Annotated in this window: 48 protein-coding genes, 1 tRNA gene and 1 pseudogene; 21 read left to right on the top strand and 29 right to left on the bottom strand. The window is 68.0% G+C overall.

Annotated elements, in window-relative coordinates:
- Positions 1-384: 384 nt before the first annotated feature.
- Positions 385-822: a hypothetical protein gene (locus tag F618_RS0111580; protein ID WP_019568630.1), complete on the bottom strand. Its 438-nt coding sequence runs from the start codon at positions 820-822 to the stop codon at positions 385-387.
- A 116-nt stretch (positions 823-938) separates the two neighbouring features.
- Here F618_RS0111580 and F618_RS0111575 point away from each other — a divergent pair, with 116 nt between their 5' ends.
- From F618_RS0111575 to F618_RS0111565, 3 genes are all read left to right on the top strand, one after another.
- The gene (locus F618_RS0111575; protein WP_019568629.1) at positions 939-1415 is read left to right on the top strand and encodes a YbhB/YbcL family Raf kinase inhibitor-like protein; all 477 of its coding nucleotides are present in this window, start codon (positions 939-941) and stop codon (positions 1413-1415) included.
- Positions 1416-1819: 404 nt separating this feature from the next.
- Complete coding sequence (locus F618_RS0111570; protein WP_018146344.1) at positions 1820-2080, top strand: type II toxin-antitoxin system Phd/YefM family antitoxin; 261 nt, start codon at positions 1820-1822, stop codon at positions 2078-2080.
- Positions 2077-2331: a type II toxin-antitoxin system mRNA interferase toxin, RelE/StbE family gene (locus F618_RS0111565; RefSeq protein WP_019563873.1), complete on the top strand. Its 255-nt coding sequence runs from the start codon at positions 2077-2079 to the stop codon at positions 2329-2331. Before F618_RS0111570 ends, F618_RS0111565 begins: the two co-directional genes overlap by 4 nt.
- 404 nt (positions 2332-2735) lie before the next feature.
- Here F618_RS0111565 and F618_RS0111560 read toward each other — a convergent pair whose 3' ends face one another.
- Positions 2736-3668 carry a carbohydrate kinase family protein gene (locus F618_RS0111560; protein WP_018146342.1) on the bottom strand — a complete coding sequence of 311 codons (933 nt, stop codon included), beginning with the start codon at positions 3666-3668 and terminating at the stop codon, positions 2736-2738.
- Positions 3669-4521: 853 nt separating this feature from the next.
- Between F618_RS0111560 and F618_RS16225 the strand changes: the two genes are divergently transcribed.
- Genes F618_RS16225 through F618_RS0111545 form a run of 3 tightly spaced genes read left to right on the top strand, consistent with a single transcriptional unit; the run spans position 4522 to position 7823 of the window.
- The gene (locus F618_RS16225) at positions 4522-4698 is read left to right on the top strand and encodes a hypothetical protein (protein WP_019568628.1); all 177 of its coding nucleotides are present in this window, start codon (positions 4522-4524) and stop codon (positions 4696-4698) included.
- On the top strand, positions 4695-5444 hold the full coding sequence (locus F618_RS0111550) for an ABC transporter ATP-binding protein (RefSeq protein ID WP_018938022.1): 750 nt from the start codon (positions 4695-4697) through the stop codon (positions 5442-5444). The genes F618_RS16225 and F618_RS0111550 overlap by 4 nt, the downstream gene beginning before the upstream one ends.
- A gap of 18 nt (positions 5445-5462) precedes the next feature.
- Positions 5463-7823 (top strand): ABC transporter permease, encoded by a 2361-nt coding sequence (locus F618_RS0111545; protein WP_019568627.1) that lies wholly within the window; start codon positions 5463-5465, stop codon positions 7821-7823.
- Positions 7824-8419: 596 nt separating this feature from the next.
- On the opposite strand, the pseudogene F618_RS16635 reads toward F618_RS0111545, so the two are convergent.
- Positions 8420-8680: pseudogene (locus tag F618_RS16635) on the bottom strand (hypothetical protein).
- Positions 8681-9124: 444 nt separating this feature from the next.
- Here F618_RS16635 and F618_RS0111540 point away from each other — a divergent pair.
- The 3 genes from F618_RS0111540 (at position 9125) to F618_RS0111530 (ending at position 13370) form a co-directional block, all read left to right on the top strand.
- The gene (locus F618_RS0111540) at positions 9125-10318 is read left to right on the top strand and encodes an efflux RND transporter periplasmic adaptor subunit (RefSeq protein WP_019568626.1); all 1194 of its coding nucleotides are present in this window, start codon (positions 9125-9127) and stop codon (positions 10316-10318) included.
- A gap of 7 nt (positions 10319-10325) precedes the next feature.
- Complete coding sequence (gene hrpB, locus F618_RS0111535) at positions 10326-12833, top strand: ATP-dependent helicase HrpB (RefSeq protein WP_019568625.1); 2508 nt, start codon at positions 10326-10328, stop codon at positions 12831-12833.
- Positions 12834-13148: 315 nt separating this feature from the next.
- Positions 13149-13370 carry a hypothetical protein gene (locus F618_RS0111530; RefSeq protein WP_018950603.1) on the top strand — a complete coding sequence of 74 codons (222 nt, stop codon included), beginning with the start codon at positions 13149-13151 and terminating at the stop codon, positions 13368-13370.
- Positions 13371-13382: 12 nt separating this feature from the next.
- Here the strand turns inward: F618_RS0111530 and F618_RS0111525 are convergent, their stop codons facing one another.
- The 5 genes from F618_RS0111525 to glgA form a co-directional block, all read right to left on the bottom strand.
- A complete protein-coding gene (locus F618_RS0111525) occupies positions 13383-14777 on the bottom strand; it encodes a sigma-54 dependent transcriptional regulator (protein ID WP_019563869.1) in 1395 nt (464 codons plus the stop codon).
- Positions 14774-16411 carry a PAS domain-containing sensor histidine kinase gene (locus F618_RS0111520; protein WP_019568624.1) on the bottom strand — a complete coding sequence of 546 codons (1638 nt, stop codon included), beginning with the start codon at positions 16409-16411 and terminating at the stop codon, positions 14774-14776. The genes F618_RS0111525 and F618_RS0111520 overlap by 4 nt, the downstream gene beginning before the upstream one ends.
- Positions 16412-16420: 9 nt before the next feature.
- Positions 16421-16693 (bottom strand): PP0621 family protein, encoded by a 273-nt coding sequence (locus F618_RS0111515; RefSeq protein WP_018168003.1) that lies wholly within the window; start codon positions 16691-16693, stop codon positions 16421-16423.
- Positions 16694-16807: 114 nt separating this feature from the next.
- On the bottom strand, positions 16808-19651 hold the full coding sequence (gene ppc / locus F618_RS0111510; RefSeq protein ID WP_019562616.1) for a phosphoenolpyruvate carboxylase: 2844 nt from the start codon (positions 19649-19651) through the stop codon (positions 16808-16810).
- An 82-nt stretch (positions 19652-19733) separates the two neighbouring features.
- Complete coding sequence (glgA, locus tag F618_RS0111505) at positions 19734-21221, bottom strand: glycogen synthase GlgA (RefSeq protein ID WP_019568623.1); 1488 nt, start codon at positions 21219-21221, stop codon at positions 19734-19736.
- A gap of 130 nt (positions 21222-21351) precedes the next feature.
- Between glgA and pgi the strand changes: the two genes are divergently transcribed.
- The gene (gene pgi, locus F618_RS0111500) at positions 21352-22995 is read left to right on the top strand and encodes a glucose-6-phosphate isomerase (RefSeq protein ID WP_019568622.1); all 1644 of its coding nucleotides are present in this window, start codon (positions 21352-21354) and stop codon (positions 22993-22995) included.
- A 22-nt stretch (positions 22996-23017) separates the two neighbouring features.
- Here pgi and F618_RS0111495 read toward each other — a convergent pair whose 3' ends face one another.
- Entirely contained in the window at positions 23018-23866 is an 849-nt protein-coding gene (locus F618_RS0111495) for a bifunctional nuclease domain-containing protein (protein WP_018951342.1), read from the bottom strand.
- Positions 23867-23961: 95 nt separating this feature from the next.
- Between F618_RS0111495 and F618_RS0111490 the strand changes: the two genes are divergently transcribed.
- Positions 23962-24561, top strand: a complete 600-nt coding sequence (locus F618_RS0111490) for a DUF938 domain-containing protein (RefSeq protein ID WP_018951341.1) — start codon at positions 23962-23964, stop codon at positions 24559-24561.
- A 127-nt stretch (positions 24562-24688) separates the two neighbouring features.
- Here F618_RS0111490 and F618_RS0111485 read toward each other — a convergent pair whose 3' ends face one another.
- On the bottom strand, positions 24689-25114 hold the full coding sequence (locus F618_RS0111485) for a DUF3617 family protein (protein ID WP_018938010.1): 426 nt from the start codon (positions 25112-25114) through the stop codon (positions 24689-24691).
- 123 nt (positions 25115-25237) lie between these two features.
- On the opposite strand from F618_RS0111485, the gene F618_RS0111480 reads away from it, so the two are divergent.
- Positions 25238-26194 carry a matrixin family metalloprotease gene (locus tag F618_RS0111480; RefSeq protein ID WP_019568621.1) on the top strand — a complete coding sequence of 319 codons (957 nt, stop codon included), beginning with the start codon at positions 25238-25240 and terminating at the stop codon, positions 26192-26194.
- A gap of 39 nt (positions 26195-26233) precedes the next feature.
- Here the strand turns inward: F618_RS0111480 and F618_RS0111475 are convergent, their stop codons facing one another.
- From F618_RS0111475 to F618_RS0111465, 3 genes are all read right to left on the bottom strand, one after another.
- Positions 26234-27487: an OmpP1/FadL family transporter gene (locus F618_RS0111475; RefSeq protein WP_019568620.1), complete on the bottom strand. Its 1254-nt coding sequence runs from the start codon at positions 27485-27487 to the stop codon at positions 26234-26236.
- 114 nt (positions 27488-27601) lie between these two features.
- On the bottom strand, positions 27602-27799 hold the full coding sequence (locus tag F618_RS0111470; protein WP_018146324.1) for a DUF3185 family protein: 198 nt from the start codon (positions 27797-27799) through the stop codon (positions 27602-27604).
- Positions 27800-27822: 23 nt separating this feature from the next.
- Positions 27823-28074: a GlsB/YeaQ/YmgE family stress response membrane protein gene (locus tag F618_RS0111465; protein ID WP_018938007.1), complete on the bottom strand. Its 252-nt coding sequence runs from the start codon at positions 28072-28074 to the stop codon at positions 27823-27825.
- Positions 28075-28481: 407 nt separating this feature from the next.
- Here F618_RS0111465 and mltF point away from each other — a divergent pair, with 407 nt between their 5' ends.
- The gene (gene mltF / locus F618_RS0111460; RefSeq protein ID WP_019568619.1) at positions 28482-29948 is read left to right on the top strand and encodes a membrane-bound lytic murein transglycosylase MltF; all 1467 of its coding nucleotides are present in this window, start codon (positions 28482-28484) and stop codon (positions 29946-29948) included.
- Here mltF and F618_RS0111455 read toward each other — a convergent pair.
- The 4 genes from F618_RS0111455 to F618_RS0111440 are packed head-to-tail and all read right to left on the bottom strand — an operon-like array spanning position 29935 to position 32688.
- Entirely contained in the window at positions 29935-31029 is a 1095-nt protein-coding gene (locus F618_RS0111455) for a DUF3524 domain-containing protein (RefSeq protein ID WP_019568618.1), read from the bottom strand. The genes mltF and F618_RS0111455 overlap by 14 nt on opposite strands.
- A 53-nt stretch (positions 31030-31082) precedes the next feature.
- Complete coding sequence (locus F618_RS0111450) at positions 31083-31460, bottom strand: DsrE family protein (RefSeq protein ID WP_019568617.1); 378 nt, start codon at positions 31458-31460, stop codon at positions 31083-31085.
- A gap of 36 nt (positions 31461-31496) precedes the next feature.
- Positions 31497-32057, bottom strand: coding sequence for a carboxymuconolactone decarboxylase family protein (locus tag F618_RS0111445; protein WP_019568616.1), 561 nt, complete (start codon positions 32055-32057; stop codon positions 31497-31499).
- A complete protein-coding gene (locus tag F618_RS0111440; RefSeq protein ID WP_019568615.1) occupies positions 32047-32688 on the bottom strand; it encodes a TetR/AcrR family transcriptional regulator in 642 nt (213 codons plus the stop codon). The genes F618_RS0111445 and F618_RS0111440 overlap by 11 nt, the downstream gene beginning before the upstream one ends.
- A gap of 65 nt (positions 32689-32753) precedes the next feature.
- Here F618_RS0111440 and F618_RS0111435 point away from each other — a divergent pair, with 65 nt between their 5' ends.
- The gene (locus tag F618_RS0111435) at positions 32754-33479 is read left to right on the top strand and encodes a hypothetical protein (protein WP_019568614.1); all 726 of its coding nucleotides are present in this window, start codon (positions 32754-32756) and stop codon (positions 33477-33479) included.
- Positions 33480-33506: 27 nt separating this feature from the next.
- On the opposite strand, the gene F618_RS0111430 is transcribed toward F618_RS0111435, so the two are convergent.
- Both F618_RS0111430 and F618_RS0111425 read right to left on the bottom strand, forming a co-directional pair.
- The gene (locus F618_RS0111430) at positions 33507-36737 is read right to left on the bottom strand and encodes an EAL domain-containing protein (protein ID WP_019568613.1); all 3231 of its coding nucleotides are present in this window, start codon (positions 36735-36737) and stop codon (positions 33507-33509) included.
- Positions 36738-36973: 236 nt separating this feature from the next.
- Positions 36974-37294 carry a high-potential iron-sulfur protein gene (locus F618_RS0111425; protein WP_018650444.1) on the bottom strand — a complete coding sequence of 107 codons (321 nt, stop codon included), beginning with the start codon at positions 37292-37294 and terminating at the stop codon, positions 36974-36976.
- Positions 37295-37587: 293 nt separating this feature from the next.
- Here F618_RS0111425 and F618_RS0111420 point away from each other — a divergent pair, with 293 nt between their 5' ends.
- On the top strand, positions 37588-38130 hold the full coding sequence (locus F618_RS0111420) for an outer membrane beta-barrel protein (RefSeq protein WP_018650443.1): 543 nt from the start codon (positions 37588-37590) through the stop codon (positions 38128-38130).
- A 121-nt stretch (positions 38131-38251) separates the two neighbouring features.
- Positions 38252-41011 (top strand): cation-transporting P-type ATPase, encoded by a 2760-nt coding sequence (locus tag F618_RS0111415; protein ID WP_019568612.1) that lies wholly within the window; start codon positions 38252-38254, stop codon positions 41009-41011.
- 45 nt (positions 41012-41056) lie between these two features.
- On the opposite strand, the gene F618_RS0111410 is transcribed toward F618_RS0111415, so the two are convergent.
- From F618_RS0111410 to F618_RS0111400, 3 genes are all read right to left on the bottom strand, one after another.
- Positions 41057-43132, bottom strand: coding sequence for a bifunctional diguanylate cyclase/phosphodiesterase (locus tag F618_RS0111410; protein WP_019568611.1), 2076 nt, complete (start codon positions 43130-43132; stop codon positions 41057-41059).
- A 194-nt stretch (positions 43133-43326) separates the two neighbouring features.
- Positions 43327-43851 carry a cytochrome c gene (locus F618_RS0111405; RefSeq protein ID WP_018951332.1) on the bottom strand — a complete coding sequence of 175 codons (525 nt, stop codon included), beginning with the start codon at positions 43849-43851 and terminating at the stop codon, positions 43327-43329.
- A complete protein-coding gene (locus tag F618_RS0111400) occupies positions 43851-44390 on the bottom strand; it encodes a hypothetical protein (RefSeq protein ID WP_019562631.1) in 540 nt (179 codons plus the stop codon). The genes F618_RS0111405 and F618_RS0111400 overlap by 1 nt, the downstream gene beginning before the upstream one ends.
- Positions 44391-44671: 281 nt before the next feature.
- Here F618_RS0111400 and F618_RS0111395 point away from each other — a divergent pair, with 281 nt between their 5' ends.
- The gene (locus F618_RS0111395) at positions 44672-44932 is read left to right on the top strand and encodes a hypothetical protein (RefSeq protein WP_019568610.1); all 261 of its coding nucleotides are present in this window, start codon (positions 44672-44674) and stop codon (positions 44930-44932) included.
- 83 nt (positions 44933-45015) lie between these two features.
- Here F618_RS0111395 and F618_RS0111390 read toward each other — a convergent pair whose 3' ends face one another.
- From F618_RS0111390 to ispB, 7 genes are all read right to left on the bottom strand, one after another.
- Positions 45016-45678, bottom strand: a complete 663-nt coding sequence (locus tag F618_RS0111390; RefSeq protein ID WP_019568609.1) for a class I SAM-dependent methyltransferase — start codon at positions 45676-45678, stop codon at positions 45016-45018.
- A complete protein-coding gene (locus F618_RS0111385; protein WP_018650437.1) occupies positions 45679-46755 on the bottom strand; it encodes an SO_0444 family Cu/Zn efflux transporter in 1077 nt (358 codons plus the stop codon). It abuts the gene before it with no gap.
- A 78-nt stretch (positions 46756-46833) separates the two neighbouring features.
- Entirely contained in the window at positions 46834-49014 is a 2181-nt protein-coding gene (spoT, locus tag F618_RS0111380; RefSeq protein ID WP_018146306.1) for a bifunctional GTP diphosphokinase/guanosine-3',5'-bis pyrophosphate 3'-pyrophosphohydrolase, read from the bottom strand.
- Positions 49015-49026: 12 nt separating this feature from the next.
- Positions 49027-49302 carry a DNA-directed RNA polymerase subunit omega gene (rpoZ, locus tag F618_RS0111375; RefSeq protein WP_018146305.1) on the bottom strand — a complete coding sequence of 92 codons (276 nt, stop codon included), beginning with the start codon at positions 49300-49302 and terminating at the stop codon, positions 49027-49029.
- Between the two features lie 37 nt (positions 49303-49339).
- Entirely contained in the window at positions 49340-49990 is a 651-nt protein-coding gene (gene gmk / locus F618_RS0111370; protein WP_018146304.1) for a guanylate kinase, read from the bottom strand.
- A gap of 101 nt (positions 49991-50091) precedes the next feature.
- A tRNA-Pro gene (locus tag F618_RS0111365) sits at positions 50092-50168 on the bottom strand.
- Between the two features lie 107 nt (positions 50169-50275).
- Positions 50276-51244: an octaprenyl diphosphate synthase gene (gene ispB, locus F618_RS0111360; protein WP_018167977.1), complete on the bottom strand. Its 969-nt coding sequence runs from the start codon at positions 51242-51244 to the stop codon at positions 50276-50278.
- Positions 51245-51554: 310 nt separating this feature from the next.
- On the opposite strand from ispB, the gene rplU reads away from it, so the two are divergent.
- The 4 genes from rplU to proB all read left to right on the top strand — a co-directional run bounded on the left by rplU (position 51555) and on the right by proB (position 54447).
- Positions 51555-51866: a 50S ribosomal protein L21 gene (gene rplU / locus F618_RS0111355; RefSeq protein WP_018146302.1), complete on the top strand. Its 312-nt coding sequence runs from the start codon at positions 51555-51557 to the stop codon at positions 51864-51866.
- A gap of 29 nt (positions 51867-51895) precedes the next feature.
- Positions 51896-52156 (top strand): 50S ribosomal protein L27, encoded by a 261-nt coding sequence (gene rpmA / locus F618_RS0111350; RefSeq protein WP_017941884.1) that lies wholly within the window; start codon positions 51896-51898, stop codon positions 52154-52156.
- A 78-nt stretch (positions 52157-52234) separates the two neighbouring features.
- Positions 52235-53317 (top strand): Obg family GTPase CgtA, encoded by a 1083-nt coding sequence (gene cgtA / locus F618_RS0111345; RefSeq protein ID WP_019568608.1) that lies wholly within the window; start codon positions 52235-52237, stop codon positions 53315-53317.
- The gene (gene proB, locus F618_RS0111340) at positions 53314-54447 is read left to right on the top strand and encodes a glutamate 5-kinase (RefSeq protein ID WP_018176510.1); all 1134 of its coding nucleotides are present in this window, start codon (positions 53314-53316) and stop codon (positions 54445-54447) included. Before cgtA ends, proB begins: the two co-directional genes overlap by 4 nt.
- Positions 54448-54790: the final 343 nt, after the last annotated feature.

Below are 54790 nucleotides of genomic sequence, written 5' to 3'. Positions count from 1 at the left end.
CGGTTGAACCCCAGGATCAGTGTCTTCGGGCCAGGGCATGAGAGGCCGGTGAGGAGAACCCCTGGCGCTCCTATGAGGTGCGCCCTTCCCCGGAAGGGCCGACCCTCGACTGTAGAGAAGGGCAGCTCCGCGACGAAGTGAAGTCCGGTCGGTAACCAACCCACGTATATCAGAGTGATCCACCGTCGCAATTCGCTTCTCGTGCCCTGACCCGAAGACATTGAAACAAGGAGGCCTCTATCGAACGCTATAGCCAACCGTTGACAGGTCAATCCATATCAGGAGCGTGCTTGCACGCGAATGCCCCTGCCCGCGTCCAACTCTGGCAGGGGCTTCGCGTGCAAGCACGCTCCTACCAGGGCGGATGGTATGCGGCGATGCGTGCTATTCGGGGGAACGGCTCGGGTCGAGCAGGTGGTCGTGCAGGGCCTGGGCGGACTCGCCGGCCGGCTCTTCCACCCGCAGCTGCCAGACGGCGGCGGGGTGATCCGGCGACCATTCGCTGAAGACTACGAGGCCGGCGTACGGGCCGTGCCCGCGGATGGTGCCCAGCGTCAGGCGGCCGTCCGGGTCGCCGTACAAGTGCACTTCGAACTCGGGGGCGGGCGGCGGTAGCTTCCAGTAACCGTCCCGACCGGTCTCGCGGAAGGTGGCGTCGGAAGGCTCGGCGTCGTCGTCGAAGTGGCGGCGTAGCAGCGGCACCGACAGTCGGTGTGGCAGCCCCAGGACGGTCTCGATGCCCGTGCGGCCGTGGTCAACGGCCTGAGCGGCGGCCTCCAGCGGATCGCGCGGGCCCAGCCATTTCTTCAGTAGCTTGCGCATGCGCGGATCATCCGTGTGCCGTCCGCAGTGTGCAAGCGTCGGTGGTCATGTAGTGGCTTGGAGGGTGATGGCTGCCGGCGTTACGGTGCGGGTGGGTAAAAGAAAAGGAGTCAGTCATGGGGTTTGCACTGTCCGCGATGCAGTTGTCGAGTTCCGCCTTTGGGCCCGGCCAGCCGATCCCCAAGCGGCACAGCGGCGAGGGCGAGGATACCTCGCCTGCCTTGCGGTGGCGGGACGTGCCACAGGGCGCCCGGTCCCTGGCGGTGATCTGCCATGACCCGGATGCGCCGTTGATCCAGCCGGGCACCTACGGTTTCGTGCACTGGGTGCTGTACAACCTGCCGCCGAATCTGGATGGCCTCCCCGAGGCGACCGATCTGGGCGCGACCGGCCAGACGGACTTCGGTCGCACCGGCTACGGCGGGCCGATGCCGCCCGAGGGCCATGGAAAGCACCACTACTTCTTCTGGTTGCTGGCGCTGGACGCCGACCTGCAGCTCCCACCCGGCCTGACCCTGTGGCAGTTCCTGGAGCACGCCGAGCCCCACGTGATCGGCATGAACCGCCTGGTGGGCACCTACCAGCGCGACTGAGGCCTTGGGGGCATGGGGCATTTCCTGTAGGAGCCGCCTTGGCGGCGAAGCCCCTGCCAGAGTCGGACGCGGGCAGGGGCTTCGCGTGCAAGCACGCTCCCACAGGGATGCTCCCACAGGCGTGACTAGGGCTTGCGGCGGTCTGGAAGATGGCGTCATCCCGGAAACCGCAACGCGGTTATCCGGGATCTCGGGCGTTTGGGGGTTGGGCTGGCGTTGGAGATCCCGGCTCTTCGCTTCGCTACGGCCGGGATGACGGGGGCAGCGGTCGGTGCGGGCAGGGGCTTCGCGTGCAAGCACGCTCCTACTGGGCCCTGATCCCGCTTCGGGCCGTTTGGTCTTGACCGGGTGGGGCGGCGGGCGCACGATATGTACCACTTTATGTACGTTTCGGGTGACTGGCGATGACGACGCTGACGGCTACCGAGGCCCGCAAGGGTCTGTTCGATCTGATCAAGGGCGTGAACGAACAGCACGCGATCTACCATATCCGGCATCGCAACGGCGATGCGGTGCTGATGTCGGAAGACGAGTACGCCAGCCTGATCGAGACCCTGGAGCTGCTCTCCGAGCCCGGCTTCCGGCAGGAATTCGAGCAGGGCCGCCGCGAGGCGGATGAGGGCGATACGCTGGGCTTCGAGGAGGTGTTCGGGGAGAAGCAGTGACCTGGACCATTCGGTTCACCCGTCAAGCCGAGAAGGACTTGCGGCGTCTGACGCCGAAGCTGCGTGACAAGGTGAAGCAGATCCTGCGCAATCGGGTGGCGGTTGACCCGTACTGCGGCAAGGCGCTGGTTGGTGATCTGCGCGGGTACTACTCCCTGCGGATCAGCTACAAGGACCGTCTGGTGTACGCGATTCGGGACGAGCAGTTGCTGGTGATTGTGATCCGGGCGCGTACGCACTACGGCGAATAGCCTTGTAGGAATGTCTTGTAGGAGCCGCCTTGGCGGCGAAGCCCCCGCCAGAGCCGGATGCGGGCAGGGGCTTCGCGTGCAAGCACGCTCCTACAGCGATGCCCCCACAGGGGGCCAAGGCTTGCGGGGGTCGAGAAAAGGGCGTCATCCCGGAAACCGCGAAGCGGTTATCCGGGATCTCGGGCGTTGGGGGTGGGCCTGGCGTTGGAGATCCCGGCTCTTCGCTTCGCTATGGCCGGGATGACGGGGTATGGCGTTGCGGGCGGGATGACGGGGGGTGCGGTTGGTGCGGGCAGGGGGTGGCGGCGTTGTTGGCGCCATCCAGTCACAAAAAAGGCCCGGGCCGAGCGAACTCGGTCCGGGCCTTTTGCGTTCCCAGGCGGGTGCCCGGGGCGGCGGGGTGCTTAGTAGCGGTAGCCGAAGGCCTTTTCGAACTTGTCGGCGAACTCTTCGGCGGTGAAGTGGTGGTTCTGGGTGCCGGAGTGCGCGATCTTGATCGAGCCGATCAGCGAGGCGATACGGCCGGTGGTCTCCCAATCAAAACCCTTTTCCAGGCCGAACAGGATGCCGGCGCGGTAGGAGTCGCCACAGCCGGTCGGATCCTTGATCGCGGCCGGTTCGACCGACGGGATGGTGATCTTCTTGCCGCCGGTGTAGATGTCGGAGCCCTCGCCACCGCGCGTGACGATCATGGCGTCGACCATCTCGGCCAGCTGTTCCAGGCTCAGGCCAGTGCGGTCGGCGGTCAGCTGCGCTTCGTAGTCGTTGAACGCGGCGTAGGTGGCGTTCTCCATGAAGCGCTTCAGGTCGTCGCCGTCGAACATCGGCAGGCCCTGGCCCGGGTCGAACATGAACGGGATGCCGGCGTCGGCGAACTGCTGGGCGTGCTCGATCATGCCGTCACGGCCGTCCGGGGAGACGATGCCGACCTTGATGCCGTCGGCGTCGGTGACCTTCTGCTGGTGCGAGAAGCCCATCGCGCCCGGGTGGAAGGCGGTGATCTGGTTGTCGTCCTGGTCGGTGGTGATGAAGGCCTGACCGGTGTAGGTGTCCTTCAGCTCCTTGACGAACGTGCGCGAGATGGCGTGCTTGTCCATCCAGTCGGCGTACGGGGTGAAGTCGCCGCCCACGGTGGCCATGATCGTCGGGTCCGCGCCCAGCAGCTTCATGTTGTAGGCGATGTTGCCGGCGCAGCCGCCGAACTCGCGGCGCATGTCCGGGACCAGGAAGGACACATTCAGCATGTGCACCTTGTCCGGGAGGATGTGGTTCTTGAAGCGATCGGGGAACACCATGATGGTGTCGTAGGCCATGGACCCACAGATCAGTGCGGACATTGTTGCTCCTTAGCGTTGGCTGAAATCGTTGTCGTGCGCGCCTTTGAAGGCGGCACAGGACGTCCCGTGGCGCGCGCTGGAAGCCCGAATGGCGCGCCGGTCACGGGTCGTGCGATGTGCATAGGGTAAGTATTTGGGCGCAAAACAACAAATCGGGGGGCGATGGAAGCAGGGGTCGCGCTGGTATTTCACCCCCTGTCATCCCGGCCGAAGCGAAGCGCAGAGCCGGGATCTGCGTCATGTGGTGCGCCCCATCCCCGTCATCCCGGACACCGCGCAGCGGTGATCCGGGATCTCCCACGGTGGCACCGCTGACGTCGCAGATCCCGGCTCTACGCTTCGCTTCGGCCGGGATGACAGAAGGTTGGGGCGGGGTGTCCGGAAGCGCCTCGTTGCGGGGCGCCGCAGGGCGCCCCGAAGGGCGAGCGCAGCGAGTAACCTCCTGAAGCTGACACCGAAGGCGGATCTTGGAGGAACTGCCAGCGTTCGGAGGTTGCTTCGTCGCTGTGCTCCTCGCAATGACGGGGGCAAAAGCACCGTCATTGCGAGGAGCCGCAGGCGCCGTGGCAATCGGGTGAAGCTGGCGGTGCGGCGGGATCGGGTGGTTTTGGGTGGAGATCGCCACGGCGCTACGCACCTCGCGATGACGGTGATTGTTGCCCCGTCATCGCGAGGCGCCGCAGGCGACGTGGCGATCATCCGGCAGGAACCCCGACGTTTGCCCGGTTGGCGCCGGGACGGCCCCGAAGGTTGCGGCGGCGCTGCACGCCTCGTAATCACGCTGCGTGCGGTGCCGTTGTGCCGGGGGCTTTGTGGCAGCATGGGGGCATTCCCGCGAGCGAGGGCGTGACTGATGAATCCGCGCGTACTGATCCCGATCCTGATCATCCTGCTGTTGTTGCTGAGCCTGTGGTCCATGAGCCTGGACGGCGACGGGGGCATCCTGCCCGGCGCGCCCGATACGGGTGCGGCACCGGCGGCCGAGCGCATGGCCGCTGGATCAGGATCGGTTGCGCCCCGGGCGGCATGAATACAGCCACGGCGCCCGCTCCGGATGCGCCGCACGCCGGGCGTGAAGTGATCTTCCGCGCCGCCGGGGTGACCAAGGTCTACCGCATGGGCGAGGTGACGATCCACGCCCTGCGCGGGGTGGACCTGGAGCTCTATACCGGCGAGCTGGTGGTGATGCTGGGGGCCTCGGGCTCCGGCAAGTCGACGCTGCTGAACATCATGGGCGGGCTGGATACCGCGTCCGAGGGCGAGGTGCGCTACCGCGACCAGGATCTGGCGCAGGCCTCCGAGCGCACGCTGACGGCCTTTCGCCGGGACCATGTCGGTTTCGTTTTCCAGTTCTACAACCTGATCGCCAGCCTGACGGCGCGCGAGAACGTGGCGATTGTCACCGAGATCTCGCGCGACCCGATGCCGCCGGAGGAGGCGCTGGCGCTGGTCGGGCTGGAGGACCGCATGGACCACTTTCCCTCGCAGCTCTCCGGCGGCGAGCAGCAGCGGGTGGCCATCGCCCGCGCGATCGCCAAGCAGCCGGCGGTGCTGCTGTGCGACGAGCCGACCGGCGCGCTGGATTCGAAGACCGGTATCCGCGTGCTGGAGGTGCTGCAGCACATCAACGAGCGCCTGGATACGACGGTGGCGATCATCACCCACAACGCGGTGATCGGCGAGATGGCCGATCGCGTGATCCACCTGAGCGACGGCCGCGTGAGCGAGATCCACGAGAATGCCAGCCGACAGTCTCCTTCCTCGCTGCACTGGTAGCGGCGCCGGTCCCGGCTCGTGCGCGCTCTGAACCGCAAGATCCTGCGCGATCTCGGCCACCTGAAGGGCCAGGCGGCGGCCATCGCGCTGGTGATCGCCAGCGGGGTGATGACGCTGGTGATCGCGGTGACCAGCCTCGACGCCCTGACCATCACCAAGGAGCGCTTCTACTCCGAATACCAGTTCGCCGACGTGTTCGCGGAGATCACGCGCGCGCCGGAGAGCGCGGTGGAGCGCTTCCGCGATGCGCCGGGCATCAACCAGATCGAGACCCGGGTGCAGGCCCCGGTGCGCCTGGAGGTGGCCGGCTTCGACGACCCGATCCGGGGCACCATGCTCTCCCTGCCGGACGGGGGCGAGCCGCTGCTGAACCGGCTCTACCTGCGCGAGGGCCGGCTGCCCGAGCCGGGCCGCGAGCGCGAGGTGGTGGTCAGCGAGGCCTTCGCCGAGGCGCACGGGCTGGGCGCCGGGGATGCCCTGCGCGCGATCATCGACGGGCGCCTGACCGATCTCCAGATCAGCGGCATCGCGCTGTCGCCGGAGTTCGTCTATCAGATCAGCCCCACCGACCTGCTGCCGGACTACGAGCGCTACGGCATCCTGTGGATGAACCGCCGTGCGCTGGCGGCCGCCTACGGCATGGAGGGGGCATTCAACTCCGTCACCGTGAGCCTGCAAGCGGGCGCCGACCCGGAGCCCGTGATCGAGGCCATGGACCGCGCGCTGGCCCGCTACGGCGGCCTGGGCGCCTACGGGCGCGAGGACCAGTTCTCGCACCGCTTCCTGTCCGAGGAGCTGACCCAGCTGCGCGCCCAGGCGGCGATCCTGCCCACCATCTTCCTCGCGGTGGCGGCCTTCCTGCTGAACGTCGTGGTCGGGCGCATCATCCGCTCGCAGCGCGAACCCATCGCGGTGCTCAAGGCCTTCGGCTATGGCAATGGCGCGATTGCCGCGCACTACGGCCTGCTGACCGGCGGCATCGTGCTGGTGGGCTGTGCGCTGGGGCTCGCGTTCGGGGCCTGGGCCGCGCAGGGCCTGGCCGGCATCTACGCCGAGTACTTCCGCTTCCCGGCGATGAGCTTTCGCCTGCAGCCCTGGGTGATGGTGCTGGCGGTAGCCGTGGCGATGGGCGCGGCCATGCTCGGCACCTTCCGCGCGGTGTGGCAGGCGGTGCGCATGGCCCCGGCCGAGGCCATGCGCCCACCGGCACCGGAACGTTTTCACCGCGGCTGGATGGAGCGCACGGCGGCGTGGCGCGGGCTGGACCAGCCGACCCGCATCATCCTGCGCAACCTCGCGCGCCACCGGCTGAAGTCCGTGCTGTCGGTGATCGGCATCGGTCTGTCCGGCGGACTGCTGCTGATGGGCGCCTACCAGCTGAACGCCGTGGACCAGATGCTGGATACCCAGTACGGCCAGGTCCTGCAGATGGACATCGACTTGCAGTTCACCGACCCGGTGCCGGCGCGGGTGGCCGGGGAGCTGCGCCACGAGCCGGGCGTGCTGGCGGTGGAGACCTTCCGCGCGGTGCCGGTGCGCCTGGTCGGGGTGAACCGCGAGGAACGCGTGCGCCTGCTGGGTCTGGACGCGGAACCGCGCCTGCGTCAGCTGCCGATGGCGGGCGGGCGCGGTCGCCTGCCGGACGAAGGCATCCTGCTGACCGACTACCTGGCGGAGCAGCTGGGGTTGCGCGTCGGCGATCCGGTGGAGCTGGAGATCCTGGAGGGACGCCGGCGCACGGTCTCGGTGCCGCTGGCCGGGGTGGTGGAGGAGCCGATCGGCGTTGGCGCCTACATGTACCGCCCGGCCCTGAATCGCCTGATCGGCGAGGGGCCGGCCGTCTCCGGGGCCTGGCTGCTGACCGACCGTGCACAGGAGGAGGCCCTGTTCCGCAGTCTGTCCGATCGGCCGCGCGTTGCCAGCGTCGGTCTGATCGCGGAAGCCGAGCGCAACATCCGCGAATACATCGGCGAGACCATCATCGTGTTCGCCCTGGTGTTCGTGGCGCTGGCGGTGTCCATCGCCTTCGCCGTGACCTACAACAACGCGCGCATCACCTATGCCGAACGCGCCCGTGACCTGGCGACGCTGGAGGTGCTCGGCTACTCGCGCGGCCAGGTGAGCTGGATCCTGCTGGGCGAGATCGCCGTGCTGACGCTGGCGGCGATCCCGGTCGCCTGGCTCACCGGCACCGGTTTCGCCTGGCTGCTGAACCAGGCCTTCGCGATGGATTTGATGCGTGTACCGCTGGTGATCACGCCGCAGGCCTACGGCTTCGCCGCGCTGGGCATTCTGGTGGCGGCCAGCCTGACCGCGTTCCTCGCCTGGCGGCGCCTGCAGAGCCTCGACCGCGTACAGGCCCTGAAGGCAGCGGAATGACATTCCGAGGGACCGAACAGGCCAGCCGTCATTGCGAGGAGCGCAGTGAGTAATCTCCGTCCGAAATCACAGGATCCCCCGTCGGTGTCAGCTTCAGGAGATTGCCACGGCCCCTGCGTGGCCTCGCAATGACGATGTTCTTCCGCCGCGCTCGATCCCGTCATTGCGAGGAGCCGAAGGCGACGTGGCACAAAAGCAGCGGAGCTGCGTTGAACGGCCGCAGGCCGACCTGAAAGGTGAGCGCAGCGAGTAATCTCCATCCGGAACCAGCGCAGCCAGATCTTGAACGCATTGCCCGCTTTCGGAGGTTGCTTCGGCGCTGCGCTCCTCGCAATGACGGGGCTTGTGACGGTGGTTGCGGATCTTTACTCGCTGCGTTCGGCCGCGTGCCTTGTTGTGGCTGGCCCCGGTTCGGCATCTGGTGTTTACGGAGCCTTCGTCGGGCCGCCTGCCACGCGCTCTCTCGCGAGCGCACCGCGAGGTCCTTTCTTGCTTGTCCAAGAAAGGACCCAAAGAAGGACACCCGGATTCCGCCCGGGAACCTTGCTCCAGGGCCCTCGGACCGGCGGCGCTGAACTCGCTACGCTGCGCTTCGCTCAGACATCCAGCGCCTTCTCCCGGCCCGAGGACCCTTCCGCAAGGGGCTGCATACGGGAGGGGAAAGTCAAAACAGGCGGCATCCCGTAGGGTGCGGTTGAGCCCAGCGAAACGCACCACTCCCAACGTCGTGCGAAACCCTGATGCGATTCGCTACGCTCATCGGCATCCTACGAAAGCCCCCGGCGCCCGCTTCGCGGGCGCGGCACGCCATGGCCAAAGGCCGAGCGTGCGAAGATGTCCGAAAGCCTAGCCATCATCTATTAGCCATAGCGCTGGGATAGCCGTTGTTTTGACCTGCCTCCCCGTTGTCGTCGCGCCGAGTGGAGAGGCTTTTCGCGGGATTCAAGGCGCTGGATGTCTGAGCGTAGCGAGTTCAGCGCCGCCCGCGAAAAGCCTCGGAGCGAGGGAAACCCCGGCCCGCGCAGCGGGCCGGGGTCGCGGCAGTCGGGCGTGTTTCTTGGGTACTTCTTTGCACGAGCAAAGAAGCCAGTTTTTGATCAACAACGGGCGCGGTGCGCTCGCGAGAGAGCGCCTGGCAGGCGGCCGGACGAAGGCACGTAAACACCCGATGACGAACCCGGGCCAGCCACCACAAGGCGGCTGGACTGGGCCCCGTAAAAGGGACGTCGCTGTGCCGACTTGCCGCAGGCATGCGAGTGCATGGGGGAGCGCCCGACAGCAGGATTTGCGAGACTGAAGGCATGGCGATGAAGAAGCGGATCACGATCGGGCTGGTGGTGCTGGCGGGGGTGGCCGCACTGGTGTGGGCGCTGCGGCCGCAGCCGGTGCCGGTGTCGCTCAGCGAGGTGCACAAGGGCTCCTTCGAGGAGACCGTGCGCGAGGAGGGGCGTACCCGGCTGCGCGACACCTACACCGTGTCGGCGCCGATTGCGGGCTATCTGCATCGGGTGGCGCTGGAGGAGGGCGACGCGGTGGCGCTGGGCGATACGTTGTTCCGCCTGGAGCCGTTGCCGACGCCGGCGCTGGATGCGCGCTCGCGCGAGCAGGCGCGCGAGAACCTGGCCGCCGCGCGTTCGCGGCTGCAAAGCGCGGAGGCGAACCTGGAGAACCTGCGGGCCGAGGCGCGTTTCGCGGAGTCCGAGTATCGCCGCCACCAGGAGTTGTTCGACCGCGGGGCGGTGTCCGCGACCGAGATGGAGCGCATGGAGACGATGCGCGACCGGGCGCGTTCCGCCGTGCGCGCGGGCGAGTCCGCGGTGGAGGTCGCGCGCAGCGAGATCGAGAGTGCCCGCGTGGTGCTGGATATCGCCAGCGGCCAGATGCCGGAATCCGAGGCGGATACCCTGTCCGTGCGCTCGCCCGCCGAGGGCGTAGTGCTGGAGCGCTACCGCTGCTGCGAGGGCACCATCGGCGCCGGCGAGCCGGTACTGGTCGTCGGCGATCTGGACGACCTGGAGGTGCAGGTGGACCTGCTGTCGATGGATGCGGTGCGCGTGGTACCGGGGATGCGTGTGCGCCTGACCGACTGGGGTCGTGATGCGAAGCTGGACGCCACGGTGCGTCGGGTGCAGCCATTCGGCTTCACCAAGATCTCCGCGCTGGGCGTGGACGAACAGCGTGTGCCGGTGATCCTCGATCTGGATGCGGTGGAGGCGCGCCTGGCCGGGCTGGCCGTTGGCTACCGCGTGGAGGCCGAGTTTCTGCTGTGGGAGGGTGACGACGTGCTGCAGGTGCCGACCAGTACGTTGTTCCGCGACCGTGGCGACTGGTCGGTGTTCGTGGTCGAGGACGGGCGCGCCGAGCCGCGCCGGGTCGACGTCGGTCGCCGTTCCGGGTTCACCACGCAGATCCTGGAGGGCCTGGAGGCAGGCGAGCGCGTCGTGACCCGCCCGGGCGACCGCGTGCAGGCCGGTACCCGCGTCGTCGAAAACTGACCTGCCCATGGCCGAAACCCCGAATGCCTCGCCCGAGGCGCTGGATGACCTGCTGAGTCCGCTGGATGCCGCGCTGGCCACGCGCGGTGCGGCCGTGCTGGTGGCCGAACCGGGGGCGGGCAAGACCACGCGGGTGCCGCTGCACCTGGCGGACTCCGTATCCGGGGGGCGGGTCATCGTGCTTCAGCCGCGCCGCCTGGCCGCGCGCATGGCGGCCACGTTCATGGCCGGGCAGTGCGGCGAGGCGGTCGGGCAGACGGTCGGCTATCGCGTGCGCGACGAGCAGAAGGTTTCGGAGAACACCCGCGTCGAGCTGGTCACCGATGGCCTGTTCCTGCGCCGCATCCAGGCCGACCCGCTGCTGGAGGATGTCGGCGCCGTCGTGTTCGACGAGTTCCACCTGCGCCGGCCCGAGGCCGAACTGGCGCTGGCCTTCGCGCTGCAGGTGCGCCGGTTGCTGCGCCCCGAGCTGCGGATCGTGGTGATGTCCGCCACCCTCGACGACGAGGCCGTGGCGCGACTGCTTGCGGGGCCGGAGGCGGACCCCGTGCCCGTATTGCGGGCTCGCGGGCGACAGTTCCCCGTGGAGGTGCGCTACGCGCCGCCGCAGAAGGACGCCCCGCTGGCCGACGCCGTGGCGCAGCCGGTGCGCGAGGCACTGGAGGCCGAGCCGGGTTCCGCCCTGGTCTTTCTGCCCGGCGAGCGCGAGATCCGCGAGGTCGCTGCGCGCCTGGGGGAGACCGTGGAGACGCCGGTCGGCCCCGCGCGGGTGGCGCCGTTGTTCGGGCGGCTGTCGGCGGAGGAGCAGAACCGCGCGGTGCGCCCGGCCCCGCAAGGCGAGCGCAAGGTGGTGCTGGCCACCGACATTGCCGAGACCAGCCTGACCATCGAGGGTGTGCGCGTGGTGGTCGACGCGGGGCTATCCCGCGAGCCGCGTTTTGATGCCGCGACCGGGCTTTCGCGACTGGTGACGGTCGCCGCCTCGAAGGCCGCGGCGGAACAGCGCGCCGGCCGTGCCGGACGGACCGAACCCGGCGTCGCGATCCGGCTGTGGGCCCGTGCCGAGGAGGTACAGCGCCCGGACTACGCGACACCCGGACTGCAACAGGTCGATCTGCTGCCGCTGGCCCTGGAGCTGGCCGGCTGGGGCGAGGCGGTGGCCGAACTCGACTGGCTGGAGCCGCCGCCGGCGCACGGCATGGCCGCCGCGCAGGCAATCCTCGCGGAGCTGGGCGCGCTGGACGCCGAAGGGCGGATCACCGGTCACGGCCGCGCCCTGCTGCGGCTGCCGACGCATCCGCGCCTGGCGCACATGCTGCTGCGGGCGCGCGAGCGGGGCCTCTCGCGTCTGGCCTGCGAGCTGGCGGTGGTGGTCGAGGAGCCGGGAATGGCCGGGCCGGGTACCCCGCTGGAACTGGGGGAGCGCCTGGTGCAGGCACGGCGTGCGGGCGGCCGCGCCTGGAAGTCCGGGCTGCGGCGGCTTGAGCAGGCCCTGGCGCGGCTGGACGACAGCGCCGGCGCAGCAGAATCCGTACTGGACGAGGGTGTGGCGCTGGGGGTGCTGGCTGCGCTGGCCTGGCCCGAACGCATCGCGCGGCCACGCGGCGGGCAGGCCGGGCGCTTCGTGATGGGCAATGGCCGCGGGGCGTTGCTGTCGGAGCGCGAGCGCCTGGCGCATGCCGAGTACTTGGTGGCGGTGGACTGCACCGACGCCGAACGCGAGGCACGTATCCGCTGCGCGGTGGCGCTGGACCTCGCCGCGCTGGAGCGCGAGGCCCCGGAGCTTTTCCACCGCGAGACGCGTTGCGACTGGGTGGAGGACGGGGCGCGGCTGGAGAACGCGCGCATCCGCCGCATTGGCACGTTGGTGGTCGAGCGGCAGATGGTCGCGCTGGACGACCCCGCGTCCACGATCCCGCGCTGGTGTGAACGGATGCGCCGCGAAGGGCTGGCGCTGCTGCCTTGGGATGACGCGGCGACCCAGCTGCGCGCGCGCATCCAGCTGCTGCATCAGGCGATGCCGGAGGCGGACTTTCCCGACATGGGTGACGCCGCGTTACTCGCCGGTCTCGAGGACTGGCTGGGGCCGTACCTGGCCGGAATGACGCGGCTGCGCGATCTGGACCGGCTGGACCTGGTGGCGATCCTGCGCGCGCGGCTGGACTGGGAGCATCAGCAGCGACTGGAGCGCGAGGCGCCGGCCCGTATCGCGGTGCCTTCCGGTTCCGCCCACCGTGTGGATTACACGCAGGACCCGCCGGTGCTGGCGGTGAAGCTGCAGGAGCTGTTCGGCCTGGAGGAAACGCCCGCGGTGGCCGGAGGTCGCGTGGCGCTGGTGCTGCACCTGCTGTCGCCGGCGCGGCGCCCGGTGCAGGTCACCCAGGATCTGAAGAGTTTCTGGGAGAACGGCTACCCGGAGGTGCGGCGCGAGCTGAAGGGCCGTTACCCGAAACACCCGTGGCCGGAGGATCCGTGGAATGCGCCGGCCACGCGGCATGCGAAGCGGCGTGGGTAGGCAGTTAAGGTTTGGCGGGGGCTTCGCCTGCAAGCAGGCTCCCACAGAGGTCAGCACAACGCGGGACGCCGCGCGTGACCCCCTGTGTCGTCATCCCGGAAACCGCGGAGCGGTTATCCGGGATCTCGGGCGTCGGGGTGGCCATGGCCGCGGAGATCCCGGCTCTTCGCTGGGCTGCGGCCGGGATGACGCCGGGGTGATGGGCGCCAGGCAGCACTTGGGGCGCGGGGTGGTGGGGACGATGCGGCGGCGGGCGTTCTCCGGTAGTGTCGCGTTCAGCTCTGTTGCGAGTCCCGTGCGAGGAAGCGAACCCCGATGCTGAAGTTTCTGACCGTGATCCTGATCCTGCTGTTCGTCTGGTGGCGGGTGTCGCGCTGGATGGATGTGCGCCGCCGCCGTGCGCGGGGGGAGGATGTGTCCTATCAGGTAGACGTGAAGGGGTTTCGCCCGATCACGGTGCTCAGTGTCATCTTCCTGCTGCTGTACGGCGGCTACGTGATCTGGTTTGCCCTGAACGAGTGGTTCGAGCTGTTGTAGGCCGGGTTTTGACTACTCGATCCCGAGTTTCTTCAGGCGATAGCGCAACTGGCGAAAGCTGAGGCCGAGCAGGCGTGCGGCGGCGGTGCGGTTGCCGCCGGTCTGCTGCAGGGCGGTCGCGATGGCCTGGCGTTCCTGCGCGGCGAGCTGGTCGTCCAGGGCGCTCTCCGCGCCGTCGAGGCCGTTCTCGGGTTCGCCGTACTCCGCGCCCGGGGTGGGTTCGGTGCCCAGACCGTTCGCCGGCAGGTCGATGTTGCCGGCGCGGATCAGCGGCCCTTCGCACAGCGTGGCGGCGCGTTCCAGAATGTTCTCCAGCTCGCGGACGTTGCCGGGGAAGCCGTGCCCCTGCAGGGCCGCGAGGGCGTCGGGTGCCAGCTCCAGGTCGCCGGTCTGCCACTGCTCGCCGATGCGTTGCAGGATGCGCGTGGCCAGGCGTTCGATGTCGCCGCGGCGCGCGCGTAACGGCGGCACCTTCAGCTCGATCACGTTCAGGCGGTAGTAGAGATCCTGGCGAAAGCGGCCCTCGCGCACGGCCTTTTCCAGGTCGTGGTGGGTGGCGCTGAGGATGCGGACGTCGACCGGGATCTCGCGGGTGCCACCGACCGGCTTGATGGCGCGTTCCTGGATGGCGCGCAGGAGCTTCACCTGCATCGGCAGCGGCAGGTCGGCGACCTCGTCGAGGAACAGCGTGCCGCCGTCGGCGGACTGGAACAGACCGGTATGGTCCTGGGTGGCGCCGGTGAACGCGCCCTTGCGGTGGCCGAAGAATTCGCTCTCCATCAGCTCGCCGGGGATGGCGCCGCAGTTGACCGGCACGAATGGACGTTCGGCGCGCGGGCCGAGGCGGTGGATTTCGCGCGCGACCAGCTCCTTGCCGGATCCGGACTCTCCGGAGATGAACACCGGGGCCTGGCTGCGCGCCAGCTTGTGGATGGTGGCGCGCAGACGCTGCATGGGCTCGGACTGGCCCAGCAGCGGGCTGTCATCGGGGGTAGCCGGGGTGGCGTCGTCGCCGGGCTCTTCCGCGATCGAGGCAGCCGGCTCCAGGCGCAGGGCCGCGTCGATCAGTTCGCGCAGCTGTTTCAGGTCCACCGGCTTGCTGACGAAGTCGAAGGCGCCCAGCTTCAGCGCCAGGACGGCGGTATCCACGCTGCCGTGGGCGGTGATGACGGCCACGGGGAGCTCCGGGCGTTCGCTCTGGATGTGGCGGACGAGGTCCAGCCCGTCGCCGTCCGGCAGGCGCATGTCGGTCAGGCACAGGTCAAAGTCGTGTTCGGCGATCAGGGCGCGGGCCGGCTCGAGGCGGGTGGCCGTGGTGGCCTCAAGGCCCATGCGGGCCAGGGTGATCTCGAGAAGTTCGCAGATGTCGGGTTCGTCGTCCACGACCAGCACGTGGCGGATGCTCATGCGCCTTGTTCCTTTGGCGAATCGGTTTCCAGGGGGGCGAACAGGATCCGGAAGCAGCCGCCGATGGGTGTGTGGACGTATTCCAGCGACGCCCCGTTGTTTTCGCACAGCATGCGCGAGATGTACAGGCCAAGGCCGGTGCCCCCGGCACGCCCGGAGACGAACGGTTCGAACAGGTCCTTTTCCTGTTCGGCAGAGATGCCCGGCCCGGCGTCGATCACGTCCAGACTGACCACCCGCGCGACCTGGCCGGCGCCGCCGCGCAGCACGATGGGCGGGCTGTCGGGCTGATCGTGGCCGCCATGGATGCGCGCATTGCTGCACAGGTTCCACAGGATCTGGTTGAGCTGGGAGGGGTCGAACTGGATCTCGGAATCGGCCGGTTCGATGCGCGCATGCAGGGTCTCTCGCGGCAACTGCAGCGCACCGCAGAACTCCTCGGCGAAGCGATCCAGGGTCTCCTGAAGGTTCAGCCGCTCGCGTCCTCCGGCGTCCCTGCGTGACAGGCTGAGGACGTTGGAGATCAGTTCGTTCACGCGCTTGCTCTGGTTGTTGATGATGTCGAGCAGGCGCTGGTCGTGAGGCTTGAGATCCGGCGATTCGCCGAGCAGCTGCGCGCTGTGGCTAATGGCTCCCAGGGGGTTGCGGATCTCGTGGGCAATGCTGGCGGTCAGGCGGCCGAGGGCCTGCAGCTTGCCGGCCTGGGCCTGGCGCTGGAGTTCGGCGGCGTCCTCCAGGATCAGCAGACTGCCCTGGTCGCCGCGGTCACCCAGCGGGGCCAGACGGATCCGCAGGGCCGGCTGGTCGCGGTCGCCCGGCAGCTGCTGGCTGGTTGTGGGCATGCCGTTGCGCTGCCAGTCGCGGATCACGCGTGCCACCGAGGGCGACAGGGACGACAGGTGGCGTCCCGGCCGCGGGGGGAGCAGACGCCGCGCGGCCTCGTTGATGGAGCGGATGTACCCGTCCGGGTCGACCGCGATGACACCGGCGCTCATGCGCGCGATGATCTGGGCGTTCAGTTCGGCCAGGTTGGCCAGGTCCACCTCCTGGCGTTCCACCTGGGCGCGGGTCTCGCCGGCCCGGCGGGCGAACTGGCGGGCCAGCAGACCGGCCGCAAACAGGGTGGCACCCAGCAGCCCCGCCTGGGTGATGGCGGTATCGGCGGGGTGCAGGAATAGTGCGCTCACGCCCTCGGCCAGCAACAGGGCCAGGGTGGCGATCGCGGCGAGGGTCAGGGCGAAGCGTGCGCTGGAGAGCAGCACGGCCGCCACCAGGGCCGGGACCAGCAGAAGGCCAATGCCGGTGCCAACCCCTCCGGAGACGATCAGCAACGCGATCAGGCCGATGCCGTCGCCGGCGCCGCCGATCAACGCGATACGGGTGAGGCTGGTGGTGTCCGGATTGTGGGTGCAGCGCCAGGCGAAGGCGGCGGCGACGAGCGCAAACGCGAGATAGGCGGTGGCGATGACCGCGTAGAACTGGGGGGTGACGAGATGCAGCCCCAGCGGGGTATCCGGGAACAGCCCGAGTAGTAGCAGGACCGCCGCGACAAAGACCCGGTAGAGCGCGAAAAGCCAGGCGGAACGCCGGGTGTCGGCGTCGATCGGCGTGTCCCCCCCGGACTGGTTATCCATGGACGAGGGTCAGTCGTCTTCGGTGCGGGAGTCGGCGTCCGAGCGGTTGCGGTCGACCTCGGCGTGCTGCGGCGAGCAGTAGAGGCGGTCGCCGTCGCGGTAGGCCTCGGCCTCCGGCACGTGCACGCCGCAGAAGGCGCAGCGGATTACCGCGCCGCCCTCTTTCAGGCGTTCGGGCCGTTCATCCTGGCGGACCTGCTTGCGGTTGCTGGTGGAGCGCACGAGGGTGCGCACCGCAAGGAACACGGCGACGATGGCGACGATCAGTAGCAGCAGGCGCATGGCGTGATTCTAGGGAAACACTGATTAATGTGCACGTCCGCGTAGACGCCCCGTTGTACCGGCAGGATGACGATCGCGGACCCCCGTCGTGGGAGGCCCGCGAGCCCGTTGGCTTTAGCCGGTGTTGCGCATGCCTGCGGCGATCGCGTTGATCGAGCGCAGCAGGGGCGACAGCCACGGGTTTTCGTCGGTGTCGTCGTCGGCCTCGGCGTCGAACTGGCGAGACTCGCGCAGCAGGTGAATCTGGATGCTGTTGAGCGGGTCCAGGTACGGGTTGCGCCGTTGCAGCGAACGCGCCAGCAGGGGCGTTTCGTCCATCAGTCGGTCCAGTTGTGCCACGCGCAGCACTTCGGTGACGGTGCGACTGTGTTCCTCGCGCACCAGGACGTAGATGCGCTCTGCCAGTTCCGGGTCGCTGCACAGGCGGGCGTACTCCGCGGCGGTGCGCATGTCGGCCTTGGTCAGGGCCATCTGGCAGTTGGACAGCAACGAGCGGAAGAACGGCCACTCTTGGTACATGCGCTGCAACTGGGCCAGGCGTTCGGGGTCGTCGCCGCGCCACTGTGCCAGCGCGGTGCCGATGCCGTACCAGGCGGGCAGAGTGTGGCGCGCCTGGGCCCAGCCGAAGACCCAGGGGATCGCGCGGATCGAGCTCTTGGAGCGGTCGGTCTTGCGCCGGTGCGATGGCCGCGAGCCGATATTCAGGAAACCGATCTCCTGTACCGGGGTGATCTCGTAGAAGTAATCGAGCACGCGCTCGGTGCGGTCGATCAGCTCGCGGTAGGCATCCTCGCCAGCCTGCGCGAGCTCGTGCATGGTGGCGCGGTAGTCGTCGCGATCCTTGCGCGGCGGCCGGATCAGGCTGCGCGAGGCGAGCATGACGCCGGTCGCACCCATGCCCAGCTCGTACACCGCGGTCTCCACGTTGGAGTACTTGTACGACAGTACCTCGCCCTGTTCGGTGAACTTGATCCGGCCCTGCACCGTGGCCGGGGGCTGGGCGAGGATGGACTCGTGGGTCGGGCCGCCGCCGCGCCCGACGGTGCCGCCGCGGCCGTGGAACAGCTGGCAGCGCACACCGAAGCGGTCGGTGATGCCGACGATCTTCTTCTGTGCCTCGTAGAGGTTCCAGCTGGAGGCGAGGATGCCGCCGTCCTTGCAGGAATCGGAGTAGCCGAGCATGACGTCCTGGATGTTCCCGGAGGCGGCCAGCAGTCGTGCATACACCGGGTTGGACAGCAGGCCCTCGAGGACGTCCTCGACATGCAGCAGGTCCTCGATGGTCTCGAACAGCGGCGAGATGCGCAGATGGCAGAACGGGTTGCCTTCTTCGTCGTTGCCCGCGAGACCTGCCAGGCGGCCCAGCAGCAGGACCTCCAGCACATGCGAGGCGGCGTGGGTCATGGAGATCACGTAGGTGCCGATGCCGTCCGGACCGACCTCGCGGCGCATGCTCTGGATCACCTCGAATACGCGCAGGGTTTCGCGGGTGCTCTCGCCCAGGGCCTTGCGGTCCACCTCGGGCAGGTTCTCCAAGGCGATCAGTTCGCTCAGCGCCTGCTGGCGGCCGGTCTCGTCCAGCGCGGCGTAGTCGGTGTCCGGTGCCAACTGGCGCAGCAGTTCCGCGATCGCGTCGGAGTGGACGGTGGACTCCTGGCGCACGTCCAGGTGGTGAAGGTGAAAGCCGAAGGTCTCGACCAGGCGGATCAGGTCGGTCAGCGCGCCGCTGGCGATGTTGCGATCACCATGGCTGACCAGCGAGTCGCGGATCAGCTTGAGGTCGTTCAGGAAGGCCTGGGCGTCGGCATAGGCGCTGTTGGTCGGCAGCACGGCGGCCTCGCCGCGGACCCGGCGCACCACGGTGCCCAGGGTCTCGCGCAGACGGTAGCGCATGATGTAGAGCTTGCGCCGGTAGGGCTCGCTCTCGAAGCGGTCGGAGGCGCCCTGGAACACCGCGTTGGCGATATTGGAGTCGGCGTCCAGGCTGTCGAGGAATGCCTGCGACGGCTGGCACATGAAGGACGAGTGAGTCAGCACGTTGCGCAGGTGGTTGACCCGCTTGAGGTACTCGCGCAGGACCTGTTCCATCGCCAGGCGGCAGGACAGCTCGGTGACCTCGGGGGTCACGTTCGGGTTGCCGTCGCGGTCGCCGCCGATCCAGGAGCCAAAGTGCAGGAAGGCCGGGATGCGTACCGGCAGGCTGCCGTCCGGGTTGACGCCGTAGATCCGGCGGATGGCCTTCTCGAGGAAGCGGTAGGACTGCGGGATGGCCTCGAACAGGCTCTCCTCGAAATAGAACAGGCCGTACTTGATCTCGTCCTGAACCTGCGGCTTTTTCACCCGCACCTCGTTGGTGCGCCAGAGGATCTGGATCTGGGTCTCCAGTTCCTCGGTGATCAGGCGGCGCTCCTCCTCGCCCAGCCCCGGCTGGTTCAGCCGGTCGGCGGTCTCGAACACGCGGCGCTGGTTCTCCATCGTGGTCCGGCGGCGGGCCTCGGTGGGGTGGGCCGTGAACACCGGCTGGTAGTGCAGCTCGTTGAGCAGGCGTTCCAGCTCCTCGGCGGTGACGCCTTCGCCATGCAGCTCGCGCAGGGTCTGGTCGAAGGAGCCGGTCCACAGCGGCTCGCCGCTGGAGACCTGGGCGCGGCGCCAGCGGTAGAACAGGTCTTCCTCGGCGATGTTGACCAGGCTGAAGTAGATGCTGAAGGCGCGGATCACGCGCTCGGTCAGCGAGGCGTCAAAGTGCGTGATGTCGGCCATCAGCTGGCGGCGCAGGTCCGGATCCTCGTCCTTGCGCAGGCTGACGAAGCCGCGGCGCAGCTTCTCCACCGCGTCGAACACGGCCTGGCCTTCCAGGTCGTGAATCACGTTGCCCAGGAGTTCCCCGAACAGGCGCACGCGGGCGCGCAGTTCCTTGTCCTTGGGGAGGAATCGGTCGTGTTGATCGCTTCGAGTCATATCGGGCCTGTGCGCGCAGGACGACGATCGCCGCTGCCTGGGCTTGCCGGTTGGGGTTCGGGAGGTCGCGAAAAGGACGCGATTATAGCGCAGATGCCGCCTTCGCACGCCGGCTGCGGCGCGGAAGCTGTTCGCGGTACAGGGCGAGATAGGCATCGGCGCTGGCGGTCCAGCCGAAGTCGCGTGCCATGCCGTTGTGCATCAGCTGTTCCCAGTGGCCGTCGCCGCGGGCGGTATACAGCGCCAGGGCGCGCTCCAGGGCGGCGCCGAGGGCGGCGACGCTGTCCGGGGTGAAGCTGAAACCGGTCGCGGTGCCCGCCTCCAGGTTCTCCGGCGTGGCATCCACCACGGTGTCGGCCAGACCGCCGGTGGCGTGGACCACCGGCGGGGTGCCGTAGCGCAGGCTGTAGAGCTGGTTGAGCCCGCAGGGCTCGAAGCGCGACGGCATCAGGAACAGGTCGGATCCGGCCTCGATCTGGTGGGCCAGCGGCTCGTCGTAGCCGATGTGCACGCCGACCTGGCCGGGGTAAGCGCGGGCGAGGGCGCCGGTGGCGTGTTCCAGGTCCTTCTGGCCGGAGCCGACCAGCGCCAGCTGGATGCGCCCGGCCTCCAGCAGTGGCATGCAGGCCGCATGCAGCAGATCGACACCCTTTTGGTCGACCATGCGGCCGACATGGCCCAGCAGCGGGATGTCCGGGTTGGTCTCCAGGCCCATGCGGGTCTGCAGAGCAGCCTTGTTGGCGGCCTTGCCCGCGAGGTCCTCGGCGCTGTAGCGCGCGGCGATGTGGCGGTCGCGCGCCGGATCCCAGTCGCTATAGTCGACCCCGTTGAGGATGCCGTGCAGGTCGGGGCTGCGGGCGCGTAATACGCCGTCCAGCCCCATGCCGTGGACCGGTTCCTGAATCTCGCGGGCGTAGGTGGGCGAGACCGTGGTGATCGCGTCGGCGAAGATCAGGGCCGCCTTCATGAACGAAAGCTGGTCGTGAAACTCGAGGGCCTCCGGGTGCCACAGGTCCGCGGGCAGGTTCAGATCCTGCACGGTGCTCGCCGGGAACAGGCCCTGGTAGGCCAGATTGTGGATGGTGAACACCGTCCGCGGGCGTTCGACGCCGGTGCGCTCCGGATCCAGCAGCAGAGGCACGAGACCGGTCTGCCAGTCGTTCAGGTGAATCAGTTCCGGCGCCCAGTCCAGCCCGGCCTCGTCCCGCGCCAGCGCCACGATGGCGCGGGCGAAACCGGCAAAGCGCTGGGCGTTGTCCGGCCAGTCCATGCCGTTGCTGGCGCTGTAGGGGTTGCCGGCGCGCTGGAAGTATTCTGGCCAGTCGATCAGGTAGACCGGGAGCCGGGTCCCGGGCAGTCGGCCCTCGATGATCTGCCAGGGGGCGCCGTCCGGACCCGGGCGCGGGGTGGCATCCACCAGGTTGCGACAGGCGTCGGGGTAGCCGGGTAGCACCAGGCGGGCATCCTGGCGCCGCCGGCGCAGGGCGGCGGGCAGGCTGGCGCTGACATCGGCGAGCCCCCCGGTCTTGACCAGACCGTAGGCCTCGCTGCTGGCGAACAGGATGCGCATGCAAAAAATCCCCAAGTGCGGAACCGGCGGCGCCGGATGACTTTCTGTTAATTGTAACGCAGGGGCCGGGGCGGCACTCTGCGCTTGGGACAATCGAGGAAACAGGATGACGGCAGGAGTGGGTGCGGTGATGGAGAGTGCCTTGCGGGTCGAGGCCCGACGGTTGGCGGACGAGCCCCTGCGCGAGCTGTTCGCGCGCGATCCGGATCGCGTGCAACGCGACGTGCAGGAGATCGCCGGGTTGCGCCTGGACTGGACGCGCCAGCGCCTGGACGGTGCGGCCTGGGATGCCCTGTACGAGCGCGCTGCGGCCTGTGAGGTATCGGAGGCGCTGCGCGCGCTGTTTGCCGGCGAGCGGGTCAATACCACCGAGGGGCGGGCGGCCCTGCACACGGCCCTGCGCCTGCCGCGCGACGCCCACTGTGAAGTGGATGGCGCGGACGTGGTTCCGCAGGTGCATGCGCAGCTCGACCGGGTCGAGACGTTCGTGCGGCGGATCCACGAGGGGGTCCACCGTGGCTACAGCGGGCGTCCGATCCGTCGCGTGGTGAACATCGGCATTGGCGGCTCCGACCTCGGGCCACGCATGGTCTGCCGGGCGCTTGCGCCGCATGCACAGGCGACGGCCGACGGCGTGCCGCTGACCGTGCAGTTCGTCTCCAACGTGGATGGCGCGGCGCTCTCCGCCGTGCTGCGCGAGGCCGATCCGGAAACCACGCTGTTCATCGTCGCATCGAAGACCTTCGGCACCCAGGAGACCCTGACCAACGCCCGTGCGGCGCGCGCCTGGCTGCTGCGGCATGCGCCGGACGACACGGCCGTCGCGCGCCACTTCGTGGCGGTCTCCACCGCGCGCGACCGGGTAACGGAGTTCGGTATCGACCCGGACAACATGTTCGGCTTCTGGGACTGGGTCGGCGGGCGCTATTCCGTGTGGTCCACCATCGGGTTGCCGGTGGCGCTGCTCCTCGGCATGGACGGCTTCCGCGCCTTTCTCGGCGGGGCTCATGCCATGGACGAGCACGTGCGCCAGACGCCGGTCTCCAGCAATGCCGCGGTGCGCATGGCTTTGGTGGATTTGTGGAACCAGAACCTGCTGGGGGCGCAGTCGCGCGCGGTACTGCCCTACGACGAACGCCTGTCGCTGCTGCCGCCGTACCTGCAGCAGGCGGAGATGGAGAGCCTGGGCAAGCGCGTGGGGCTGGACGGGCAGGTCGTGACGGACGCAACCGGCGCGGTGGTCTGGGGTGCGGTGGGCACCGATGGTCAGCACGCCTTCTTCCAGTTGCTCCACCAGGGCACGCGCTTCATCCCGGCCGAGTTCATCGGCGTGGCCCGTCCCGAGCACGACCTGCCGGCGCAGCACCCGTTGCTGCTGGCCAACCTGGTGGCGCAGGCCGAGGCGCTGGCGATGGGCAAGGACGAGGCCGCGGTGCGCGCCGAGATGGCGGCGGCCGGGCAGTCGCCGGAGGCGATCGATGCGCTGGCGCCGCACCGGACCTTCCCCGGCAATCGGCCGAGCACGCTGATTCTGCTGGAACGCCTGGATCCGGCCACGCTGGGCGCGTTGATCGCGCTGTTCGAGCACAAGATCTACGTGCTGGCCACGCTGTGGGGGATCAACGCCTTCGATCAGTGGGGGGTGGAGCTGGGCAAGCAGCTGGCCGGTCAGGTGCTTGAGGACCTGGCGCCCGGCGCGACCGCCGGCGAGCACGATCTTGCAACCACCGCCACGCTCGACTGGCTGCGCCCGCGGCTTCCGCCGCGGGACTGACCCGCGTCCGTTCCGGCTCTGCTCAGACGGTCAGGGCGTCGTCGGACTCCTTGATCTCGGGGACGTCCGTGGGCAGCGTGATACTGCGGGTCTCGCCATCCAGCCAGTAGCGGATTTCGGCGGGCTCGCCCTCCGGTGTCGCGGAGATCGCCTCGAGGAAGTCCATCGGGGTGGTGGGCGTGCGCCCGTTCACTTTCAGAATCAGGGCGCCGTGGGTCAGGCCCGCGGCGGCGGCGCGGCCCGCGGCACGGCTGACCAGCACGCCGGATTCGTCCGGCAGTTGCAGGGCTTCGCGCAGGTCGTTGCGGGCCTCCACAACGGTGATGCCGAGGGCGGTGACGACCTCGTCCTCGCCCGGCGGGGTGTAGTCGAAGGCGACATCGGCCTCCAGGATTTCCGGCGCGACATGGATGGCGGCCCCGCTGCGTACCGCCAGGGCGAGCCCGTCGCTGGGGCGGGTGTCGATCAACCGGGGTTCGGCCTCGCCGGCGATCCGTACCTCCAGCCAGCCGAGATAGGTACCGTTCTCCAGGCCGTCAATGATCACCCGTTCCAGGCGCGCATCCATCTGCTCCAGCAGGTCGATCATCAGGTCGTGGGTCTGCGGGCGCGACAGTGTTATGTCGTGCATGGCCAGCAGGATCGCGCGGGCCTGGTCGGTCCCGATCACGATGGGGACCACCTCGCCGGACGCCGGGTGTCGCAACAGCGCGATGGGCGTGCCGGAGCCGGCATCCACCCCGACGGTGGCCAGTTCGACCGGCAGCAGGCGCTCCGGGTCGGTCGCCATGTCGCGGGCCAGCGCCTCGCCGCCGATGACCAGCAACAGGACGAGCAGGGCGGGCAGGAACAACCGGAAGCGGGGTGTCATCAGGGCAGCCTGGAAATAGGGTGTATCCCGATCATGGCAGTGCGGTTGCGGGGCGTCCAGAATACTGCCTTGTCCCCCGTGAACGGATCGCTGCGATGACCTCCGACAAGCCCTATGCCCCGGCCGCGGATCAAAACCGCGCGCCGATCCTGGCCCAGCTGCGCGAGCAGTTCCTTGCGCATGGACGGGTGCTGGAGATCGGCGCCGGCACCGGGCAGCACGCGGCGCATTTCGCCGCGGCTTTGCCGCATCTCGACTGGTATCCCAGTGACGTGGCAGAGAACCTGCCGGGCGTGGAGGCCTGGCGACGCGACGCGGCCCTGCCCAATCTGCGGCCCCCGCTGAAACTGGACGTGCTGCGGGATGCCTGGCCGGAGGGGCCGTTCGAGTACGTCTACAGCGCGAATACCGTGCATATCATGCACTGGCCGGCGGTGGAGGCGCTGTTTGCCGGCGTGGCCCGGGTACTGGCGCCGGGTGGGCTGTTCGCGCTGTACGGCCCGTTTGCCCACGACGGTTCGCATACTGCCGAATCCAACGCCCGGTTCGACCAGATGCTGCGGGCGCAAGATCCGGGCATGGGCGTGCGTGACCGCGCCGACCTGGATGCCCTCGCCACGGCCGCCGGCCTCGAGCCCGCCGCGGTCCTCGACCTGCCGGCCAACAATCAGATCCTCCTCTGGCGCAGGGCTTAACGACCACGAAGGCACGAAGAAAAGTCCGGGGGCTGAAGTGACGCAAGTCGCGCCCCGTACTTGCGGCTCTTTCCAGATCGTTCTTCGTTTCCGTGCCCTCTGTGACCTCCGTGGTGAATACGGGGGGTCAGCAGTCGCCGATGCGCTGGCCGCGCATTTCCATCCGCACGTTCATCGGGCCCATGGGGGTGTCCATCTCGCTGGTCATTTCGCCCTCGGCGCGGTCACCCATGAAGCGCATGCTGCCGTCCATCTGCATGCGTCCGCCCTGCGGGCCGGGGCAGCTCATGGTGTAGTCCATGCGGTCGGCGCTCATGTCGACGTGGTCCAGGGTGCAGCCTTCCGGCGCCTCGATGATGTTCTCGCCGCGGTCGATGTCTTCCTGGGTGACGCACTCGGTGCTGGTCTCGGTCTGGTCCGGCATGCCGCCCATGCCTTCCATGATCATGGTGGTCTGGTTTTCCCAGAGACCGGGCTGGATGTTCGGGGTCTCGGCCTGGACGACGAGCGGCAGGGCAACGAGCGGCAGGGCGGCAAGAAGGGTGCGCAGCATGGCAGTCTCCTGAATCGGGGGTATCGAATGGGTTCAATGGTGCCTGGCGCGTCATGACGGGGCAAACGCGGGTGGCGGCACCCGCTGGCTGGTACCTTGGGTGCGTGCGAAGGAGGAACTGTAATGGCAATACCGTTATGGCTGGTCGGCGGTGTCGGGGCGCTCGCGCTGGGCGGTGTCCTGTGGCAGGAGGGACACTTGTCGGGCGGCTCCGCCGGGCATGCGCACCTGGCCGCGCCGCGCTGCGAGATGCCCATCACCCTGCATCTGGAGGCTGTGGACCCGCGCTTCCGGCTGGAGCGTGACGCAGTGCAGGCGGCCCTGGATGCGGCCGTGAGCATGTGGGACGGGCCGACGCCGGAAACACTTTTCCGTCAGCGCGAGGGGGAGGGCATGCCGGTGCGGCTGGTGTTCGACGAGCGCCAGGCGGGTGCCGAGAGTCGCGACCGGGCGCGCGCGGAGCTGGACCGGCTCAAGCGGGGGATCGCCGAGCGCGAGGAGCGTCTGGATCACCGGCACTCGGCGCTGGCAGCGGATGCCGCGGGCTACCAGGGGCGCCTGGAGGACCTTCAGGCGCGCCAGCGCGAGTACGAAGAGGCGGTGGCCGCCTGGAATGCCGGACGCATGGCGCACAACGCGGGGAACCGCGAGCGGCTGGAACGGCAGCGCCGGGCGCTGGATGCGGCGCGGGACGACCTGGAGCAGGGCCGCCGCACGCTGGAGCGTCGGCGCGACGAGCTCAACCGCGAGATCCGCGACCTCGAGGGCGAGATCGATGGCTTCAACGAACGGGTCGCGGAGCTGAACCGCGAGATCGGCGCGACCGGGGCCTTCGACATGGCGGTCTACGAGCAGCAGGGCGCGCGGCGCTCCATCACCGTGTTCAAGGCCAGTGACGCGGACGAGCTGCGCCTGACGCTGGCGCACGAGCTGGGGCACGCCCTGGGGATCGAGCACGTGGACGACCCGGCGGCGGTGATGCACGCGATCCTGGGCGAGGCCAACGCCGGACGGCGCGACCTGAGCGACGCCGACCGACGCGCCCTGGCGGCGGCCTGCGGAGTGGAGCTGGAGTGGTGATGAACGGGGCGGGGCGCATGCCCAGCCCCGGATTCGGCGCTAGAAGTGGTAGCGCATGGCGGCCGACAGGACGTGCACGTGACCCTTGGTCGTCCCCTGCATGTTCACGCCGTTACGCGTGATGTCGAGATCCTCGCTGGCGATGTGGATGTAGCTGTAGCCCAGGTCGAAGGTGAAGCGCTCGCTGCTGGCGTAGCTGGCACCGAAGGAGAACCAGGTGCGGTCGCCATCCGGGGTGCGCGTGCTGCGCCCGTCGGTCTGCGTCGGGGTCTGGTCGTACTGGATGCCGCCACGCAGGGTCCAGCGCGGGTTCATCGCGTACTCGGCCCCCACCGCCAGGGCGTAGCTGTTGCGGTAGTTCTGTTCCAGCACCTGCTCGTTGCCCTGGGGCAACTGGATCCGGATCTCGTCGAAGTTCGACCAGTTGAACCAGGTGTACTGGGCCAGGCCCGTCCAGCGATCGCTGAAGCGATGCTGGATGCCGATCGACGCGATATCGGGCAGCTTCAGGTCGGCACGACCGGGCAGAACACCCTGCTGGGTGGAGGTCGCGGTTCCCTTCAGGGTGTGGGTGATGCCGTCGCGGTAGTGGATGCCCAGCCGGGTGTCATCATTCAGGTCGAACTGCATGCCGATGTTGAAGCCGACATCCCAGTTGTCACCCTCGAGTTCGAACTCGCCGTCGGTGGCCGGGCTGGGCGGGAGCCCTCCGGGCGTCGCGCTGCGCAGGGTGGCCTCGGCGTACTGCAGGTCGAGGCCGCCGCCGATGGAGATCCGGTCGGTCAGCTCGAACGCGATGCTGGGCTGCAGGTTTAGCACCTGCAGGTCGGATTCCAGCGAGTCGTAGCGGGCAAAGAAGTCGTCGTTGTACTCGTTCTTCAGGCCGAAGGGCGCGGTGAGGCCGAAGCCCAGCCAGACGCGGTCGGAGTACTGCTCCGCCCAGTACAGGTTGGGGATCGGGGTCGGATCGTAGGGATTGCTGCTGTCGCGGCCGCCATCGTATGGCGTGCCGTTGATGGTCGTACCGCGGCTGTTGACCTCCGCGTTGGGGATCAGCAGGTGCACACCGGCCTGGAGCTCGTTGCTTTCCAGGCGCGTCATGCCGGCCGGGTTGAAGTAGATGGTGCTGGCGTCGGAGGCGATGGCGGCCTCCCCGGCATAGGCGCGGCCGAGGCCGGACACACCCTGCTCCTGGAGGTAGAAGCCGGCGGCCATCAGGGTTGCGGGGGCGGCAAACAGGGCGGAGCTAACGGCGATCGAGAGCGCCAGGCGGCGCGACGGTGTCAGAGTCATGCGGTCTCCCCTTGTTTTTTGTTCCAGGGGGGCCGCAGCGATGCCGCGTCCGGTGTCGGTCGCAGGCTCCCCCGAGGCGGACCCTACCGCCTCGGGAAGATCACGCCAACCGCATCACATTTTCGAGGTCATCAGGATCAGGCCGATCAGCGCGGCCACGCCGCCACCGATAAGCAGCGCGAGGGTGCGCCGGGTGAAGCGGCCAAGGAACAGCCGCGCCGCGCGCTCGCGCATGCCGAAGGCGTCCTGAACACCGACCAGGGCGGCGATCAGGCCGCCAACCAGCAGGATGATGCCGAGGATCTGGATCATGAGAACTCCTTGGATCGGGTGGATCAGGCCTTTCGGATCAAGCCAAGCAGACCGAGCAGCAGCACGGCGCCCACGGTGGCGGCGGCAAGGCTGCCGATCAGTCCGGCTGCCTGCACCCCGAGCTGGGTGAACAGCCAGCCGCCGAGGAAGGCGCCGATCACGCCAACCACGATATTCAGCAGGATACCCTGCCCGGACCCGTGTACCAGCAGGCCTGCGAGCCAGCCGGCAATGCCGCCGATGAGCAGGAGGAGGAGAAGGGATTCCACGGGCATGTTGTCGCGCTCCTGGCAAGTGACGGGCGATTGGATCGCGCGGATGTCGAGGCGTTCCCCCAGGGAGGCACTGATCAACTCGAGCACGGGCGTGCGAATTGATCAGTGCCTCCCAGGCCTCAAGGATGCCCGCTGGGTTTGGCGGAGCCTTTGGCCTTGTTCCTGGCCGCGGTCGTTCGCTCGGCGATGGGCCGGACTTCGACTGTACAGGGCGTGTCTCCCTTGTGCCCACCGGCACGGGTGAGCCGAACATCCGTGAACGGATACTTGGTGATTCTGCAACCCCGCGAGTGTGGGTATTTTTGAGAACCATTCCGCAAAACCCTAGTCTCTGTATCGGACATTCATGGATCCGTCATGGAATCGGTTGGCGTTTGACGCCGGCTGCCGACGGGAAGGAAACCGGTATGACCGAACAATCGAAGCGCAAGGGACGGGTCACTCGCTCCGCGCGCTGTGGGCGAGCCTTCCGGGCATTGATCCCGGCGGCCCTGCTGGCGTTACTGGCCGGGTGTGGTTCGGAGAACGGGCAACCCGGAACGATGGTTTCCAACGCGGCTGCGGGCGATCGCCTGGCCTCCGTGGATGAGACCGGCACGCTGCGCGTGGTGACCCGCAACGCACCCACCACCTGGTACTTTGACCAGCATCTGGAGACGTCCGGCACCGAGCACGACCTGGTCGAAGGCTTTGCCCTGGCGCATGGCTGGAAGGTGGAATGGGTCATGGCCGACTCGGTTTCCGGTGTCCTCGAGGCGCTCGAATCCGGCGCGGCGCACATGGCGGCAGCGGGTCTGACCCATCTGCCGTCGCGTGACGAGCGCTTTCGCCGCGGTCCGCACTACATGGAGGTGAGCGAGCAGGTCGTCTGCCATCGCGACTTGTCCGGCTTGCCGGGTTCGACGGACGAGCTGGAGGGCGTCGATCTGGTCGTCTCGGCCGGCAGTAGCTACGTCGAAACCCTGGAGGAGGCGCTTCCGGAATCGGTCGATTTCGAGGTGCGCGAGATCGGCACCGAGCGCCTGATGGCGCAGGTCGCCCGGCAGGAGATCGGCTGCACCGTGGCTGATTCGCACATCGTGCGTTACAACCGCCGCTCCTTCCCGCATCTCGACATCGCCTTCGATCTGTCCGCGCCGCGCGCGCTGGGGTGGTATGTCGATCCGGAGCATGCCGAGCTCGCCGAGCGGGCCGCCACCTGGATGCAGGGCGCCGGTGGCCGCGAGCTGCGCGACCTCGTGGACGAGCGCTATTACGCCTACATCAACCAGTTCGACTTCGTCGACCTGCGCGCGCTGAACCGGCGCATAGAGGATCGCCTGCCCCAGTACCATCCCCACTTCGAGGAGGCGGCCGAGCGCACGGATCTGCCCGCGGATCTGCTGGCTGCACTGGCCTATCAGGAGTCGCACTGGGATCCGGAGGCGCGCAGCCCGACGGGTGTGCGCGGGCTGATGATGCTGACCCGTCGCACCGCCGAGTCGCTGGGCGTGGATCGCCTGGACCCGGTGGAGAGCATCGACGGCGGGGCCCGCTACCTGCAGCGTCAGCACGGGTTGCTGCCGGATGACATCGTTGAGCCGGATCGTACCTACCTGGCGCTGGCGGCCTACAACATCGGCCGGGGCCACCTGCTGGATGCGCGCCGCCTGGCGCGCGAGCTGGGACGGGACCCGGATCGCTGGGCCGACATGCGCGAGATCCTGCCGCTACTGACCGAGGAGCGTTACTACAAGGATCTGCGCTACGGCTATGCGCGCGGGTATCAGCCGGTGTACTACGTGCAGCGCATCCGCAATTACCGCGACGTGATCCGCCCGGTGTTCGTGGCCGAGGACGAGATGTCGGATCGGGTCGTCGTCAGCCGCGATTGACCCGTGACCCCTTGCGGTCGCCCATAACGAGGTCGTCCAGCATCCGTTTCCAGTCCGGCTCCAATCGCCCCGGCGTCCACGCGCGGACGTCGGGTGCGGGCGGGGCGCCTTGTTGCAGCCATGCCTGCAGGCGCTGCGTCAGCGTGTCGACATCGCCTTGCGGGTAGCGACAGGCATCGGGGTATTGTTCGCGGTAGGCCAGGGCATCCGGGACCAGCGGTGTGGCACCAGCGGCGCTGGCCTCCAGCACTGCCAGGCCCTGGAACTCGTGCCGGGCGGTACTGACGACGATGCCTGCGCGGCCCAGTAACGCGTCGTATTCGCTGCGGGGCAGCTTGCCATCGGCGATGATCCGGTTCCCCAGGGCCTCGCGCAGCTTTTGCAGGGGTTCGGGGGCGTTCGCCGGCCGCGGTCCCAGCAGGGCAAGACGGAAATCCACGCCCGACCCGGCCAGCGTCAGCATGGCCTCGGCAAAGACCTCCGGGGCCTTGTCGTATTCCCAGCGGTGATTCCAGAGGATCAGGCCCGGATCGCGAGTGCCGCCGGCCACGGCCGTTGGCTGGATCGGCACCGGGAGGATCGCGCTGCGCTGCGTCAGTCGGTCCCGTATCCCGGGAGGTACCGCATCCGGCATGCGTCCGAGCAGGGTCGCCATCCCTTCCAGGAACGAGTCGCGGTTGAACGCCGAGTTGAAGGCGATGCGGTCCGCGGCCAGCGCCGCATAGATCTGCACCATCTGCGGGTCCACCGAATCCACCTGTTGCGGGCCCAGCGGATAGGCAAACTGGTTCTCGTGCACGTAGTAGAGCGTCGGCAGGGCGGCGAGATGCGGATGGAGTCCGCGCAGGGTGGCGAGATCCACCATCGAGGTGGCGATGACCGCGTCGGCTTCCGTGGTCGCCAGTTCGTCCAGCCAGGAGATTGGGTTGCCGCGGATGCGCCAACGGAAGTGGCGCCCCGGCAGTTCCAGTAGCCGCCAGTCGAACGCATCGAAGGTGCTGGTTAACCAGTCCGCCCAGGCCGCGTGGCTGTCGGCGCGATAGGCGGACAGCAGGAGGATGCGCTTGCGATGGTCCGGCACGCCCCTGTGCGCCTCCGGTCGGAGAGGGGCCACCGGTGCGGCCCCTCGTTTGATTACCAGGTCAGGACTTTGCCGGCCGACCCCAGCGAAGGCAAGGCCTGCGAGGGCGTAAGCAAGGGGAGGTTCGGGTAGGCCAGATCCGATTCATCCATTCCGTTCAGCTCAAGCGATTGCCGGCAGCCCATCATCTGGACGCCGTTGTCCATGGCGTTCTTCATGAAGTCGGCGATGCTCTTGCCGCCCTCCATGGGATGGATGTTCTCGGCGACGCCGGTTTTCAGCAGTTCCGTGGCCGGCCCGGTGAAGTACATGATGACGTTCTGTTCGCTTGCGGCGGCGGTGGCCGCCAGAAAGAAGGCCGACGGCAGACGACGCTTGTTCTCCGGCCCGGTGATCATGATGACAACAAGATCGGCGGTTTCTTCGCTCATGTTGGTTTCTCCTTCGGGGACGTTGGGACGGCGTGGTTATGCGCCCGGTGCCGTCCAGCGCTCGCCGGCCATGGGCTCGTCGACCGGGGTGCCGGCGATGTGGTTGGTGTAGTTGGACAGGGTCTTCAGGCCGATCGCCAGGATCACCTCCAGCATCTGCGGGTGCGTGTAGCCGGCGTCCAGGAAGGCCTGCTGGGTGGCCTCGTCGATCCAGCCACGCTGTTCGATCATGGCGCGGGTGAACTGGCGCAGCGCCTCCAGCTTCGGGTCGTCGATCGGGCGGTCCTCGCGCAGCGCATCGACCACGCCGTCCGGAACGCCGGTCATGCGGCCGGTCATGCTGTGCGCGGCCATGCAGTAGTCGCATTCGTGATAGCGGCTGACCGTCAGCAACAGGGTGCACTGCTCGGTCGGGCTCATGGAGGTCTGCTGCAGCAGGGTATTGAGGGAAAGATAGGCCTCCGCCAGGGCTGGCGCGCTGGCCATCTTGCGGATCAGGTTGGGGACCATGCCGAAGGTCTGCTCGGCCTGCTCGAAGGCCGGCTTCGCGTCGGGGGCGCTGGCGGCGTCATGCAGGGGGAAGTGTTCATCGCTCATGGTGGACCTCCGGGGTCGGGTTGAGCAGGAGCGCCCCGAGCGCGGGGCCCAGGCGCAGGATCGTGGCCGGATCCTGATCGGCCTTGGCCATCACCAGGATCCCTTCCATCAGCGCCAGCCACTGTTCGGCGGCGGCCGCGGTGTCGGTTTCGGGCGGAAGCTCGCCGTTCTGTACGGCCGCGTCCAGCACGGCGCGAAAATGTGCGGTGACCGCATCCAGGTGCTTCCGGATCGCCTGGCGCAGGGCCGGGTTGTGGGTACCCATCTCCACCGCCAGGTTGCCGAAGGGGCAGCCGGGCAGCTGTCCGGATTCCGACTGCATCCGCGCCTCGAAGGCATGGATCGCATGGACGAACGCGTCGATGCGAGCGCGGAGCCCGTTGGCGTCCGACAGCCCGGGGATCAGCACCTCGCGCTCGAAGTCCGCGTAGAGCGCGTCCAGCATCGCCAGGGTGAGCGCCTCCTTCCCGGGGAAGAAGTGGTACAGACTGCCCTTGCGCACACCCGCCTGCGCGCAGATCTCGGCGATGCCGACGGAGGCGTAGCTGCGCGTGACAATGAGGTCGCGGGCGGCCTGCAGCAGGGCTTCGCGGCTTGCGCCGCGGGTGTCGTTGGGTGTGATGGCTTCCATGTCTTTGCACACTAGTTGACCGGTCGGTAAAGTGCAAGGACGACACCTGGTACGGAGACGAGCTAATGACGCGCGAACGGGGTCTGCAGGATGGGGACGAGGGTGGCGTGGCCATCCCGGCGCACTACGCCGAATCCTGGGCGGATGGCTTTGGGGTGCGTGGCTGGAAGCTGGATCTGCCAGGACGCGGCGCGGACGTGATCGCGGCGACGCCCTTCGCCGGCGAGCGCATCCCGACGTCGGTGTTCGTGCACGACATCGTGGATCATCACTTGTGCGGGTTTGCCCTGTCCGGTTATCGCGACGAGGCCGGGGCATTGATCCAGCTGGCGCAGCGCACGGGTTCCGACCCGGTCCCGGACTTCGTTCAGATTATCGACGAGGATTTGATGCCGGGCGCTTTCGAGAGCGATGACTGGCGCGAGCTGTTGCCCGCATCGCTGGTCGCGACGGTGGAGGCCGCCGCGGATACGCGTTCCGGGATGGCGCAGTTGCGCCAGCAGTGGGGTGACGGGCTGCTGCGCGCGCTGTGGATTGCCGGGTTCGTCGAGACCGGCTGGAGACTGGGGGATGCGGCCCGTTCCGGATGGGAGCGCCACGGCCTGGAATACGCGGCCCGGGGTGCCACTGCGTTGGCGCTGCAGCGGCTGTTCGAGCGTGTCGACGCGAGCGTCCTGGAACAGGGCTGGATACAGGCGGAAGGCGAGTTCCGGGTCGCGACGGATGCCGTCGGCTTTCGTTTCGAGGGGGACGAGGCGGAGCTCTTTGAGCGTGTCGAGATGATGGACTGAGCCGCTTTCCGGAAAGGAACGCTGGGCCTATTCCGTGTCGCTCCGTTCGCGGGGAATCTCCAGGGATGGCCGGTGCAGGTGATAGCCCTGCGCCATGTCCACGCCCAGTTCGGCCAGCATCGCGAGGGTCGGGCCGTCTTCCACACACTCGGCGACGGTGCGTTTGTCGAGACCGCGGGCGACATCGACCATCGCGCGGATGAAGGCCTGGTTGTCGCGGTTGTTGGGCAGATCGCGCACGAACATGCCGTCGATCTTGAGGATCTGCACGCCCAGGTACTTGAGATAGGCGAAGGTGGAGAAGCCGGAGCCGAAGTCGTCCAGGCAGACGGTGCAGCCGGTGTGCTGCAGCGCCTCGATGAAGCGCTGGGCGTCCTGCATCTCGGACACCGCGGCGGTCTCGGTCAGCTCGATGATCAGCCGGCGGGGCTCGACCGCATGCTGTGCCAGCTGCTGGGCGATGTACTGCGGAAGGCTGGGTTCGTCGAAGCTGCGCCCGGAGATGTTGATCGCGATGCCGGCGATCGCCGGGTCGCCGGCCAGGCGGGCGATGCTCTCGCGGATCACCCAGCGGTCGATATCCAGGATCTGGCCGGTCTTCTCCGCGATCGGGATGAACTGGCCGGGCATGGCGATCTCGTCGGGTTTGGTCGGGTCGCGCATGCGCACCAGGGCCTCCAGGTGGTGCAGGTGGCCGTCATCGATGGCGTAGATCCCCTGGTAGTGCAGCTCCAGATGGCCCAGTTCCAGGGCCGAGGCGATGCGCTGGCTCCAGGACATCCGCTCCAGCATGTGCTCGGCGGTGTTGCGGCTGCGGTCGAATACCGCCCAGGTGTTCTTGCCCAGGTCCTTGGCCTGGTACATCGCGGTGTCCGCGTGGGCCACCAGGTCCTCCACGTTGTCACCGTGCTCGGGGTAGTGGGCGATGCCGATGCTGGCGGTGAGCCGGTAGTTCTGGCCGCGGAAGCGGAACGGGATCGAGGCGATCGCGCGGCCAACGCGTTCGGCCAGCTCGATCGGCTCGTGCTCCGAGTCGCGATCGACCAGGATGGCGAACTCGTCGCCGCCCAGGCGGGCGAAGATATCCTGGCTGCGAACCAGCGCGGCGATCTCGCCGGCCGCGCGTACCAGCACGGTGTCTCCGGCGCGGTGGCCGAAGGTGTCATTGATGGTCTTGAATTCGTCGAGATCGAAATACAGCAGGGCAAAGCGGCCGCTGCGGCGGCGTTCGCTGTGGATCATGTGTTCCAGGTGCTTCTGGAAGTGATGGCGGTTGTAGAGCCCGGTCAGGGCATCATGCTCGGCCAGATAGACCAGCTGCTGGGCGGTCTGGCGCTCGTGGGTCACGTCCTCGTACAGCCACAGGCGGCCGATGGTGCGCTCGTCGGTATCGTGCACCGGGTAGGAGACCTGGGTGAGGATGCGCCCGTCGTACAGGTCGACCTCGAAGCGTTCGCTGATCTCGTGGGTATCCAGCACGTGCAGCACATGGCGCGAGGCGTGGTCCGGCCGGGCGAAGCGGTGGGTGGAGTGCTCCAGCACCTCGCGTGAGGCCCGTCCCACCAATTCCAGTTGGTTGTCGATGGCCCACATCCGGCGGAAGGCCGGGTTCACGTATTCCACGCGGCCGTCGCGGTCCTCGAACAGGATGCCGATGCTCATCGCGGAGAGCAGGGCGGCCATGCGCCCCTGTTCGCGCTGGGTCAGTTCCAGCAGGCGGGATTGTTCGTCGCGCGAGGTCTCCAGCTCGGCCAGGGCCTGCAGCAGCGCCTCTTCGTTGCGCTTGCGCTGGGTGATGTCGTGCGAGATCGCCACATACCGGGCCGTCTCGCCGCGGGGCGCCACCATCTGCAGGGAGATCTCGACCGGCACATCGAAGCCGTCGCGATTCCGGTGGCTGGTATCGAAGCGGAGCTGGTCGCGTACGCCCCGGCGCAGCGGCTCGATCAGCTGACGAAAGCGGCCTTCCGGGAAGTCCGGCTTGATATCAAAGGGGTGCAGGGTCAGCAGTTCCTCGCGCGCGATGCCGGTCTGGTCCACTGCTCCCTGGTTCACGTAGATGAAGCGCAGGGTCTCGACGTCGAACAGGAAGACCGCGTCCAGGGTCAGATCGAGGGTGGAGCGAAAGGCCTCCAGTTCGTCGGTCTTGGCGCGCAGGCTCTCGCTGGTGGTGACCAGTTCGTCGGCATCGATCACGTGGCCCTGGATGTACCGAAGCCGGCCCCGGTCGTCGTAGGTGCCGGCCCCGCGTTCGAATACCCAGCATACGCCCCCATCCTGCCGCATCATGCGCCACTGGATCTGAAACTGACCGGAGCGCTGAAGGCCTTCCGAGACCTCGCGCCATACCCGTTCGCGATCATCCGGATGGACCAGGTCGCCGAACGTCATGCCGCCCTCGACAAAATCCCCGCGCGGGTACCCGGTGAATTCCTCGAGCGCGCCCTCGGCATTGATCACGTCCCAGCTCGGGTTGTTGCGGCAGCGATAGACGAAGCCGTTGATGGTGTCGAGGATGCGCAACAGGTCGTCGCCCTGCTGGGTGCCCAGGGTACGGGTCAGGCTCATCAGTGCGATGCCGGCGAGGAGGGCCGTGAACATGCGCAACAGCTGTACCGGCAGCCCGGTCGCCTCGAGGAAGTCGCCATAGGTTGGCAGCCAGCCGGGCAGCCCCGGATCGACGGTCCCCGGGAACGGGGTCAGCAGGGCATAGCCGAGGAAGGCCAGTGCCAGGGTGGCTACGGCCGGATAGTGGCGGCCATGATCGCCGGGTTGCGGGGCGCGCAGGGCGGGGCGCCGCAGCAGGAACCAGAAGGCCAGGCCGACGAGCAGTGCGCCGGGGACGCCGACCAGGTAGCGCCCGCCATTGGCGAGGCCGCGGCCCGGATCCTCCGCCATCCCGACGACGAGCAGCAGTCCGGCGACGATGACCGGGTACAGCCACAGGGCATCCAGGCGGATGCGTGCGTGGCTGACGATCAGGGCGCGCCGTCCGAACTCCAGCAGCGGCACATAGGAGAGCAGTTGCCAGGTGGCGTTGAGCCACAGGTTCCGGGCGGGCGGATAGTGCAGGCCTGCGGCCTGCAGGAACTCGTAGGTGCCATGGACCAGACCGAACAGGGCCAGGAGCCAGAAATGCCGGGCAAACGGCAGCGTGCCATCGCCCCGCGGCAGTACCAGGGCGACCACGCCCAGAGAGAAAAATGCCAGGCCGTAGACCAGGTAGAGGATGGTGAAAGCGGCGGGCGAGAGGTCCATCAGCGGCCGACTCGCGAGTCGGGGCGTGGGTCGCCGGAGGCGATGCGGCGAGACGGCCGGGATGAGTGGTCAGGCACGCACATTCCTTTCGGCCACGTTCGGCAAGGGTGAGGCCGGTTTACGGAATTGAGGGTCTAGCTTGCGGGGAGGTGCGGCGGGGATGCAAGTCGCAGCGGGGGAGCGCTGCGGGAGGCAACGTCCGGCCCGGATACCCGGACCGGACGGAGGTGTCAGGATTAGGCCCCGACGTACTCGTCACACCAGCCAGCGGCGTTCACCTGAACACCCTGGAAGTCGGCGTGGAAGCACTGGCCCCATTCGGCGTCGCCGCCGCCCCAGAAGGCGCAGTTCTTGCACTTCTCGCCTTCCGAGTAGTCCTCGTGACCGGCAGCGTCTGCTGCATTGTTCACGTAGTCGTGGCGATGGCCGTCCTCGGCCTTGGGGTTGTCGGCCTTGGCCGTGGACATCCCAGCCATGCTGATCACCGGGATGGCCGCCACGGCCGCGGATGCCTGACGCAGGAACTTTCGACGATTTGCATTCGGTTGGTCGGACATGAGGTCCTCCGTTTGCTTCTGAGTGGATGGTTCTTCTTGTTGCTTGGAAGAGCGAACTTCGCCTTTTCGGATTGGGCGGGTTCACCCCCTTCGAGGCCTTCGGCCGCCGAGGGTTCCCCTGAATGTTTCAGGGATCAGGAAACCCCGTCCGGGGTCGAGCTTCGGCTGAGAGATGCAACTGCGGGGAGGAAAATTCCATTCCGGGCCACGCGTTCCGTAAGCGCGTGATGAAGATCACGCCATGCTGGGCTACCATTAGCGTCTGCTTATTCATATTGATCAGGAGGTGTGCGATGCAGCACAAGAAGACGATGTCGATGTTGGCCCTGGGTGCATTGGTGCTGGTGCCGTTCGCGCAGGCCAGCGCGGTCGAGCGCGGCATGGAGCCCAGCGTGGCCCTGCTGGGCGGGGTGGTTTCTCCGGACCTCTCCGATGCCAGTTCGGATGCGGCCTATGGCGTCGAGATCGGTGCCAACTGCCAGTTGTTTCAGCCGGCCACCGGGGTGCTGCGTCATCACTTCAGCGTGACCCGCTACAGCGACGACCCACTGAAGATGACCAGCGCGGAGATCAACAGCCACTGGATGTTCGAGCCGAACGAACGTCTGTCGCTGGGCTTCGGTCCGGGCATCGGTTACGTGCGGGCCGAGCTGGACGACGAGACGAACGGCCTGTGGGCGGCCCAGGTGGGCGGCAGCCTGAAGTACCAGCTGGATCGCCAGTGGTTCCTGGGGCTGGAGGCGCGTTACCAGTTCACCGAGAACGACCGTTTCGACGGCCGCCGCGCGGATGCCGACAACATGCGCGTGATGGGCAAGGTCGGGATGCAGTTCTGATCCGTTCGCCGATGCGGCAGGCAGGCATCCAGGGATACACCGATCAGGGTTTCCCTGGGGCTTGCCGTTCCCCGGGTGCCGGGGGACGATAGGGCAGCGCTGACATGCGAATGGGTTGCCCATGGCCGAACTTTCCGACCCCCAGTCCCCCCGCGCGGATCGCGATGTCCCGGCATGGCACAGCCAGAACGCGGATGCCGCGTTCGAACACTGGGGGACCTCGCGCGAGGGGCTGACGGCAGAACAGGCCGAGGAGCGCCTGGCGCACTACGGCCCCAATCAGTTGCGTCCGCCCGAACGGGCGGGTGTTCTCCGGCGCTTCCTGCGCCATTTCCACAATGTCCTGATCTACATCCTGCTGGTAGCCGCGCTGGGGACGGCGCTGCTGGGTCACTGGGTGGATACCGGTGTGATCCTGGCCGTGGTCCTGATCAACACGCTGATTGGGTTCGTCCAGGAGGGCAAGGCGGAGAAGGCGCTGGATGCCATCCGCCGCATGCTCTCCCCGCGCGCGCTGGTGGCGCGCGGCGGCGAGCGGCGCGAGATCCCCGCGGAGCAGCTGGTCCCCGGGGACATCGTGTACCTGCAGGCCGGGGACCGGGTACCTGCGGACCTGCGCCTGTTCGAGACCAAGAATCTGCGCCTGGAGGAGGCCGTGCTGACGGGCGAGTCAGTGGCGGTGGAGAAGGACACCGCCGCGGTAGAGTCGGAGGCGGATCTGGGGGATCGCCGCGGGATGGCCTTCTCCGGCACGCTGGTCGCCTTTGGCCGCGGTATGGGCGTAGTGGTGGCGTCCGGCGAGCACACCGAGATCGGGCGTATCTCCACCATGCTCGGCGAAGTCGAGGGGCTGGAGACGCCGCTGGTGCGCCAGATGGAGCAGTTCGGCCACTGGCTGGCCGCGGTGATCGTGGTGCTTGCGCTGGTCACCTTTGCCTTCGGCTACTGGGTGCGCAGCTATCCGCTGGACGAGATGTTTCTGGCTGCGGCCAGCCTGGCGGTGTCCACCATCCCCGAGGGATTGCCAGCGATCATGACCATTGCCCTGGCCATCGGGGTGCAGAAGATGGCGCGGTGCAATGCCATTATCCGCCGCCTGCCGGCGGTGGAGACCCTGGGTGCGGTCTCCGCGATCTGTTCCGACAAGACCGGCACGCTTACACGCAATGAGATGACCGCCCAGACCCTGCGTACGGCCACCCGCGAGATCCGCGTCAGTGGCGTGGGTTACGCGCCGCAGGGCCAGTTCTCCGAGGACGAGCGGGACATCGACCCGGACGACGACGCGCTGTTGAGCGAGGTGCTGCGCGCGGGTCTGTTGTGCAACGACGCCCAGCTGTACGAAAAGGATGGCGACTGGGTGATGGAAGGCGACCCGACCGAGGGCGCGCTGGTGACGCTTGCGCGCAAGGCCGGGTTGGACGTGCCCCTAGAGAGCAAACGCCACCCGCGCATCGATGTGATCCCCTTCGAGTCGGATCACCGCTACATGGCTACGCTGCACCACGACCACGAGGGGCACGCGCGGATCTTCCTGAAGGGCGCGCCCGAGCGCGTGCTGGAGCTTTGCGACCAGCAGCAGGTGGATGGCGAGACCCGCGAGGCGCTGGATCCGGAACACTGGCACGCGGCGATGGAGGCGGTGGCGGCCCGTGGCCAGCGCTTGCTGGCGGTCGCGGTGCGCGAGGCCGAAGCGGACGGTGGCGAGCTGCGTTTCGACGATGTCGAGGCCGGTGGCTTCACCCTGCTGGCGCTGGTGGGCATCATCGACCCGCCGCGCGAGGAGGCCATCCGCGCGGTGGCTGACTGTCGCGCGGCGGGGATCGACGTGAAGATGATCACCGGGGACCACCTGGCCACTGCGCGGGCGATCGGTGAGCAGCTGGGGCTGGGGCGGGATGCCGAGGCGCGTGCCGGCCACGAGCTGGATGCGCTGGACGATGCCGCGCTGGCGGAGATCGCGGAGCGCACGGATGTCTTTGCGCGGACCTCGCCGGAGCACAAGCTGCGGCTGGTGAAGGCGCTGCAGACGGGCGGACGGATCGTCGCCATGACCGGCGATGGGGTGAACGACGCCCCGGCGTTGAAGCGCGCGGATGTGGGCGTGGCCATGGGCGGGAAGGGTACCGAAGCGGCCAAGGAGGCCTCGGAGATGGTGCTGGCGGACGACAACTTCGCGTCCATCGCCCATGCGGTCGAGGAGGGCCGCACGGTCTACGACAACATCCGCAAGGCGATCCTGCACATGCTGCCGACCAACGCCGGGCAGTCGCTGACCATCATGATGGCCATCCTGATGGGCCTGGCGCTGCCACTGACCCCGGTGCAGGTGCTGTGGGTCAACATGGTGACCTCGGTGACGCTGGCGATGGCGCTGGCCTTCGAGCGCGCCGAGCCGGGGGTGATGCAGCGCCCGCCCCGCGCGCCGAATGCCCCGTTGCTGTCCGGCTTCCTGCTGTGGCGCATCCCGTTCGTTGCCTTGCTGCTGTGGGCCGGCACCTTCGGGCACTTCGTCTACATGGAGAGTCTTGCCGGGGTCGCCGACGAGGTCGCGCGCACGGTGGCGATCAACACCCTGGTGGCCGGACAGGCGTTCTACCTGCTGAATCTGCGGCTGATTCACCAGCCGGTGCTACCGGGCGGGGAGCTGTTCCGCTCGCGCGCGATGTGGCTGGCGATCGGGGTGCTGGTGGTGCTGCAGCTGGCGTTCACCTATGTCCCGCTGATGCACACGCTGTTCGGGACTACCGCCATCGGTGCGGACGACTGGGCGCGCATCCTGGCTTTCGGGCTGGCGGTGTTCGTGATCGTGGAGCTGGAGAAGCTGGTGGTGCGTCAAGTGATCGCGCGCCGGCGTGGGGTGGCACCGCAGGCCGTGTGACACGCACCCCCATGCTTTTCCGAGTCCATGCAGCCGTCGGTCGTTCTACCGACAGCCCACCAGGGCATCGCCGGAAAGCAGGGCCGTGGCGCTGGCGGCGTCCACCGGTGGGGAATAGTAGTAGCCCTGGGCCAGGGTGCAGCCGAGGGCGCGCAGCGTCGCGGCGTGGGTATGGCTTTCGACGCCCTCGGCCACGGCCTCCAGACCCAGGTTGCGGGCCATGTGGATTACGGTCTGAACCAGGCGCTGGCTGTATTCGTCGTGGTCCAGCCCGGAGACGAAGCTGCGATCGATCTTGAGGATGTCCAGCGGTAGCCGGTGCAGGTAGCTGAGTGACGAGTAGCCGGTGCCGAAGTCGTCCATTGCCAGGCTGATGCCCAGGGCCTTGAGCTGGTGCAGGGTCTCGATCAGCTCGTCGAGATTGCCGAGCGTCGCGGTCTCGGTGATCTCCAGGCGCACCTGGGAGGCCGGCACCCCGGTGCCGGCAAGAATCGTCTGCACCTCGTCGACCAGTCCCGGGCGCGTGAGCTGCCGGGCGGATAGGTTGGTGCTGATGGTCAGCGGCATCTCGGGGTGGTCGATCCCCCATTGCACCAGCTGACAGCAGGCCGTGTAGAGCACCTGCATGTCGATCAGGTGGATTTGCCCGGTGTCCTCGGCGATGGGGATGAAGTCGTCCGGCGCGACCAGCGCGCCGTTGCGCTGCCAGCGCACCAGGCCCTCGAAGCCGGTGATGCAGTCCTCGCCGAGTGACACGATGGGCTGGAAGTGGACGATGAAGTCGCCGCGCTCCACCGCATGGCGCAGGTCGGTCTCGAGGGCCAGACTTTGCAGCGCCTGGGTCTGCATGCCGGGGTCGCAGAACTCGCAGCGGGCTTTGCCCAGTGACTTCGCGCGGTACATCGCCATGTCTGCCTCGCGCATCAGGTCGTCCGGCGTGGCCGGGCGCGCGGGGTCGTCCGCCGCGTTGGTCTCGCGGGCGGGGCAGCTCTGGCCGTAGGGGCGGGTGGCAATGCCGATGCTGACGGTGACGTAGATATCCTGCCCGGCGATGGTGAACGGCTCGTGCAGCACGGCCTGCAGGCGTTCGGCCACGCGCAGGGCGTCCACCGGCTCGTGCAGGCCTTCCAGCAGGATGGTGAATTCGTCGCCGCCCAGGCGCGCGAGGGTGTCGTCCGGGCGGTTGGCCTCGTCCCCCTTGGGCCGCGAGACGGTGTCGTTCTGGCGCAGGGCGTTCAGCAGGCGCCGCCCGACCCGCACCAGCAGTTCGTCGCCGGCCGGGTGCCCGAGGCTGTCGTTGACGACCTTGAAGCGGTCGATATCCACGAACAGCACGGCGAACAGGTTGAAGGGTTCGCGGGTGGCGCGGGCAATGGCATGGGCCAGGCGGTCGTGGAACAGGCGGCGGTTGGGGAGCCCGGTCAGCTGGTCATGGGAGGCGTTGTGGAGCAGGTGTTCTTCGTGGCGGTTGCGCTCGATCACGCGGCCCAGTTGCACGCCGATCTGCCACATCAGCCACAGCAGGTCGGGGTCGGTGGCGGTGGGTTCGGCGGCGAAGAACTCGAGGACGCAGGCGACCTCCTGGCCGACCATGACCGGGAAGGCGAATCCGGACCGCAGGCCGCTGGCGGCGGCCTGCGGTGCCCGCGGGAAATTGTCGTCCGCGGCCAGGTCTTCGATCCATGCCGGTTCGCCGTGCGCCAGTACCCGGCCGGGTAGCCCGTGGCCACTGGCAAAGGGCGTGTTGTCGGTGTTCTCGCGGAACTCGGTGAATGGCTCGGTGGCGGCGAGGTGCCAGATGCCGGTGGGTTTCAGCTCTCTGTAGTCGCTGTTTTCGTCGTGTCGGGTCAGATAGGCATGCCCCACCGGCCAGTCGAGGTACTGCCCGATGGCCGCGAGGGCCGAGCGCAGAACATGCGCGATGGAGTCCGACTGGTTGGCCGTCGAGGCAATGGTGTTGAGCAGCTCGATCTGTTTCTGCTTGGCGTAGACGTCCTGCAGCCGGGTCTCGGCCAGGGTCTCGGCGCGGCGCCTTGCCTGGCGTTCCTGCTCGACCAGGCCTTGCAGACGGGCTTGTTCGCTAACCGCCGCGAAGTCGTTGGCGCGTCGATTCACGCGCACCCCCGGTGCTCGCTGTCACACGCGCGCTGTTTGGCATCATGCATGGGCCCCTCCCGGCCATCCTTGTTTTACTGCATTCCCTGCCATGCGGTGACCGCGCAGCGTCTCATTCGAATGACGCCGGTACAGGCCGACTCATTCCGTGTGCATTGTATCGGGGCTGCGCGGCGGTGTGCGTATGGCTCGGCGTCGGGTTAGCCGTCGGGGTGGGTCACCCAGGGTTCGCCCATGGCCTCTTCCCAGTCGGCCTGGGTGGGGTGGTTGCGGTCGTAGCGTGTCCAGGCCTCGAAGATCTCGTCCGGCCAGTGCGACTGCAGCCAGGCGATGATCGCCTCGGCATCCGCCTCCGAGAGCGTGTCTTCGAAGCTGGGCATGGCGCCGCCACGCGCCTCGGCGCCAAAACGGATCATGTCCTTCAGTTGCCAGTACGGGTGGTGCCAGGTATGGGCGCTGCCATCCAGCGGCGGCGGGGGCAGGGTGCCGTCGGGGTTGCGCTGGCGCCAGTCCTCGGCGCCCTCGCGCTGCGCCCCGTGGCAGGCGACGCAGTGCTGCTGGTAGAGGCGCTCACCGCGCTGGAGGACCTCCGGATCGGTGGTACGCTCCAGGTGGTCGGGGGTCCCGGACGCGCCGCCGAACCCGTCGCAACCGGTCAGGCTGGCGGATGCGAGGATCAGCGCCGCGCTGCCGATCCAGGGGGTGAGCGATGGGTGTCGCCGCATCAGTCCTGAACGTCCGGCTCGCCCGCATTCCCGGCCGGTTCGTCGCCGCCGCGGAAGGCGTCACGCACCGAGCCCCAGGCCTTGCGCGAGCCGTCGCGCACGCCGCCCCAGGCGTCCTTTGCCCCGTCGCGAATACCGCCCCAGGCGCCGGAGGAGCGCTCGCGCATCTCGCTCGACCATTCAGCCAGGCGGTCACGTTCCTCGACCAGTCCGTCGTAGGCGCGTTCGCGGCGCTCGCGAGTCGCGTCGCTCAGGTCATCCCAGCCCTCGCGGAGGTTGTCGCCCAGGCGGCCGAGTTCGCGGTCCATCGCGTCCAGGGTCTCGCGGGTGCGCGAGCGGGTGGCCTCACCGGCCTCGGTGCTTTCTTCCTGGATCTCCTCGCGGGTCTCGGCCCAGGATTCGCGCAGTTCTTCCATCTCGCTGGCGGTGGTGTCGTCCTCTGCGGCGGGCGCATGCTCGTCGGAGTGGAGCGGGCTTGCGGCCAGCAACAGGGCGCACAGGCTCGTCATCAGGATGTGGCGCAGCTTGAGCAGTTTCATGGTGTCTTCCTCCCGGTCCGCGCAGGGCGGCGGACTGATCTGGTCTTTCTGCCATGGTAGGACGTTTGGCGGTCCGGTATGTTCGAGCGCAGGGAAATTTTTGCGAGAGGAACCACGGGATGCGATGGGGATGGCGGGTTGCATGGGGGTGTCTGACGGTACTGCTGGCGGGCTGTGCCACGTCCGCTTCGGGCCCGGAAACGGGCACTGCGCCGGACGGCTGGGAGTCGGCGCCTACCGCCTTCGAGGCGCAGGCGGTGCCTTCGCAGGCGCCCACGGTGATGCCCGGTGCCGCGGTGATGGCGTGGCTGGCGGCCAGCCCCTGGCATTCTGGACTGGCGGTTGACTACGCCGGGCTGGAGATCGACCAGCCGCGTCCGGAGCGCGCCGAGGTCCGCCTGACCGGGTTGCGCGACGATGCCGTCAGTGCCTACGAATTCCGCCTGGAGCTGGACGAGGCCGAGGCGGGTTGGGTGGTGCAGTCAGTGGAGCGCCGTGCCATATGCCGCCGTGGCCTTGGCGACAGCGGCCTTTGCCGGTAAGGCTTCGTGGAGGATTCGCCCTTGACCTGGTCCTTCTCGATGCGCTCCGGAGGCTTTGTGGTGAATCCAGGGCAGCCTCTGCTTCAGCGGCGGCGGGCCAGGGTCAGGCCGTCGCCGATGGGGGCCAGCGAGAGGTCGATGCGCTCGTCGGGATGCAGGGCGTCGTTGAAGGCGCGGATCGCGCGGGTGTCGTCGCGCTGGTCGTCCGGGTCGGCGACGGTACCGTGCCACAGGGTGTTGTCGATCAGGATCAGGCCGCCGGGGCGTACCAGGCGCAGGCAGTGTTCGAAATAGTCGGGGTAGCCGGTCTTGTCGGCATCGATGAAGGCCAGATCGAAGCGACCGGTCTCGCCGGCGGCCTCCAGCGCCTGCAGCGTGTTGCGCGCCTCGCCCAGCTCGAGCCGGATGCGTCCGGCGACCCCGGCGCGCCCCCAGTGACGCCGGGCCGTGGCGGTCCAATCCGCGCTCTTGTCCAGGGTGACGACCTCGCCGTCCTCTGGCAGGACGAGGGCGATGGCCAGCGCGCTGTAGCCGGTGAAGGTGCCGATCTCCAGATAGCGCTGTGCGCCCATGAGCTTCGCCAGCAGCGCCATGAACTGTCCCTGCTCCGGGGCGATCTGCATGTTCGCCTCCGGCAGGCCGGCCGTTTCGGCGCGCAGCTGCGCCAGTACCTCGGGCTCGCGCAGCGAGTGCTCGAGGAGGTAGCGGTACAGCGGTTCATCGAGTCCGATGGAACGATTGGACATTTACGCGCTCCGCGGCTGTGGGTGAGGGATCAGGCGGTCCAGCCACCGGCGCAGGACCGGTGTGGCCAGGACGATCAGGATGACCAGGGTGCTCCACTCGAGCCAGGCGGGCAGCAACTCGCCGGCGGCGCCCATCTGGGTGGCGACGTCGACCCCGGTGTGGGCCAGTCCGGCGTCCAGGGCGAGCCCCAGCGCGATGGTGGTGGCCGCGATTCCGGCCAGGTAGAGCACCAGCGCCGGGGTGCCGAGTTCGCGGCGGAATACGCCCAGCGTCGCCAGGCTGGTGATCGGCGCGGCCAGCAGGAACACCAGCACGGTGCCGGGCGAAACGCCGGCCGCGATCAGACCCACGGCGATGGGTGTGGCGGCGGTCGCGCACAGGTACATCGGGATGCCGATGATGGCCATCACCAGCATCGCCGTCAGGCCCGAGCCCCAGGCGGCCAGGGTGGCCGGCGGGACCAGGGCGAGCAGGGCGCCGGCGACCAGCAGGCCGATCACCAGCCACAGGCGGATATCGTCGAGCACGTCGTGGAAGGCATAGTGCAGTCCGCTGCGGAGCCGCGTGGGGAGATGTTGCGGGGCTTCGGGCGTGGCGCAGCCCGTGTCGGTCTCGCAACATCCGCCGCAGGTGTCGGGTTCGGCCCCGGTCGCCTCCGGGGGGTCCGTCGCGGCGCGCGTGCGCCCCACCAGTAAACCTGTCGTGATGGCCGTGACGATGGCGCCAAGGGCGCGGGCCACGGCCATTACCGGGCCCAGCAGGGCGTAGCTGATGGCAAGCGAGTCCACGCCGACACCCGGCGTTCCGATCAGGAAGGCGGTGGTGGGCCCGCGTCCGGCACCGCCGCGATGCAGGGCCAGGGCGGTGGGGATGGCCCCGCAGGAACAAAGCGGCAACGGGGCCCCGACGACGGCGGCACGCGCCGTGGCCGCCAGGCCGGCGCCGCCGAGCCAGCGCTGCAGGGCGGCCTCCGGGATCAGGGCCTTGACCGCGCCGGCGGCCAGCAGACCCAGCAACAACCAGGGCGCCGCGGTGAGCGCGACGCCCAGTGTTTCATTGAGGATGTCGACGATCATGCCCCGATCTTCCGTTGCGCGCGGGGCGGCTGCAAGAAGCCTGCCCGCCGGGTGGCGGATCAGCGGGGGCGTTGCGTGTCAGCCGCGCTGGCGCGAGATGCGCAGGACGTCGGACAGCCGCCGCAGGCCGCGCATGATCTGGGCCAGGTGCTGGCGGTCACGTACGGTCAGCAGGAAGGTCATCGCGGTGGAGTGGCCGTCCTGCTCGTTGAACGAGATGTGCTCGATGTTGGAGCCGTGATCCGCGATGACCGCGGCCATGTCGGCCAGCGCCCCGCGGCGGTTGGCGGTGCGGGTGCGTACGGCGGCGGTGAATTGCAGCTGGGGCTCATGCGACCACTCCAGCGCGATGGTGCGGTCGGACCGGTCGCGGCTCTCGTGCAGGACGTTGCGGCAGTTCTCGCGGTGAACCACCAGGCCGCGCCCGGCGCTCAACTGGCCAATGATCGGGTCGCCCGGGATCGGGTGGCAGCAACGGGCGTAATTCAGCACCAGCCCTTCGGTGCCGTTGACCGCGAGCGTGGTCGTAGTGGCGGGCTCTGTGGCGGTCGGGTCGGGGCTTTCCTTGCCGACCATCTGGCGGGCCACCAGCGAGGCCATGCGATTGCCCAGGCCGATATCGATCAACAGCGCGTCCAGGTCTTCCAGCTGCATCGCGTCCAGCATCTGGTCCAGGCGGGCCGGCGAGATGCGGGGCAGGCTGGTATCCATGGATTCCAGCGCCTTTTCCAGCATGCGCTCGCCGAGGGTGCGGGCCTCCTCGGACTGCATGGACTTGAGGCAGTGGCGGATGCCGGTGCGCGCCTTGCCGGTGACCACGAAGGACAGCCAGGCCGGGTTGGGGCGGGCGCCGGGCGAGGTGACGATCTCCACCGTCTGGCCGCTTTGCAGGCGTACCGACAGCGGGGCGAGCTGGCGATCGATCTTGGCGGCCACGCAGCGGTTGCCGACGTCCGAGTGCACGGCGTAGGCGAAGTCGATCGGGGTGGCGTCGCGCGGGAGCACGAGGATGTCGCCCTCGGGGGTGAAGGTGTAGACCTCGTCAGGGAACAGGTCGACCTTGACGTTCTCCAGGAACTCGATGGAGTTGCCGACGCTGTTCTGGATCTCGAGGACATCCTTCAGCCATTCGCGTGCCCGGCTCTGGGCCGTGCGGCTGGATTCGCTGCCGGCCTTGTACTGCCAGTGTGCGGCGATCCCGCTCTCGGCCACGCGATCCATCTCGGTGGAACGGACTTGCACCTCGATCGGGGCGCCCTGCGGGCCGAACAGGATGGTGTGCAGCGACTGGTAGCCGTTGGACTTGGGGATCGCGATGTAGTCCTTGAAACGCCCCGGAACCGGCTTGTAGAGGTTGTGCACCACGCCCAGCGAACGGTAGCAGGTGTCCACGTCGTCGACGATGATGCGGATGGCAAAGACGTCGAACACGTCTTCGAACGAGTGGTGCTTGTCGCGCATCTTGCGGTAGATGCTGTACAGGCTCTTCTCGCGCCCGGAGATGCGCCCGATGATCCCGGAAGCCTCCATGCGCGAGCAGATCGCCTGTTCGATGTTCTTCATCGGCTCGCGGCGGTTGCCGCCGGCCCGGTGTACTGCGCGTTCCAGTACCGCGGCGCGCCAGGGGTGCTTGGCCGAGAAACCGAGTTCCTCCAGCTCGCGGCGCATGGCATTCATGCCCAGGCGCTGTGCGATCGGGGCATAGATCTCGAGGGTTTCCTTGGCGATGCGGCGGCGCTTGTCCGGGCGCATCACACCGAGGGTGCGCATGTTGTGCAGGCGGTCGGCCAGCTTGATCAGAATCACCCGGATGTCGCGGGTGATCGCCAGCATCATCTTGCGGAAGTTTTCCGCCTGCGCCTCGGCCTTCGACTGGAACTGCAGGTGGGTCAGCTTGGACACGCCGTCCACCAGCTCTGCGACCTCCTCGCCGAACTCGGCGCGGATACGGTCCTTGCTGGTGGCGGTGTCCTCCATCACGTCATGCAGGATGGCGGCGCTGATCGCCTGGTGGTCCATCCGCATCTCGGCCATGGTGCGAGCCACGGCGAGCGGGTGATAGATGTAGGGCTCCCCGGTCTTGCGGGTCTGGCCCTCGTGCGATTCCGCGCCCAGGAGATAGGCGCGATAGACCTCCTCGACCTCTTCCGGCTCGAGGTAGGACTCGAGCTCGGAACATAAATCGCTGATCAGGAATCGGGTCGAGTCGCCCGGTACCGAGGAGGGGGCCCCGGGCGAAGCTGGCTGCCCAGCGGCCATTCAGAAAATCTCCTAGCGCTCGTCGGCTTCCAGCTGTTCCAGATGACGGATGGTGCTGAAGTCCAGCATCTGGTTCTGGGGCCGTTCGTCGTGTTCGTCGAACACCTCGATACCCACCACGCCGGCGGCGATTTCGCGCAGGGCGATCACCGTGGGCTTGTCGTTGTCCTCGGGTACGCGGGCTTCCTTCCCGTGGGCAATGTGGCGGGCCCGGCGGGCAGCCATCAGCACCAGCTGGAAACGGTTTTCGACATTTTCGAGGCAGTCCTCGACGGTGACGCGTGCCATCGGATACTCCGGTCAGTAAATTCTTGAAACTTGCATGTTACGCCGACCCATGCGCGCCCGCCAACAGATTCCCGATCGTGGATGCGGATCGGATCTCCTGTTCCACGGTGCGCAGGCGGTTGGCGCGGAAGATACAGGCCAGATCGCGCACGGCCTGGTCGAAGTCGGCATTGACCACGGTGTAGTCGTACTCGCGGAAATGCGTGCAGTCGGATTCGGCATCCCGCAGACGGCGCTGGATCACGTCTTCCTCGTCCTGCCCGCGGCCGCGCAGGCGGCGTTCCAGCTCGTCGCGCGAGGGCGGCAGGATGAAGATGGAATGCGCATCCGGCACGGCGGCGCGCACCTGGCGCGCACCCTGCCAGTCGATCTCCAGGATCACGTCCACCCCGGCGTCCAGGCGTTCGTCGACACTGGCGAGCGCGGTGCCGTAGAAGTTGTCGAACACCTTGGCGTGTTCCAGCAGCTGGCCGTCCTCGATCATCCCGAGGAAGGTCTCGGCGCTGACGAAGTGGTAGTGCTGTCCGTCGACCTCGCTGGCGCGCGGCGTCCGTGTGGTATGCGAAACCGAGACCTCCACCGCCGTCACCGATTCAAGCAGGGCGGCGACCAGGCTGGTCTTGCCGGCACCCGAGGGCGCGGAAACGATATAGAGGGTGCCGCGAACGGCCGGGGTATTGGCGGTCATGGACGTGTCCGCAGGGCCTGAACGTGATCGGGATCTGGCCGCTTCCGGATGGGCCGCTTGAATCGGGCCACAGGCCGGAAGACCAGGGTCAAGAAGAAGGTTGGTCGGAGTGAAAGGATTCGAACCTTCGACCCCTGCCTCCCGAAGGCAGTGCTCTACCAAGCTGAGCTACACTCCGAACCGAGCCCGCTATTATGCCGAGCCTCCCGGGGCGTGTCCATGCCCCGGGCGCTGAAAATCCTATCGGTAACGGTCGACCCGCCATGCGGCGTGGGTCGCGCCGCGTCAGTGGTTGCGCCCGACGGCGAAACGGGCGAGATCGATCAGGGCCTGACGCTGGGGCGAATCGGGCAATGTGGAGATCGCCTCGATGGCGGCGTCGGTTTCGGCCTCGGCGCGAGAGCGGGTGTAGGCCAGGCCGTCGGTTCCGTGTACGGCCTGCAGCACGGCGTCGACCTGATCGCGGCCGCCTTCTTCGATCGCCCGGCGCACGACGGCCTGCTGCTCGGGGGAGCCCACGCGCAGCGCATGGATCAGCGGCAGCGTGGGCTTGCCCTCGGCGAGGTCGTCGCCCATGCGCTTGCCGGTCACCTCGTCATCGGAGGAGTAGTCCAGGACGTCGTCGATCAGCTGGAAGGCGGTGCCCAGGTGCATGCCGTAGCGGGCCAGCGCCTGCTCGTCGTGTTCCGGGCGTTCGCCCAGGATGGCGCCCAGCTGGCAGGCGGCCTCGAACAGCTTGGCGGTCTTCGACTGGATCACGTGCATGTAGCGCTGCTCGTCGACGTCGGCGTCGTGGCAGTTCATCAGCTGCATCACCTCGCCCTCGGCGATCACGTTGGTCGCGTGGGAGAGGATCTCCATGACCCGCATGGAGCCGACTTCGACCATCATCTCGAACGCGCGCGAGTAGAGGAAGTCACCGACCAGGACGGCGGCCTCGTTGCCGAAGATGTGGTTGGCGGTCTCGTTGCCGCGGCGCAGTTCGGAGGCATCCACCACATCGTCGTGCAGCAGGGTCGCGGTATGGATGAACTCCACCACCGCCGCCAGGGTCACCGGATCCTGGCCCTGCACATGGCAGGCCCGCGCTGACAGGGTGGCCAGCAGCGGTCGCAGGCGCTTGCCGCCCGAATGGATGATGTAGTGTCCGAGCTGGTTGATCAGCACCACCGGCGAGCTAAGGCGCTCGCGGATGCACTGGTCGACGGCCTGCATGTCGTCGGCCGCCAGTTCTCGGATTGCTTCAATGGGCATGGGGGTAGGCAAGCAGGCTCATGTGAGGTGGTCGTGAGGGGCGAAGGCATGCTAGGGAAACGCTGCCTAATGTACAAGTTCGGGCGCGCGTCGGAGCGGTTTGCGGGCCGGATGGGTCAAGGGCTGTTGCCGCGCGCCCCGGATCGAAAAAACGGGGTGTCCACGTGTACCCGTCCATGAGCGTTCCCGCGGCCTGGCCGCTTCCCGGCATTGACCCGAGCGAGAAGCGCTGCTAGCATTTCCGCCCTTTCGCGAGACCAGCTCCCAGTCAGCTGGTCCACACAAGGTATCGCAACGGAGTCCCAGGGAAATGTACGCGATCATCGCAACAGGTGGTAAACAGTACCGCGTCGCCGAAGGCGACGTGATTCGCATCGAGAAGCTCGAGGCCGAGGCCGGTTCCGAGGTCGAGTTTGACCAGGTGCTGATGGTCGGTGCGGGTGACGATGTCCGCGTCGGGGCCCCGCTGGTGGACGGTGGCAAGGTCACCGCCAAGGTCGAAGACCATGGCCGCGCCAAGAAGATCCACATCATGAAATTCCGGCGGCGCAAGCACTCCCAGAAGCAGATGGGACACCGCCAGCATTACACCACCGTGCGCATCACCGGCATCGCCGGTTGATCGCCGCAGGCATTCAGGAGAGCTGAACCATGGCACATAAAAAGGCAGGCGGCAGTACCCGCAACGGGCGCGATTCCGAGAGCAAACGCCTGGGCGTGAAGCGCTTTGGCGGTCAGGTCGTGCGCGCCGGCAACATCCTCGTTCGTCAGCGCGGGACGCAGTATCATCCCGGCGAGGGCGTGGGTTGTGGCAAGGACCATACGCTGTTCGCCAAGGTTGACGGCCAGGTCGTCTTCAAGGTGGGTGGCCCGCACAACCGTCGTTTCGTGAGCATCCAGCCGCAGCAGTAAGCCGGCCGGACAGCGAAGCGTTCGCGAAAAGCCCCGTTCGACGGGGCTTTTTTTGTTCTGTACTTCGGGAAGCAAGCAATGAAGTTCATCGACGAGGCCACCATTACCGTAAAGGCCGGCGACGGCGGGAATGGCTGTGTCAGCTTCCGCCGCGAGAAATACATCCCCTTTGGCGGGCCCGACGGGGGTGACGGCGGAGATGGCGGCTCCGTATGGCTGGTGGGCGACGAAGGCCTTAACACCCTGGCCGATTTTCGCTACCAGCGCCGGTTTGATGCCGAGCGTGGCGAGAACGGCAAGGGGCGCAATCGTACGGGGTCTTCCGGCGAGGATCTGGAGATCGCAGTGCCGATCGGCACTCAGGTGCGCGATGCCGAGACCGACGAGATCCTGGGTGATGTGACCCACGAGGGCCAGCGTCTGCTGGTCGCTCAGGGTGGTTTCCACGGGCTCGGCAATACCCGGTACAAGTCCTCCACCAACCAGGCGCCCCGTCAGAGCAAGCCGGGCACCCCGGGCGACCTGCGCAAGCTGTCGCTGGAGCTGATGGTGCTGGCCGACGTCGGTTTGCTGGGCCTGCCGAATGCCGGCAAGTCCACGCTGCTGGCGCGGGCCTCGGCCGCGCGCCCGAAGATCGCCGACTACCCGTTCACCACCCTGATCCCGCAACTGGGCGTGGTGCGCATCGGGGTCAACCAGAGCTTCGTGATCGCCGACATCCCCGGGTTGATCGAAGGCGCGGCCGAGGGCGCGGGTCTGGGTACACGTTTCCTCAAGCATCTGGCCCGCACCCGCTTGCTGCTGCACGTGGTGGACGTGTCCCCGCCGGACCCGGAGGCCGATCCGCTGGTGGACCTGCGCACCGCGATCACCGAACTGGAGCACCACAGCGACAAGCTGGCGGCCCTTCCGCGCTGGATTGTGCTGAACAAGAAGGAACTGCTGGATGCCGAGGAACTTGCGGCGCTGGGCGAGCGCGTGCGTGCGGACCAGGGCGAGGCGCATCCGGTGTTTACCATCTCCGCGGTGACCGGCGAGGGCGTGGACGCCCTGCTGCAGGCGGTGATGCGCCATGTCGAGGAGGCCGCGCAGGCGGCGGCCGAGGCCGATCGGCGGGGTGCGATGGGGACGCCGGAGGACAAGCCGGAGGACCCCGCGTGACAGCGTCTGCCACACGGGCGCTCCCCGCCATTCGCCGGGTCGTCGTCAAGATTGGCAGCGCGCTGATCACCGCCGATGGTGCCGGGCTTGACCGCCCGGCGCTGGAGTCCTGGGCGCACCAGATCGCGGCGCTGCGCCGGCGCGGGCTGGAGGTGATCCTGGTCTCCAGCGGGGCGGTGGCCGAGGGCATGCGCCGGCTGGGCATGACCGAGCGCCCGCACCAGTTGCACCACGTGCAGGCCGCCGCCGCGGTCGGACAGATGGGCCTGGTTCAGGCCTACGAGCGCGAGTTCGCCAGCCACGATCTGCATGCGGCGCAGGTCCTGCTGACCCACGATGACCTCGCCGACCGCTCGCGCTACCTGAATGCCCGCAGCACCATGCTGGCCCTGCTCGAGATGGGCACGATCCCGGTGGTCAACGAGAACGACACCGTGGCCTACGAGGAGATCCGGCTCGGCGACAACGACACCCTGGCCGCGCTGGTGGCTAACCTGGTGGTGGCCGACCTGCTGCTGATCCTGACCGACCAGGATGGCCTGTTCGACCGCGATCCGCGCAAGCATGCGGATGCCCGCTTGATCCAGGAGGGCCGGGCCTCGGATGCCGGGCTTCACCGCTATGTGGCAGCCGATTTCGGTCGCCTGGGCCGGGGTGGCATGGCAACCAAGCTGCTGGCTGCCGAACGCGCGGCCCGTTCCGGCACGCATACCGTGATTGCCTCCGGACGCGAGGCGCAGGTGATGGGGCGGGTACTGAAGGGCGAAGCACTGGGCACCTGGCTAAAGCCGGACCGCGAACCGCTGGCGGCGCGCAAGCGCTGGCTGGCGGACCAGCTGCACTCGCGCGGTCAGTTGCAGCTGGACGCCGGGGCCGCACGCGTGCTGCGCGAATCGGGGAGCAGCCTGCTACCGGTAGGTGTGGTCAGCGTCGAGGGGGATTTTCGCCGCGGCGAGGTCGTGACCTGCGTGGATCCGGACGGGACCGCCGTGGCACGGGGGCTTACGAACTACGCGGCCAGCGAGATTCAGCGTATCCGCGGCCAGCGTGCCGATCGCATCGAGGCCGAGCTCGGCTACCTGCTCGAGCCGGAGCTGATCCATCGGGACAATCTCGTCCTGCTCTCCTGACCGCCACCGGGTGCTGCTGTCCTGTGTGGGTCTGTGGAACCACAGCTGTGCAAGCACGCTCCTGATATGGATTGACCTGTCAACGGTTGGCTATAGCGTTCGATAGAGGCCTCCTTGTTTCAATGTCTTCGGGTCAGGGCACGAGAAGCGAATTGCGACGGTGGATCACTCTGATATACGTGGGTTGGTTACCGACCGGACTTCACTTCGTCGCGGAGCTGCCCTTCTCTACAGTCGAGGGTCGGCCCTTCCGGGGAAGGGCGCACCTCATAGGAGCGCCAGGGGTTCTCCTCACCGGCCTCTCATGCCCTGGCCCGAAGACACTGATCCTGGGGTTCAACCG

Origin of the sequence: Thioalkalivibrio sp. ALMg13-2, assembly GCF_000381185.1 — a bacterium.
GTDB lineage: Bacteria > Pseudomonadota > Gammaproteobacteria > Ectothiorhodospirales > Ectothiorhodospiraceae > Thioalkalivibrio > Thioalkalivibrio versutus.
The sequence above is the reverse complement of the archived record's forward strand: the minus strand, read 5'-3'. Positions and strand labels throughout refer to the sequence as shown.

Excerpts from the sequence above, each read along its gene's own strand:
- F618_RS0111440 (WP_019568615.1), bottom strand. The coding sequence starts at position 32,688 with ATGGAAGCCATCACACCCAACGACACCCGCGGCGCAAGCCGCGAAGCC.
- F618_RS0111465 (WP_018938007.1), bottom strand. The coding sequence starts at position 28,074 with ATGCCCGTGGAATCCCTTCTCCTCCTCCTGCTCATCGGCGGCATTGCC.
- F618_RS0111430 (WP_019568613.1), bottom strand. The coding sequence starts at position 36,737 with ATGGACCTCTCGCCCGCCGCTTTCACCATCCTCTACCTGGTCTACGGC.
- F618_RS0111525 (WP_019563869.1), bottom strand. The coding sequence starts at position 14,777 with ATGAGCATCCGCCACGTGCTGGTCGTGGACGACGAACCCGACATCTGC.
- F618_RS0111390 (WP_019568609.1), bottom strand. The coding sequence starts at position 45,678 with ATGTCCAATCGTTCCATCGGACTCGATGAACCGCTGTACCGCTACCTC.
- rpmA (WP_017941884.1), top strand. The coding sequence starts at position 51,896 with ATGGCACATAAAAAGGCAGGCGGCAGTACCCGCAACGGGCGCGATTCC.
- F618_RS0111485 (WP_018938010.1), bottom strand. The coding sequence starts at position 25,114 with ATGCTGCGCACCCTTCTTGCCGCCCTGCCGCTCGTTGCCCTGCCGCTC.
- F618_RS16225 (WP_019568628.1), top strand. The coding sequence starts at position 4,522 with ATGAATCCGCGCGTACTGATCCCGATCCTGATCATCCTGCTGTTGTTG.
- F618_RS0111530 (WP_018950603.1), top strand. The coding sequence starts at position 13,149 with ATGCTGAAGTTTCTGACCGTGATCCTGATCCTGCTGTTCGTCTGGTGG.
- F618_RS0111435 (WP_019568614.1), top strand. The coding sequence starts at position 32,754 with ATGACGCGCGAACGGGGTCTGCAGGATGGGGACGAGGGTGGCGTGGCC.
- F618_RS0111490 (WP_018951341.1), top strand. The coding sequence starts at position 23,962 with ATGACCTCCGACAAGCCCTATGCCCCGGCCGCGGATCAAAACCGCGCG.
- F618_RS0111560 (WP_018146342.1), bottom strand. The coding sequence starts at position 3,668 with ATGTCCGCACTGATCTGTGGGTCCATGGCCTACGACACCATCATGGTG.
- gmk (WP_018146304.1), bottom strand. The coding sequence starts at position 49,990 with ATGACCGCCAATACCCCGGCCGTTCGCGGCACCCTCTATATCGTTTCC.
- F618_RS0111475 (WP_019568620.1), bottom strand. The coding sequence starts at position 27,487 with ATGACTCTGACACCGTCGCGCCGCCTGGCGCTCTCGATCGCCGTTAGC.
- glgA (WP_019568623.1), bottom strand. The coding sequence starts at position 21,221 with ATGCGCATCCTGTTCGCCAGCAGCGAGGCCTACGGTCTGGTCAAGACC.
- mltF (WP_019568619.1), top strand. The coding sequence starts at position 28,482 with ATGACCGAACAATCGAAGCGCAAGGGACGGGTCACTCGCTCCGCGCGC.
- rplU (WP_018146302.1), top strand. The coding sequence starts at position 51,555 with ATGTACGCGATCATCGCAACAGGTGGTAAACAGTACCGCGTCGCCGAA.
- F618_RS0111450 (WP_019568617.1), bottom strand. The coding sequence starts at position 31,460 with ATGAGCGAAGAAACCGCCGATCTTGTTGTCATCATGATCACCGGGCCG.
- F618_RS0111570 (WP_018146344.1), top strand. The coding sequence starts at position 1,820 with ATGACGACGCTGACGGCTACCGAGGCCCGCAAGGGTCTGTTCGATCTG.
- F618_RS0111445 (WP_019568616.1), bottom strand. The coding sequence starts at position 32,057 with ATGAGCGATGAACACTTCCCCCTGCATGACGCCGCCAGCGCCCCCGAC.
- F618_RS0111425 (WP_018650444.1), bottom strand. The coding sequence starts at position 37,294 with ATGTCCGACCAACCGAATGCAAATCGTCGAAAGTTCCTGCGTCAGGCA.
- F618_RS0111480 (WP_019568621.1), top strand. The coding sequence starts at position 25,238 with ATGGCAATACCGTTATGGCTGGTCGGCGGTGTCGGGGCGCTCGCGCTG.
- spoT (WP_018146306.1), bottom strand. The coding sequence starts at position 49,014 with ATGGCCGCTGGGCAGCCAGCTTCGCCCGGGGCCCCCTCCTCGGTACCG.
- F618_RS0111405 (WP_018951332.1), bottom strand. The coding sequence starts at position 43,851 with ATGCGGCGACACCCATCGCTCACCCCCTGGATCGGCAGCGCGGCGCTG.
- F618_RS0111495 (WP_018951342.1), bottom strand. The coding sequence starts at position 23,866 with ATGACACCCCGCTTCCGGTTGTTCCTGCCCGCCCTGCTCGTCCTGTTG.
- F618_RS0111580 (WP_019568630.1), bottom strand. The coding sequence starts at position 822 with ATGCGCAAGCTACTGAAGAAATGGCTGGGCCCGCGCGATCCGCTGGAG.
- hrpB (WP_019568625.1), top strand. The coding sequence starts at position 10,326 with ATGGCCGAAACCCCGAATGCCTCGCCCGAGGCGCTGGATGACCTGCTG.
- F618_RS0111385 (WP_018650437.1), bottom strand. The coding sequence starts at position 46,755 with ATGATCGTCGACATCCTCAATGAAACACTGGGCGTCGCGCTCACCGCG.
- F618_RS0111540 (WP_019568626.1), top strand. The coding sequence starts at position 9,125 with ATGGCGATGAAGAAGCGGATCACGATCGGGCTGGTGGTGCTGGCGGGG.
- cgtA (WP_019568608.1), top strand. The coding sequence starts at position 52,235 with ATGAAGTTCATCGACGAGGCCACCATTACCGTAAAGGCCGGCGACGGC.
- F618_RS0111400 (WP_019562631.1), bottom strand. The coding sequence starts at position 44,390 with ATGAAACTGCTCAAGCTGCGCCACATCCTGATGACGAGCCTGTGCGCC.
- F618_RS0111470 (WP_018146324.1), bottom strand. The coding sequence starts at position 27,799 with ATGATCCAGATCCTCGGCATCATCCTGCTGGTTGGCGGCCTGATCGCC.
- F618_RS0111520 (WP_019568624.1), bottom strand. The coding sequence starts at position 16,411 with ATGGATAACCAGTCCGGGGGGGACACGCCGATCGACGCCGACACCCGG.
- F618_RS0111395 (WP_019568610.1), top strand. The coding sequence starts at position 44,672 with ATGCCCGGTGCCGCGGTGATGGCGTGGCTGGCGGCCAGCCCCTGGCAT.
- F618_RS0111415 (WP_019568612.1), top strand. The coding sequence starts at position 38,252 with ATGGCCGAACTTTCCGACCCCCAGTCCCCCCGCGCGGATCGCGATGTC.
- ppc (WP_019562616.1), bottom strand. The coding sequence starts at position 19,651 with ATGACTCGAAGCGATCAACACGACCGATTCCTCCCCAAGGACAAGGAA.
- F618_RS0111550 (WP_018938022.1), top strand. The coding sequence starts at position 4,695 with ATGAATACAGCCACGGCGCCCGCTCCGGATGCGCCGCACGCCGGGCGT.
- pgi (WP_019568622.1), top strand. The coding sequence starts at position 21,352 with ATGGAGAGTGCCTTGCGGGTCGAGGCCCGACGGTTGGCGGACGAGCCC.
- F618_RS0111420 (WP_018650443.1), top strand. The coding sequence starts at position 37,588 with ATGCAGCACAAGAAGACGATGTCGATGTTGGCCCTGGGTGCATTGGTG.
- F618_RS0111515 (WP_018168003.1), bottom strand. The coding sequence starts at position 16,693 with ATGCGCCTGCTGCTACTGATCGTCGCCATCGTCGCCGTGTTCCTTGCG.
- F618_RS0111575 (WP_019568629.1), top strand. The coding sequence starts at position 939 with ATGGGGTTTGCACTGTCCGCGATGCAGTTGTCGAGTTCCGCCTTTGGG.
- rpoZ (WP_018146305.1), bottom strand. The coding sequence starts at position 49,302 with ATGGCACGCGTCACCGTCGAGGACTGCCTCGAAAATGTCGAAAACCGT.
- ispB (WP_018167977.1), bottom strand. The coding sequence starts at position 51,244 with ATGCCCATTGAAGCAATCCGAGAACTGGCGGCCGACGACATGCAGGCC.